A 45,063-nucleotide genomic window follows, 5' to 3' on the forward strand; every position below is an offset into this window, starting at 1 on the left:
CCAACCCCGCCAGGCCAAGACCGCCACCCATCAACACGTTACGTGCCACCCGCTGGCCGAAAAACACCCGGGCGTTGAGCGCGTTCCACAACGTGGCGGTGGAAAACACCACCGCCACCAACCCGCTGGGAATCCACTGGCTGGCGGTGAGGAAGCACATGAAGTTGACGCAAAACAGGCACAGCCCCTGGGCCAGGCAGATCAGGTGCCCGCGCCGGTTCATCACCTGCAACTTGCGGCTGAGCAGCAACAATGCAAACAACACCAGCGCCGCCAGGCCAAAGCGATAGACGATGGACACAGGAATCGCCACCACGCCCAATTGCCATTTGAGGGCGATCCAGGTGGTGCCCCAGATCAGCACGGTGAGTAAATACAGGGAAAGGTTCATAGCGGGCTCCATCGGTTGAGCCACAGTGTCGCCTTCAACGTGTGTAACGTTCTTGCACATTCTTGCGCTTTTGTCGGGCGCTGGGCTCACAGCGCCAGCGGTGCGGAGTAGGATGCAAGGCGTCGGAGAACACACACCATGTCAGATCTGGAATCCCTGCAAGTCTTTCAAGCCCTTAACCGCTCGCCCAACGCACGCCTTGAAGCCTGCGCCGAGCTCGGTGACGGCTTGTCGGCGGCCTTGTGGAGCAATCATCACGATTCCCAGGACTACCAGGCGCCCAGCCACCACACGCTGTCCTGCTACATCGGCGGTGGCACCGGCACGTTTCGGCGTGACCAGCCGGGCACCAAGGGCGGCCCCGACAAGCTGTGCATCCTGCCCGCCGAGCATCAGTCGGCGTGGGTGATCAACGGTGAAATCCGCCTGGCCCACGTGTATTTCAGCCCCGAGCAATTTGCCTTGGGCTGCGTCACCCTGCTCGACCGCGAGCCGCGCACCCTGGAGCTGCGCGAAAGCACCTTTCTGCAAGACGACAGCCAGGCCCGACGTTTCCACCAACTGATCGCGCTCAATTGGCAGGAACCCGCCGAACGCCTGCTGACCAGCAGCCTGGCCCATGAAATGCTCAGCCACACCCTGCTCAGCCAAGTAGGCGCCCGAGAAGGCCTGCGCTTGAAAGGAGGGTTGGCGGCGTACCAGCGACGGTTGCTGGTGGACTACATCGACCAGCACCTGGAAGACCCCATCAGCCTGGGCCAATTAGCTGGCCTGTGCGCGCTGTCGGAATACCATTTTGCGCGGATGTTCCGCCAAAGCTTCGGCCTGCCGCCCCATCAATACCTGTTGGCGCGTCGGCTGAGTCGTGCGCAAAGCCTGCTGCGCGGCGGTGCCCTGCCCCTGGGCGAGATAGCCTTGCTGTGCGGATTCTCCAGCGCCAGCCACTTCACCCATCGCTTCCGCCAGGCTGTGGGCGCCACGCCCGGCGATTACCGTCAGGCCTTCATTTAAACCATCAAGCCCAACGTCTTGGCCTTGGCCACTGCCTGGGTGCGCCGCTCGACGCCCAGCTTGCTGTGGATGCGCCGCGCGTGGGTCTTGACGGTGTGCAGGGAGATAAACAGCCGGTCGGCGATTTCCAGGTTGGAGCTGCCTTGGGCGATCAGTTGCAACACTTCCAGTTCACGCTGGCTCAAAGGGTTTTCCAGCGTGCCGGGGGTTGATGCCTGAGGCTCCATGCCCAGCTCGCTCAACAGTCCCGGCGAGCGCAAGCGCAGTTCGCGAATCGCTTGTTGCACCTGGCAACGTCCGGCCAGGTCCAGGCCGGTTTGCAGCGAACGGCGCGCCAAGACCGGGTCGCCCAACTGCCACGCCACTTCACCCAGGACCAAGTGCAGCTCGGTTTCCAGGCAGAGCATGCCGCGCTGGTGGGTGGTTTCCAGCAACACATTGAGCCGCTCTACGGGTCGCTCGGCGCAGCCCAGTTTTACCTCCGCCAGCACCAGCAGGTATTCCAGGCGCGGGATCAGTTCCAGGGTGGCCGGCGGCGCTTGTTTGCCCTGGGGCCCGCGAAAGTGGCGCAGCACACGGCGCACTGCTTCCACGGTCAATTCGGCGCGGCCTTGCTGCAACCAGAAATGCCCGCTGACCAACAACAGCACCGCTCGGTACACGCTGTCCGGCACCTGGCGTTGCTGCATCAGCCGTTCGGCCTCGCGCAGTTGGATAAACGCCTGGGCGTAATCACCCCGGTTGGCGGCCAGCAGTGCCAGGCCGAGATATCCGTAGAGCACGCGCTTGTCCTGGCTGTGCAGGCACATCTTCAAGCCAGTCTCGAAACACTCGGCGGCCAGGCTGTCCTGGCCCTGGCGCAGCGCCAAATGCCCGCGCCGCAACGCAATGCGCCCCACCAATGGCCCAGCCTTGAGTCGCTGCTTGAGCAACATCGCCTGCACCGTTTCCAGCAGGCTCTGCGCCCGATACGGCGCGCCGCGCTGCTCCAGCAGTTGCGCGTGATCCAGTTCCAGCAAGGCCTCCAGTAGCAACGAACCATGGGCGCGTGCCAGGCACAGCGCTTCACGGTTCAGGCCTTGGGCGACGTCCAGCTCGCCGCGCAGCAAGGCTTGCTGGGTCAGCCCCGACAGGCACATCAAGCGGGACGTCCAAGCGCTGTCGGGCAACGCTTGCAGGGCCTCTAGAAAATGCAGACGGGCACCCTCGGCATCGCCGCCCAGGTGCAGTAACCAGCCCCACTGCGCCTGCCAGCGCGCCAGTAGATAACGCTGTTGCGCGGCCGTGGGTTGCGGGGCAAATCGGGCCAACTGATCGATGCACGCAGCCGCCTGATCGAAGCGCCCGGCGAACAGCAACGCGGCGGTCACCAGCCCTACCAACTGCGCCGAGCCAAGCATCAATTCATCGCCATGCTGCTCATGCAGGCGCAACAGCAACACGGCGTTCTGCTGGCGGAACAGATCCTCGAAGCTGAAGTGCTGCAACAAGCTCACGGCCATTTCATATTCTTCGGCCAGCAGCGCTTGTTCGAAGGCGGCCTGCCAGTCCTGTTCGGTGCAAAACCATTGGCAAGCGCGTCGATGCCAAGAGCGTTTGGCCGGCCAGGGTTCGTCGTGCATCAGTTGCGCCAGCGGCGGGAAAACCTGCAGCCAGTCAGTGTCTTCCCACGGCTCGATAAATGCGCCGAGCGCCTGCAAATCCCGCAGGTACTGGCCACCGTCGCCCGCGCCGAACAAATGCTCGCAAAGGCCCGTATTGAAGCGCGGCAGATGGGCCAGCACGCGCCAGGCCTCGGCCAGCTCCGGCGGCAGCGTGCTGAACAGTTCATGTTGCAGATAGTCGAGCAAGGTCTTGTCGGGATGCCCATCGCCCAGCAACGCGATGCGCACACCTGCGCACCAACCGGCACTGAACTGCAGCACGCTTTCTACGGATTGGGCCGGCGCGTGACTGAGCAGTGCCTGAATGTCTGAAGAGGTAAAGGCCAGGTCGGCGCCGCCCTCAAGCAACTCATCGTCGAGCAGCAGCCTCGGCCAATTGCACGCCGGACGCCGTCGAGCGCCCAGCCACCAGGTCAGCGCCGGGCTGCTGGCTGTGAGCAGGCGGTCGAGCAAGGCGTCGGTGTCGGGAGTGGGCAGGCGGCAGAAATCATCGAGGAACAGCCACGCCGGCGCCTGCCAACGGCTGAGGTCCAGCAGCAAGGTAGTTTCGTCGGTAAACGTCAGGCCCAGGTTTTGCGCCAGTCGCTGGCACAGGTCAAGAGGGCTGAGGGACGCGCCATTGAGCGGCAACCAATAGACTTGGCAACCCGCCGGCGCCTGCAACGCGCACTCGGCGAGCAACGCGCTCTTGCCACTGCCGCCGGGGGCGCACAACAACTTGACGCGCGCCTGCGCCGCCAGCAAAGGCTCGGCCAGGCGGGGGCGCAGCAGATGATGGGCGGACAGCCGGGGCATGAATCCAGGACGGTCCAGGCAGCGTGTCATGGCAGTCATTGCTGCATCCTGCGTTCTTATTGTTATGCAACGTGATGCGTACCCTAGTCCTGTGGTTGGCGGTTGTTGAAGAAAGATTCAGCACATTGATTAAAAGACATGCATAGAACCCAATGTGGAGCGGGCAAGCCCGCTCCCACATTGGATCAGCGTACGCCTTCAGCCCTCAACGCTGCCGGGGTGTAGTCCGCTGCCTTGGCGGCGAAGCCGAACACGAAGCTGCTCTTCTCCTCGTTTTTCATGCCCAGTGCGATGTAGCGACCGGCGATGATGTCGTACAGGGTTTCGACGGTGTACGCCGGCACCTGGTGGTCGTAGTAGAACTGCGCATGACCTTCGGCGATGCGCCACAGTTGGCCGCGACCGTCGTAGTGATCCACCAGCGCGACTTGCCAGCTGTCTTCGTCGATGTACATGTGGCGCTTGGCGTAGATGTGCCGCTCGCTCGGCTTGACCGTGCCGACCACTTCCCACACGCGGTGCAGTTCGTAGCGGGTCAGGTCCTGGTTGATGTGGCCGGCCTTGATGATGTCGTCGTACTTGAGGCTCGGCGAATCGAGCTTGTAGCTGTTGTAGGGGATGTACATCTCCTTCTTGCCCACCAGCTTCCAGTCGTAGCGGTCGGGAGCGCCGGAAAACATGTCGAAGTTGTCGGTGGTGCGCAGGCCATCGGACGCGGTGCCCGGCCCGTCATAGGACACTTGCGGCGCACGGCGCACGCGGCGTTGGCCGGCGTTGTAGATCCAGGCCAGGCGCGGCTCTTTCACCTGGTCGAGGGTTTCGTGCACCAGCAGCACGTTGCCCGCCAGGCGCGCCGGGGCGGTGACCGATTGCTTGAAGAAACTCAACACGTTGGCCGCCTTGGCCGCGTCGATATCCGGGATCGCCTGGGGCACCGCCACTTCTTCTTCGAAGCGGATCGGCGTGTAGCTGCCGTTGGTCTGCGGGGTGGCCTGGGTGATGATGCGGCGCAGGTTGCCGCCGTGGTAACGGGTGATGTGGTTCCACAGCACCTCCACGCCATTCTTCGGAATCGGGAAGGCGTAGTAACGGTTGCCGGTGAAGTTTTCCAGGCCGTTGCCGTCGTTGATCGCCTTGACGTTGAGCGCGCTGCGCTTGATCGATTCGTAGACGTCCGCCGGCAGGTTGACCGTGCGGTGGCTCGGGTACACCGGGATCTTGTAGGTCTCGGGGTAGCGCTTGAACATCGCCACCTGGCCGTCGGAGAGTTTGTCCTTGTACTTGTCGACGGTGGCGGCGGTGATCACGAACAGCGGTTTTTCACTGGCAAACGGGTCAGCCAGGAAGCCTTTGCTGTCCACCGCGCCGGCGTTTTTCGGGATGCCGCCGGTCCAGGCCGGGATCGAGCCGTCGGCATTGCCGGCTTTTTCGGCGCCGACTGGCGTGAGGGTGGTGCCCAGCTTGGCCGCTTCTTCCGGCGACACGGCTGCCATCACGTGGGCGGCCAACAGACTCAGGGCCAACACTGCAATTGTCTTACGCATAGGTTCTTGTCCTTCTTTAAGCCAAATCAGAAGTTCACGCCGAAGCTGAGGGCGAGGAAGTCGCGGTCGGTCAGGGTGTTGTAGTCGCCACCGAAAAAGTCGGTGTAGCTGAGGCTGGCGGTGTAGGTGCTGCGGTAGTCCGCATCCACGCCGACGCTGATGGCCTTGGCGCCTTTGTTGAAGATCCCGTTGGGGCCGTAGCCGGCGACGTCATGGGACCAGGACAGGTTGGGCTTGAGGTTCACCCCGAAAATGGCGTTGTTGTAGTCGAGGATCGCCCGAGCACGGTAGCCCCAGGAGGTGGAGGTGACAAAACCGTCGGTGTCGCCCTGGAAACCGTAGGCGCCGTAGACCGAATCACGGCCGTAACGCAGTTTGGATTTGTCCTCCAGGCCAGCCACGTGGACGACCGCCGCCTCGCCGACCAGGGTCAGGCGTTCGGCGCCAAGGACCTGATCGAAGAACTGGGTCATGGTGCTTTGGATCTGGGTGATTTCCTTGCGGCGGTAGCCTTTGTTGTCGTCGCCGAAGTTGCTGCGGATGGGTGAGGCCAGTTGGCCGGCGATAGGGTTGACCAACGCCAATGTCAAGTCGGTGGTGTTCAACTGCACCGGGGCGTTGGGCCGGTAGCTGATCTCTCCGGTCCACGCCGTGCCGGTGGGCAAGGTGGTGGAGAAGCTCGCGCCGAACAGGCGGATGTCTTCCGGGTAGTCGAGATAGTACTGGCCACGGCCAAGCATGGTGCTCTGGGCCAGGGCTGAACCGAAACCTGCAGGAGCGGCCGCGGCGATGCCACCAATGGTCGCCAGGTTCGTATTGGCGGTAATCGTGCCGACAGTTGGCGTACGGCTGTGATAGTTCATGAAGTAGAGGCCGTACTCGGTGTCATCACCCAACCAGCGCAGGGCTGCACCAAATTGGCCGGAGTCCCGTGCATCACGGTCGCCGGCACGCTGCACCACCACACCCTCGCGGGTCACCACAAAGCCTTGGCCGCGTGATGCGGCGATCGGTTGCAACGCTGCGATCCCCGGACTACCTACGGTGTAGTTACCTGTACAACCATCCGCCGCCACATCCCCACCAAAGAACGTACCGCAGTTATCCAGCACGGTCTGGTCCCATTCCAACTGGTAGAACCCTTCCACAGTCAGTTGGTTGGTCAGGCTCTGGGACGCAAACAGCATGTTCACCGGGATCAAGCCTTCCTTGATCTCGGCACCGGGCCGGCGGAACGCCGACACGTCAATCGGGTTGATGCTGTTGATGGAGTTGCCGATGAAGGTACTTTCGCCCCAGCTGACCACCTGCTTACCGGCGCGCACGGTGCCCGGCAGGTCGCCCAGGGAGTAGTTGTGGTAAACGAACGCATCGAGGATCTGCGCACCGCTGGACTTGGCGCCTTCCTTGCGATTGTGGTCGCTGATCTGCTTGAACTCGCGGTCTTCGTCCTTGAGTTCGAAGTCGTACCAATACTTGCCGCGCACGAACACACCGGTGTCGCCGTACTTGAGTTCCAGGTCGTGCAGGCCCTTGAAGATTTTCGAGAAGGTCTCGCCCTTCTTGAAGTTGAGGCGCCCGTCATCCCCCGTGGAAGCCTGGCCTGTGCCGCCATTGACGGTACCGACCAGGCTCTTGTCGGCATCGCGCATGCCCCAACTCGACCCCACCGACAACGACGAATCGAATTGCCCTTCGATCTCGCCAATATTGAACGAAACAGCCTGAGCCTGGGCACAGCAACCCAAGGCAACCGCAGCGGCCAGCGCCTGTGGCGTGAAGATGGCGCGCATTGTTGTTTTTGTCATGCGTCTTCCCCGGTGAGTGACAGAAGGCCCCACCCTACTGCCGCGCATCAGGAGCGATAAGCGCACCAAGGAGGGATTCGTGTTGTCGCTCGAAAGGATTACCAGGCGCTCTGGCCTGGGTCTGGGCGGGGGCATGGACCGGGTGGATGGCGGGTTATCAGGGGCGTGGATGGCGAGCGCCGTGACTGTTGCAGTTTTGACAACAGTGCATGTCGTGAATCGCTATTACTCATTCTGTTACTAACGACTATTCTTGCCGGGCTTTCAGGGCAAACGGCCCGCTTCCTTCCAACGGAAGAACAGCCAGCTTTAAATGGATTGATGCCTCTTTTCAGTCTGTTACCAGTGTTCACTGACGTTGATTTGTCGCTCCTTGATCCAACGTCTTACTTCGGCCGCTGCCTATGCAGCGGCCTTTTTTATGCCTGAAATAAAACGGGGCGCCATCAGCGCCCGTAGGATTCAATCTTTTTCAAGCAACGATCACAGGCTGTATTTCTGCAAATTGGCCATCATCTCCTTCAAGGCCTCGATGTTGTCCTTCGGGTGAGCCGCCCCTTCGAAGTCGCAGATCTGCTGCCAGTGCGCGGCCACATCATCCGGCGAAAAGCCGGCTTCGGGATCAAAGCCCATGCCCAGGCTGCGCTCCCAGCGGGTCTTGCCGATCCAGCCACCGCCCACTTCAAACAACCCGGAGGTTTCCTGACAGGCTTCGCTGCCCAGGTACACCACCAGCGGGCTGACCAGTTCCGGCTTGAGGCGCTCGAACACTTGCGGCGGGATCAGGCCTTCGGTCATGCGCGTGGCGCCGGTGGGGGCGATGGCGTTGACCAGGATGTTGTTCTTGCGCCCTTCCAGCGCCAGGGTGCGGGTCAAGCCATACAGGCCGAGCTTGGCCATGCCGTAGTTGGACTGGCCGAAGTTGCCGTAGATCCCCGAGGTGGACGCGGTGAAGATCACCCGGCCGTAACCCTGATCACGCAGATGAGGCCAGGCGGCGCGGGTGACTTTGTAGGCGCCTTCGACATGCACGCGGTACACCAGGTCCCAGTCGGCGTCTTCCATTTTGTGGAAGGTTTTGTCGCGCAGGATGCCGGCGTTGTTGACCACCACGTCGATACGGCCAAAGGCGTCGAGGGCGTTCTGCACAATCTTGTCACCGTCGGTGACAGAGTCGTGGTTGGCTTCGGCGATCCCGCCCGCTTCGCGAATCTCGGCCACCACCCGGTCGGCCGCCGAGGCATTGGCGCCTTCGCCCTGGGTGGAACCGCCGAGATCGTTGACCAGCACCTTGGCCCCGTGTCTGGCGAACAACAGCGCATGGGCCCGGCCCAATCCGCCGCCGGCACCGGTGACGATCACGACCTTATCCTGGAACTGCACTGACTCACTCATACCGAACTCCAATGGCGACAATGGGAATGAGTCGAGTGTCGGGCACCCAGCCTCTGGTCACAATAAAGACGGCCAGGGCTGAATGGTGCTCGATAAGGCAGAGGGATGATCCTACGGTCTAGGAATAAGCCAAGCGCGGCGCGGACAGCCCAATCCGATCACGAAACGCCTGGTAGTGCTTGAGCACCAGCACCGGCGCCTCGATCTGCGGGTAGTGGCCGATATTGGCCAGCAGCACCGTGTCGGCGTTGGGCACCAACTGGCGGTAGCGCTCCACCATATGGATACCTGAGATCGGGTCGATCTCGCCGTCGATCACCCGCAACGGCACGTCATCGTGCTGCATCGCCGCCACCCAGCGATCACGCAGGCGCCGACGCTGGGGAATGTAGGCGATGAGTTTGTGCAGGATGCGCGTGCCATCGTTGCAGTCGATCAGGCTCCAGAAATCGTCAAGGGCGCTTTCGCTGGGGCGGGTGTTGGGGCCGAATATCTGGTTGAAACTGTCGGCCAGGGCATTGCGCCCGAACGCGCGGCCGATCATCCAGCCCAGCGGACTGAGCAAGAGCTTTTGCACCAGCGCCGGACGATGGGTTTCCGGGAACAGCCCGCCATTGAGAAACACACAACTGGCCATCTGGAAGCGACCTTCATAGTGTCGGGCCAACAGTTCCTGGGCGACGCTGTCGCCGTAGTCATGGGCCAACACGTGCACCGGCTGATCCAGCCGCAGATGCTCAAGCAGCGCCTGTTGCAAGTCCGCCTGTTCGAGCAGGCAGTAGCCATGGTCCAGCGGCTTGTCCGAATCGCCAAAACCGAGCATGTCGCAGGCGATGACCAGGTTGTGCTGGGCCAGGGGTTGCCACACGTAATGCCAGTCCCAACTGGCGGTGGGAAAGCCATGGATCAGCAGTAACGGTTCGCCCTGCCCCGCCGTCCAATAACGGATGGTGCGACCGCGAAAGTCGAAACTCTGGCTGCGTTTGCGCCAGGCTCTGAGCGGGATCTCGGCGAGTGGCATCAGCTTCTATACCCAGGATCTTGAGCATCCAATTTGCGCAGCAACGCCGGCCAGGCCAGCGCGCCCCCCATGCCTTGGGCGCTCTTTGTGACAGCCGCGACCATGGCCTTGGCGCCCGCCAGAATCTGCGGGCCAATGGCGATCAATTCAGCGCCGCCGTTTTGCGCCAGCACCTGGATATCGCAGGCGCGCTGAAAGGTGAACATCATCAGGAAGGTGTCGGCGATGGTGCTGCCACACGTGAGCAGGCCATGGTTGTGCAGCATCAGGAAATTGTTGTCGCCCAGGTCGGCCTGCAGGCGCGCCTTCTCTTCGTGGTTCAGCGCCACACCTTCATAGGCGTGATAGGCCAGGCTCGACAGCACGAAGATCGATTGCTGGCTGATCGGCAGCACGCCTTGTTTCTGCGCCGCCACCGCCACGCCGGCGGCCGTGTGGGTATGCAGCACGCAGGTGACATCGTGGCGCACTTCATGGATGGCGCTGTGGATGGTGTAGCCCGCAGGGTTGATTTCGTAGGGGCTGTCCATCAGCTTGTTGCCGGCCTGGTCGACCTTGACCAGGCTCGACGCGGTAATCTCGTGGAACATCAGCCCGTAAGGGTTGATCAGGAAATCATCGGTGCCCGGCACCTTGGCCGAGATGTGGGTGAAGATCAGGTCGTCCCAGCCATGCAGCGCCACCAGGCGATAGCAGGCGGCCAGGTCGACTCGGGCTTGCCACTCGGCAGCGCTGACCTGGTCTTTGACAGTCTGTGGCGATACAACAGGGGCTAGGCTCACGGCAACGACCTCCTTGGCGCACTTCTTATTGTTTTTTGAGTGATGGGCCAGTCTAGTCAGACGCCCTGGCGGACGGAGTTGCCTTCGCAGCCAGCTTGATGACCGTACGAGTCAGCTAGGAGAATAGTTTAAATCTGTGTAAACGGCGTCAAAGAGACGCCGTCAATAAAGCCACTGCGAACCGCTCAATCGGCGCGCAGTGCGGTGACCAGCTCAGCCAGCCACGGCTCGGCGTCGGTTTCCGGAGTGACGCTCTCGCTGGCGTCCAGGCGCAGCATCGGCAGGACTTCGCGCACGCCCAACTCGCCGAACAGTTCACGCATCTGCTCGCCGCCACCACAAAAGGTGTCGCCATAGCTGGCGTCGCCCAGGCCGATCACCGCACCGGGCAGACCGCGCCAGGCGGCGGGCAACTGGTCGCGAATCGTCGAATACAACGGTTGCAGGTTGTCGGGCAGTTCACCCATGCCGGTGGTCGAGGTCACCGCCAGAAACGCCTCGGGGGCAAACGCCTGCACATCCGCCAGGGTTGCGCGGGGGTTGTGCCAGGCTTTAAAACCGGCGTCTTTGAGGATGCCGGCGGCGTGGCGGGCGACTTCTTCAGCCGTGCCGTAGACCGAGCCGGAAAGGATGGCGACTTTCATCAATCTGATCCTGTAGTTGAGCGAAAGCCTGGGATATTAACAGCGACGCAAATATTTCGGGGCACACCGTGCAAGATTCAGGACTTGTCATAAACTGCCCATTTCAACAACCAGCCATGGACCGCTCAATGATTAACGCCAAGCTGATGCAAATGGTGATCGCCGCTTCCAACGACGGCATCGTGGTCGCCGAACGGGAAGGCAAAGACAAGCCGCTGATTTATGTAAACCCCGCATTCGAACGGCTCACCGGCTACACCCTGGATGAAATCCTCTATCAGGACTGCCGCTTCCTGCAGTCGGGTGACCGTGACCAGCCAGCGCTGATGGCCATACGGGACGCGTTGGAGAGTGGTGAGTCGTGCCGGGAAATCCTGCGTAATTACCGCAAGGACGGCAGCCATTTCTGGAACGAACTGTCACTTTCGACGGTGTATAACGCAGCCGATAAACAGACGTATTTTGTCGGCGTACAAAAAGACGTCACGCTCCAGGTCAAGGCCCAGCAGCGTGTCACGCAATTGGAAGGCGAATTGGCCCAGGTCAAGGCCGAGCTGGCGGCGCTCAAGGCGACCAGCGGATTGAACAAAACTTAGAAAATACGGCCATATGAGCGGATAATGGCACTTTAATGCCCTCCCTACTGAGCAAGTACGATGCAACGCGATGCACTTCTGACCCAGGATGAGCTGGATTTCATTCAGAACATGCAACACAACCCGCAACTTAACTTGCGGGACGCGTCGTCGAGCCTGACCGTCAACGGCGGTGCGCAGATTCGCGACTTGCTCACGCGCCTGGCCGCCCATGACCATGTCACCATCCAGGCACAGTTCGACAACCAGCAACTGACCTTTCCCCTGCACTTGGTGGAAGATGAGTTCAATGCCGTGCATCTGCGTCTGGGGGTGCCGAGCATTTTCGAAGACGGCCCGGTGATCCGCGCCTGGCGCCTGGCGCTCGAAGCACCGGTGGCCCTGGAAAACATCAAGGGCACGGCGAGCGCGCTGTGGGTGCATGAAGTGTCATTCAAGGGCGTGCTGGTGGAGATTCGGGGCAGGATCAAGCCGCCAAAAACCTTTTCCCTGTGGTTCAGCCCTTCCGGCTATGAGCGCATCAGCCTGCGCGGCGCGTTCGAGCGGGAAACGGCGCGGGGGTTGTTTGCCTATCGCCTCAGCCAAAGCGATACGGATGAAATCGAGCGCCTGCGCCAGTTCATCCTGCATCAGCACCGCCTGGTGCACCCGCAGATGCACGCCTGAGATCAGGTATCCAGGTTACCGCTGAGGAACTGCTGCAAGCGGCGTTGCATCTCGCGCCCTTCGCTGCCCAGACAACCGATGGAGGAGCCTGCCAGTGCGCTCTGCGCCAGGTCCGACGCGGCACCCGCCAGAAACAATGGGCAATCGAGGGTCAACGCCAAGCGATTGAGGCGTCCGGCCAACTCAAGGTTATGGGCGTGATTGGAGAAGATGACCAGCGCCTGGGGCTGAATCTTTTCACACACCAGGGTCAGCTCATCAAACGGCTGGCCCATGCCCAGCACCTTCACGGCCAAGTCATCACGACTCATCAACAGCGCCGCCACCAGCAATTCCAATTTGCGGCATTCGCCGGGCATGGCGGCCAGCAGAACCCGAGGGCTTGGCGACACGCTCGCGACGTGCAGCCGCAGGAAGGTTTGTACACGCAGGAAAGCATCGAAAAACAGCCATTCGCTGGCCTGGCCGAAGCGCCCCTGGTGGCGCAACAGCTCGTTCCAGAGAGGCATCAGGATGTCCTGGAACGCCACACTGAGGGGATAGGTGGTAAAAATCTGGCCGTACAGGCTCTCCATCTGGCGGTCATCAAAGGCACTGATCGCGGTCATCAGGCGCGCCCGCCACTGCGGCCATTCGGCCTCTTCGAGGGTGTCACGCTCAGCGCGAATCAGCTGGGCCTGCTGATCGTCGCGGGCGAGAATCTTGCCGACCTTGCTCACGGCCACTCCCCGCTCGATCCAATCAAGAATGCGATTGACGGTCTCAATGTCGGACTTGGAGTAGAGGCGATGCCCACTTTCGGTGCGTACGGGCTGGATCAGACCGTAACGGCGCTCCCAGGCACGCAGGGTGACCGGGTTGATGCCTGTCAATCTTGATACTTCACGGATTGGAAACAGCTCAGGGGCGTCAGTTGCGTCCAGATGCGAAGTGCTATCAATGGGAGCAGTAATCACGGGCATTTGAGACCAAAAAACCGTTTGTAGTCGGGTGCTCATTTAACGCCTTTAGACCTGTCTTTTTCAAGGGCTGGGCTTTTCGGACCAATGTCGCTGGTGTATTTCGGCAAAACAGGAATAATCCTTGCCTGCTTTTTACACGTCGCTGCAACACCCCGCAGCGTCGTCTGTGTGCCACCTACCCGGTTCAGCGCACCCGTATATTTGGAGATACACAATGTCTACCTCTCCCGTCACCTTGATGGTTGCGCGCCGCGTCGCCAAAGGACGCTACGAAGAACTGATGGCCTGGCTGCGCGAAGGCGAGCAATTGGCCACCGACTTCCCCGGTTACCTGGGTTCCGGCGTGCTGGCACCGCCGCCCAACGATGACGAATTCCAGATCATTTTCCGTTTCGCCGATGAAAAGACCCTGCACGCCTGGGAATTTTCCGCCTCCCGTGGTGCGTGGCTGAGCCGTGGCAGCGACTTGTTTGCCGACCCGTCCGAGCACCGTGTACGTGGCATCGACGGCTGGTTTGGAGCGGCCGGTGCGCGTCCGCCGCGCTGGAAGCAGGCGGTGGCGATCTGGCTGGCGTTTTTCCCTGTGTCGCTGCTGTTCAACTTTATCCTGGGACCATTGCTCAATCAGCTCGACCTGGTGCCACGCGTGCTGGTCAGCACGATGGCACTCACGCCCCTGATGGTTTACTGGTTCATTCCGCTGTCGACCCACCTGCTGGCGAACTGGCTGCATCCCGCGCCGGCACCGCGCAAGGCCGCCGAAGCGGCGGCGTGAGTACAGGGGCAACCCGTCGCTGGTATGATTTGCGCCTGCCAGCGACGCGAGCCTCCCATGACTGCAACGAACGCCCCGATCCTGATCACCGGCGCCGGCCAACGTGTCGGCCTGCATTGCGCCCAGCGCCTGCTGGACGAGGGCCAACCGGTGATTTTCAGCTACCGCAGCGAACGCCCCGGCGTGCAGGCCCTGCGGGACCGGGGTGCAATCGGTGTGTTTGCCGACTTCTCCAACGAAGCTGGAATCCTGACATTTATCGCTGACCTGCAGACCCATACTCAAAGCCTGCGTGCGATCATCCACAACGCCTCGGCCTGGGTCGCGGAAACCCCGGGCGACGAAAGCCGCGCCTTCAGCGACATGTTCAGCGTGCACATGCTTGCGCCCTACCTGATCAACCTGCATTGTTCACCCCTGCTGCAACGCTCTTCACCTGCCGACATCGTGCACATCAGCGATGACGTGGTGCGCAAGGGCAGCCGCCAGCACATAGCCTACTGCGCCACCAAGGCCGGGCTCGACAGCCTTACGCTGTCATTTGCCGCGCAGTTCGCGCCGCTGATCAAGGTCAACGGCATCGCCCCGGCGATGGTGATGTTCAACGAGAACGACGACGCGGCCTATCGCAGCAAGGTATTGGCCAAGTCGGCCCTGGGCATCGAGCCCGGACCCGAGGTGATCTACCAGAGCGTGCGTTACCTGCTGGACAACCCCTATGTCACCGGTACCACCCTGACCGTCAACGGCGGGCGGCATATCAAGTAAGCCGTATGTGAGGATGTTGTATGACCTTGTCCCTGCCCCAACACTACCGCGAGATTCTCAAAGGCCTCGGCGAAGACCCAGAGCGCGAAGGCTTGCTCGACACGCCCAAGCGCGCCGCCAAAGCCATGCAGTACCTGTGTCATGGCTACGAGCAGAACCTGGAAGAGATCGTCAACGGGGCGCTGTTCTATTCCGATAACGACGAGATGGTGATCCTCAAGGACATCGAGTTGTACTCGCTGTGCGAACACCACCTGCTGCCCTTTATCGGCAAGGTTCATGTGGCCTATATTCCGACTGGCAAGGTGCTGGGCCTGTCGAAGCTGGCGCGTATCGTCGACATGTTCGCCCGGCGCCTGCAAATCCAGGAAAACCTCACGCGGCAGATCGCCGACGCCATCCAGGACGTGACCCAGGCCGCCGGTGTGGCCGTGGTGATCGAAGCCAAGCACATGTGCATGATGATGCGCGGCGTGGAGAAACAGAATTCAACCATGAACACCTCGGTGATGCTCGGCGCTTTCCGTGAGTCGAACACCACGCGCATGGAGTTCCTGCAACTGATTGGACGGAGCAAGTAGCAATGCCACAACTTCAACCAGGCATGGCGCGCATCCGGGTCAAGGACCTGTGCCTGCGCACCTTCATCGGCATAAACGAGGACGAGATCCTCAACAAGCAGGATGTGTTGATCAACCTGACCATCTTGTATGCCGCCCAGGACGCCGTGCGCGACAACGATATCGACCACGCGCTGAACTACCGCACCATCACCAAGGCGATCATCGCCCATGTGGAAGGCAACCGCTTTGCCCTGCTGGAGCGCCTGACCCAGGAGCTGCTGGACCTGGTAATAAGCAATGAATCGGTGCTGTATGCCGAGGTCGAAGTGGACAAGCCCCATGCGCTGCGCTTTGCCGAGTCGGTTTCGATTACCCTGGCGGCCAGCCGCTGACATTCAAGTGAACCCTATGAACGATCAACAACGCCTCGAACTCGAAGCTGCCGCCTTCCGCCGGCTGGTGGCCCATCTGGACAGCCGCAAGGATGTGCAGAACATTGACCTGATGAACCTTTCCGGTTTCTGCCGTAACTGCCTGTCAAAGTGGTACAAGGCCGAGGCCGACGAGCGCCACATCGAGCTGAGCCTCGATGATGCCCGTGAAGTGGTGTACGGCATGCCGTACGCCGAGTGGAAAGCCCAATACCAGAAAGAAGCCAGCGCCGACCAACAGGCGGCGTTCGCCAAAGGAAAAACCCATGACTGACTTGAACACCCTGCGCGCCAGCCTCAACAGCGGCGAACACGTTTTTGCCGATACCCTGGCTTTTATTGCCGCTGGGTATGACTACCAGCCGCAAGCCTTCACCAACGGCGCAGTGGAAAACGCGGCCGGGCAGAATGAAGGGTCGTGCAAGACGCTGGGTTTGGCGGTGCTGGAAGGTTTGAGTGATCAGGAAGCGCTGCTGGCGTTCGGCGAGCACTATCGTTCAGTGCTGGCAACGCCTGAGGGCAGCGACCACGGCAATATCCGCGCATTGATTGCCAATGGCCTGGCCGGTGTGAAATTCACGGCCCAGCCACTGACCCGCAAATCCTAAGTCAGACGCAGATCAAAATGTGGGAGGGGGCTTGCCCCCGATAGCGGTGTGTCAGTCAGTACATTTGATACTGAACCACCGCTATCGGGGGCAAGCCCCCTCCCACATTGTTTTACGGCGTTTGTTAGAACGAAGCGTTCTGCAGGCCGTCGAGGTAACGCTCGGCATCCAGTGCCGCCATGCAACCGGCGCCAGCCGAGGTGATGGCTTGGCGGTACACATGGTCAGCCACGTCACCGGCCGCGAAAATGCCTTCGATGTTGGTGGCAGTCGCATTGCCTTCACGGCCGCCCTGTACCACCAGATAGCCGTCTTTGGCTTCCAGCACGCCTTCGAACAACGAGGTGTTCGGGGTGTGGCCGATGGCGATGAACACGCCGTCGACTGTCAGCTCGTCGAAGCTGCCATCGTTGTTCTTCAGGCGGGCACCGGTCACGCCCATGGTGTCGCCCAGGACTTCATCCAGGGTGGCGTTGAGCTTGAGGATGATCTTGCCTTCAGCGACACGGGCGTGCAGCTTGTCGATCAGGATCTTCTCGGCGCGGAAGGTCTCGCGACGGTGAACCAGGGTCACGGTGCTGGCGATGTTGGCCAGGTACAGCGCCTCTTCCACCGCAGTGTTGCCGCCGCCGACGACCGCAACCGGCTTGTTGCGGTAGAAGAAACCGTCGCAGGTCGCGCAGGCGGAAACGCCCTTGCCCATGAACGCTTCTTCCGATGGCAGGCCCAGGTAACGGGCGCTGGCGCCAGTGGCGATGATCAGCGCGTCACAGGTGTAGACGCCATTGTCGCCGGTCAGGCTGTAAGGCTTCTTGGAGAAGTCGACCTGGTTGATGTGATCAAACACGATCTCGGTTTCGAAGCGCTCGGCGTGCTCTTTCATACGCTCCATCAGCACCGGGCCGGTCAAACCGTGGACGTCGCCGGGCCAGTTGTCGACTTCCGTGGTGGTGGTCAACTGACCGCCCGCCTGCATGCCGGTGATCAGCAGCGGCTTGAGGTTGGCCCGGGCAGCGTAGACCGCAGCGCTGTAACCGGCAGGGCCGGAACCGAGAATAATCACTCGCGAATGACGGGTATCAGACATGACTCACTCCTATCGACCGCCCGGACTACAAGGCGGCTGGAATAAAAAAGGACTGCGAAGCACTTGGGGAAGGCTTTAACTCGCAGATCCTGAAAATAATGGGTGCAGCGTATAGAGGGGGGCAAGATTAAGGAAATACGGTTTAACAATCCAGCTCATAGGCGGTCTCTATGCTGTCAGTCGGCCTGATCGACGCCTTTGTTACCTTTGATGTCGCAGCTTTCACCTTGAATGCAAAGCCGGTAAGGTCGGCGCGATCGTCATCCTGCTCGGAGTTCTCCATGCCCGCCCCTGCTCTTTCCGGCCCGCAATACCTGCGTGAAGGCCTCAAACTGGTATTGAGCCCTGGCCTGCGGCTGTTTGTGCTGCTGCCTCTGGTGATCAACCTGGTGCTGTTCGTCGGCTTGATTTACTTCGCCGGCCATCAGTTCAGCCTGTGGGTTGACCACTTGATGCCGACGCTGCCGAGCTGGCTGAGTTTTCTCAATTACCTGTTATGGCCCTTGTTTGTGGTGTTGGTGGTGCTGATGGTGTTTTTCACCTTCACCATGCTCGCCAATATCATCGCGGCGCCGTTCAACGGCTTTCTCTCGGAGAAAGTCGAAGTGGTGGTGCGCGGTACCGACGACTTCCCCGCGTTCAGTTGGGGCGAGCTGATCGCCATGGTGCCGCGCACCCTGGCCCGGGAAATGCGCAAGCTGGGCTACTTCCTGCCGCGGGCGATCGGTCTGTTTATCCTGTCGTTTATCCCCGTTGTGAACCTGATCGCGGCGCCACTGTGGCTGCTGTTCGGCGTGTGGATGATGGCGATCCAGTACATCGACTACCCGGCCGACAACCACAAACTGGGCTGGAACGAGATGCTCGCGTGGCTGCGCCAGAAACGCTGGCAGAGCATGAGTTTCGGCGGGATTGTTTACCTGGTGCTGCTGGTGCCGGTGGTCAACCTGCTGATGATGCCGGCGGCGGTGGCTGGGGCGACGCTGTTCTGGGTGCGCGAGCAAGGCGCCGAGGCGATGGCCGCGCCCAAGGTGCCCACGTCATAAATCCATCATCTGGATGACACAATGGCGACATGGCCCAGCGGGACACTGTGGGTCATGACGACAGCTTCGCTCCATATCACTCTGATCACCGAAACCTTCCCGCCAGAAATCAACGGGGTGGCCAATACCCTTGGTCGCCTGTGCGACGGTTTGCGCGCGCGCGGCCATCAAGTCGAGCTGGTGCGCCCACGCCAGGGCGCTGATCAGAGCCGGCTCAGCGACGACGAACTGTTGCTGTGCCGCGGCTGGCCGCTGCCGGGTTATCCAGGGCTGCAATGGGGCCAGTCGTCGATGCACAAGTTACTGCGACGGTGGACGCGCCAACGCCCGGACGTGCTCTACATCGCCACCGAAGGCCCGCTGGGATTGTCCGCACTGCGTGCAGCACGCCGCCTTGGGATCAGTGTGGTCAGCGGCTTTCACACCAACTTCCAGCAGTATTCAAACCAGTATGGCTTGAGCCTGCTGAGCCGTGTGGTCACGCATTACCTGCGCTGGTTTCACAACCGTTCGACCCTGACCCTGGTGCCCAGCGCCAGCCAACGCCTGGAGTTGGAGCGCCGGCATTTCGAGCGCCTGGGCATGTTGTCACGCGGGGTGGACAGCCAGTTGTTCCATCCGGCCAAGCGTGACAATGCGCTGCGCGAGCGCTGGGGGTTGGAAAACGACGATATCGCTGTGCTGCACGTTGGCCGCCTGGCCCAGGAGAAAAACCTCGGGCTGCTCAAGCGCTGCGTCGATGCGCTTCAAGCTACGTATCCATCGCGCCGCATGAAGCTGATCATCGTCGGCGACGGCCCGCAACGCGCACTGCTGGAGCGTGATCTGCCCGACGCGGTGTTCTGCGGCACTCAACGCGGCGAAGAACTGGCGCGGCATTACGCCTGCGGTGACCTGTTTCTGTTTCCCAGCCTGACCGAAACCTTCGGCAACGTGGTGCTGGAAGCCATGGCTTCAGGTCTTGGTGTGGTGGCCTACGATCAAGCGGCCGCAAGCCAGCACCTGCGCCACGGCTATAGCGGCGCACTGGCGATGCCGGGGGATGAAGATGCGTTTTGCGATGCGGCCATCTGGCTGCTGGAAGAGCGCGAAACCTTGCGCAGGGCCCGCCTGAATGCGCGCCAACATGCCAGTCGCCAGGGTTGGCCGGCGATTATCGAACAGTTTGAACGCCAGTTGCGCGGCGTGTGCAAGGACGGCCACCCAGTGCCCGCCCTGACGCCACTCAGACCAGAGTCGTCAACGCCTCACGACTAAATGGCAGAATGTCACCCTCGCGACCTTCACGCACCTTCACGGCCCAATCCGGGTCAACCAACAGCGCACGACCTACGGCAACCAGATCAAACTCGTCGTTATTCAGACGCTCCAGCAGTTTTTCCAGGCTGGCCGGCTGCGCGACTTTGTCGGTGTTGACCATGAACTGCAGGAACTCGCCATCCAGCCCCACGCTGCCGACGGTGATGGTCGGTTTGCCGGTGAGTTGGCGGGTCCAGCCGGCCAGGTTGAGGTCGGAGCCTTCGAATTCCGGCTCCCAGAAACGGCGAGTGGAGCAGTGGAAAATATCCACGCCGGCGTCGGACAACGGCTTGAGGAATTCCCCCAATGCCTCAGGGGTTTGCACCAGACGTGCGGTGTAATCCTGCTGCTTCCACTGGGAGAAGCGGAAGATGATCGGGAAGTCCAGGCCGACGGCGGCGCGGGTGGCCTCGATCAGTTCGATGGCAAACCGCGAGCGGTTGGCGAGGCTGCCGCCGTATTCGTCGGTACGCTGGTTGCTGCCTTCCCAGAAGAACTGATCGACCAGGTAGCCGTGGGCGCCGTGGATCTCCACGCCGTCCATGCCGATGCTTTGGGCGTCTTTGGCGGCTTGGGCGAAGGCGTTGATCACGTCCTTGATGTCCTGGGCGGTCATGCCGTGGACGACCACGTTGCCGTCCTTGAGTTTTTCCATCGGGCCGTAGGCCGGAACGCTGGCGTCAGGCTCGGTGCCGATACGGCGCACGCTGCCTACATGCCATAGTTGCGGGACTATCTTGCCGCCTTCGGCGTGCACGGCATCGACCACTTTCTTCCAGCCGGCCAAGGCCGCCTCACCGTAGAAATGCGGGACATTCGGGTAGCCGTTGGAGGCCTGGTGACCGACCACAGTGCCTTCGGTAATGATCAGGCCCACGCCAGCGGCAGCGCGGCGACGGTAGTATTCGATGACTTTGGAATTGGGCACGCCACCCGGAGAAAACGAGCGGGTCATCGGCGCCATGACCACGCGGGTCGACAGTTGCAGTGCGCCGAGCTGGAAAGGTTTGAACAAGGCTTGGACGGGCATGGGGGCACTCCACGGAGGACGGGGTTTATGATGTGGATAATATGAGGAGCGCGAAGTGCCGGGTAGCACTATTGATCTGGGTGATTAAGGGGTAAAAGCAGGGAGGCATTGGGGCTGCTGCGCAGCCCAGCGCGGGCGATGCGACGATTCGACAAGCCCGCTCACCACACGAGCCCGCCTGCCAAAGGTTCAGCTCAAGGCGTTTTCGATGGCCTGGACGACTGTTGGATCATCCGGCGCTGTGCGCGGTGAGAAGCGCGCGAGCACGCGACCATCTTTACCGAGCAGGAATTTTTCGAAGTTCCAGGTGATGTCCCCAGGAAATTCGGCGCCCTCACCTGCCAGCAAACGGTAGAGCTGGTGACGCTCCGGGCCGTTCACGTCGAGCTTGCTACCCAAGGGAAAGGTGACACCGTAGTTCAGGCTGCAGAACTCGCGGATGTCCTCTTCGGTACCCGGTTCCTGGCCGGCAAACTGGTTGCACGGCAGGCCCAGCACGGTAAACCCCTGGTCCTTGTACTGCTGGTAGAGGTTTTCCAACGCCGCATATTGCGGGGTCAGGCCGCATTTGGAGGCCACGTTGACCACCAGCACCACGTGCCCCTTGAAAGGCGCCAGTGGCAGCTCTTGTCCGTCCAAAGCTTTGAGTTTCAGGTCGTGGAAAGCACTCATGACGAACTCCAGATATCCCATATTCTTTACGTTGCGGCTTATCGAGATTACAACCCGCAAGCCTGCAATCATAGACGCCGATTACAAAACCCGCCTGCGGATTACTGAGCGGTCGGCCACGGAAGAATTGGAATCGCCGTCACCGCGTTCTGTGGGCTGCCTTCGATCAGGCGGTCGCTGTAGACCAGATACACAAGGGTGTTGCGCTTCTTGTCGAGGAAACGCACCACCTGCATGGTCTTGAACACCAGCGAAGTGCGCTCCTTGAACACTTCGTCGCCGTCCTTGAGCTCACCCTTGAAACGGATCGGGCCGACCTGGCGGCAGGCAATCGAGGCTTCGGCACGGTCTTCGGCCAGGCCCAGGCCGCCCTTGACGCCGCCGGTCTTGGCGCGGGACAGGTAGCAGGTCACGCCGTCGACCTTGGGGTCGTCAAACGCTTCCACGACAATCCGGTCATTGGGGCCGACAAACTTGAACACCGTCGACACCTGGCCAATCTCCTCGGCCGAGGCCAGCAGCGGCGTCAGCAACAGCAGGCCCAGCGCGAACTTCACTAAACGCATCGTATATTCCTTTGGTTAAACCAGGATCAGGTTGTCGCGGTGAACCAGTTCCGGTTCGGCCATGTAACCCAATAGTCCGACAATCGCATCCGACGATTGTCCAATAATTTTCTGGGCTTCCAGGGCGCTGTAATTGGCCAGGCCACGGGCGATCTCGCGACCATCCGGGGCGACGCACACCACCATTTCGCCACGGCGGAAGCTGCCCTGCACCAACTTGACGCCCACCGGCAGCAAGCTCTTGTTGCCTTGGGACAGTGCCGACACCGCGCCATCGTCCAGTACCAGGGTGCCACGGGTTTGCAGGTGACCGGCCAGCCACTGCTTGCGTGCCGCCAGCATGCCGCGTTCCGGCGACAGCAGCGTGCCGATGCGCTCCCCAGCCTTGAGGCGATCCAGCACGCGCTCCAGGCGCCCACCGACGATGATGGTGTGGGCACCGGAACGTGCAGCCAAACGCGCAGCACGCAGTTTGGTCTGCATGCCGCCACGGCCCAGGGCACCGCCGACACTGCCGGCCACGGCGTCAAGCGCCGGATCATCGGCACGCGCCTCATAAATAAGCTGAGCATCAGGGTTGTTACGCGGGTCGGCGTCGAACATGCCGTCGCGGTCGGTGAGGATCACCAGCAGGTCGGCCTCCACCAGGTTGGCCACCAGGGCGGCCAGGGTGTCGTTGTCGCCGAAACGGATTTCGTCGGTGACCACGGTGTCGTTCTCGTTGATCACCGGGATGACCTTGAGCTCCACCAGTGCACGCAAGGTGCTGCGGGCGTTGAGGTAGCGCTTGCGGTCGGACAGGTCATCGTGGGTCAGCAGGATCTGCGCCGTGTGGCGGCCATGCTCGGCAAAGCTGGACTCCCAGGCTTGCACCAGGCCCATCTGGCCGATGGCGGCGGCGGCTTGCAGTTCGTGCATCGCGCTGGGTCGCGCGGTCCAGCCGAGGCGGCTCATCCCGGCGGCTACCGCCCCGGACGACACCAGCACCAACTCGACGCCCGCTTCATGCAAGGCCACCATCTGCTCGACCCAAACGCTCATTGCTGCGCGATCCAGGCCTTTGCCATCCGCTGTCAGCAGCGCACTTCCGATCTTTACGACCCAGCGCTGCGCACCTGTCACTTTGCTCCGCATCATCTTCAACCTTAGATTGAGGGCCGCGCGACCCAGCGCTGACCATAACGTTATATCCGGATACTAAAACGCCGCTCTAAGGAGCGGCGTTCAAGTTTATCGCAACGAATCAGTCACGCACGTAAATGATTTCCGGACCGTCTTCATCATCCACGTCTTCTTCGTCCCAATCGTCGTCGCCGATGTCATGGACCGACTTCACGCCGCTGCGGCGCAGGGCACGCTGGTCGTCCAGGGCTTGCAGCTGGGCGCGGGCTTCGTCTTCGATCTGCTGGTCGAGTTCGGCCAGTTCTGCCTTGAATACCGGGTCGGCCGCCAGGCGGTCGGCACGGTCTTCGAGGTAGCGCATGATGTCGCGGGTCAGGCGCTCGGTGCCTTCTTTGGCGATGGCCGAGATCACGTAGACCGGACCGGTCCATTCCAGGCGGTCAACGATTTCCTTGACGCGCTCCTCGTGCTCTTCTTCGAGGATCTGGTCGCACTTGTTCAGCACCAACCAGCGATCACGCTCAGCCAGGGCCGGGCTGAACTTGGTCAGCTCGCTGACGATCACTTCGGCGGCGTCTGGTGCACTGGTGTCATCCAGCGGCGCCATGTCGACGAGGTGCAGCAGCAAACGGGTACGGGACAAGTGCTTGAGGAAGCGAATCCCCAGGCCCGCGCCATCGGAAGCCCCTTCGATCAGGCCGGGAATGTCGGCGATCACGAAGCTTTTCCAACGGTCGACGCTGACCACGCCCAGGTTTGGCACCAGGGTAGTGAACGGGTAGTCGGCGACTTTCGGCTTGGCGGCCGAGACCGAGCGGATGAAGGTACTTTTACCAGCGTTCGGCAGGCCCAGCAGGCCCACGTCTGCCAGTACTTTCATTTCCAGCTTGAGGTCACGCTGCTCGCCAGGCTTGCCCGGCGTGGTCTGGCGCGGTGCACGGTTGGTACTGGACTTGAATCGGGTGTTACCCAGACCGTGCCAGCCGCCCTGCACAACCATCAGCTTCTGGCCGGCTTGGTCAGGTCGCCAATCACTTCCTGGGTCGCGGAGTCGATGATCGTGGTGCCGACCGGTACGCGCAGTACCAGGTCTTCACCTTTCTTACCGGTGCAGTCGGTGCTGCCGCCGTTGGAGCCACGCTCGGCATCGAAGTGCCGGGTGTAACGGTAGTCGACGAGGGTGTTGAGGTTTTCGTCGGCCATCATGTAGATGGAACCGCCGTCACCGCCGTCACCGCCGTTGGGGCCACCGTTTTCGATGAACTTTTCGCGACGGAAACTCATGCAACCGTTACCGCCGTCGCCTGCTTTTACTCGGATGGAAACTTCATCAACGAACTTCATAACAAAACGCCTCTCGCCGCACGGACGAGCTTAAAAAACCAAGACATAAGACTCTTGCAAAAATGAGCGCAGCGACCTCAATCAGCGACCGCAAATCCAGCGCCGGAGCCCATCACAAACAGCTTTGCAAGAGACTCACCCCACAAACGAAAAAGCCCCGTCGCAAGACAGGGCTTTTCCAGCGATCTCGCAATTAAGCTGCGACAACGCTCACGTAACGGCGGTTGAACGCGCCTTTTACTTCAAACTTGATCACGCCTTCGATTTTCGCGAAGAGGGTGTGATCTTTACCCATGCCTACACCGTAACCGGCGTGGAATTGGGTGCCGCGCTGACGCACGATGATGTTGCCCGGAATGATTTTCTGGCCGCCATACATCTTAACGCCAAGGCGTTTGGCTTCTGAGTCGCGACCGTTACGGGTACTACCACCAGCTTTTTTGTGTGCCATGAGTCAATTCTCCTAGTGAGGAATTAGGCTGAAATTAAGCCTGAATACCGGTGATTTTGATCTCGGTGTACCACTGGCGGTGGCCCATACGCTTCATGTGGTGCTTACGACGACGGAACTTGATGATGCGGATTTTATCGTGACGCCCTTGGGAGATCACTTCAGCCACAACGGTAGCGCCAGCAACAACTGGAGCGCCGATGTTCACGTCATCGCCATTGGCGACCAACAGAACGCGATCAAAAGTAACGGATTCGCCAGTAGCGACTTCCAGTTTTTCGATCTTCAGGTATTCACCTGGGGCGACCTTGTATTGCTTGCCACCAGTAACAATTACTGCGTACGACATGGTATTTCTCCGATAATCCTGCTCACCCAGCTCTTTATAAGAAGAGGTATTGGCTGGCATGGCTGCATGGGATGGACGTCCCGAATGCAATTGCGTAAGGCAGGTGCTGCCCAGGAAGTTCAGGGTGCGCGATTGTACGCAAGGCAACGAGGCCTTGCAAGGGGCCGTCTATCGCGCCTTGACACTGCGGGGTCAGGGTCCTAGCATGCCGCGCAACCCTTCTGGAGCGACTGTCGCTGATGCAACCCCAAGCTTTCTACCGCGCGGTCGCGGACGATTTTAGCGCCGTCGACGGCATCATCAAGCAGCAGCTGACGTCTAAAGTGCCGCTGGTCTCCAAAATTGGCGACTACATTACGTCGGCGGGCGGTAAGCGCCTGCGTCCTTTATTAGTGTTGCTGTGTGGCAAGGCCCTGGGCCGCGAAGGCGATGACCTGCGCCTGCTGGCGGCCACCATCGAGTTCCTGCACACCGCCACCCTGCTGCATGACGACGTGGTCGACATGTCCGGCATGCGCCGTGGCCGCGAGACCGCCAATGCGATGTGGGGCAACGCCCCGAGCGTGCTGGTGGGCGACTTCCTGTACTCGCGCTCGTTCGAGATGATGGTCGAACTGGGCTCGATGCCGGTGATGAAGATCCTGTCGCAGGCCACGCGCATCATCGCTGAAGGCGAAGTGTTGCAGCTGTCGAAGGTGCGCGACGCCAGCACCACCGAAGAAACCTACATGGAAGTGATTCGCGGCAAAACCGCGATGCTCTTCGAGGCCTCGACCCACAGTGCTGCGGCCCTGTGCGGTGCGACCGCCGAACAGGCTGAAGCCCTGCGTACCTTTGGTGATCATCTGGGCGTGGCCTTCCAATTGGTCGACGACCTGCTCGACTACCGTGGCGACGCCGAAACCCTGGGCAAGAACGTCGGCGACGACCTGGCCGAGGGCAAGCCGACCTTGCCGCTGATCTACACCATGCGCGAAGGCACGCCGGAACAGGCAGCCCTGGTGCGCAAGGCGATCCAGAAAGGCGGCATCGAAGACCTGGAAAGCATTCGTGAGGCCGTAGAAGCTTCGGGCTCCCTGGACTACACCGCACAGCTGGCGCGTGACTACGTTGCCCGTGCGATCAAATGCCTGGAAGCCCTGCCCGCCAGTGAATACCGGGACGCCCTGGTTGAGCTGAGTGAGTTTGCGGTGGCCCGCACTCACTAAAATACCTGCAATGTGGGAGGGGCAAGCCCCCTCCCACATTTGGATTTCATACAGCCTGCAACACCACAAAACCCTATATAATGTGCGACTTTTAGCCATCCTGACCTTTAAGGAGCTTTAGTGAGCACGTTGCCACCCTGCCCGAAATGCAATTCCGAATACACCTACGAAGACGGCGCCCAGCTGATCTGCCCGGAATGCGCCCATGAGTGGTCCGCCAATGGCGAGGCCGAAGTGGCCGGCGATGAAACCGTGAAGAAAGACTCTGTGGGCAACGTCCTGCAGGACGGCGACACCATCACCGTGATCAAGGACCTCAAGGTCAAGGGCACATCCCTGGTCGTCAAGGTCGGTACCAAGGTCAAGAACATCCGCTTGTGCGACGGCGACCACGATATCGACTGCAAGATCGACGGTATCGGCCCGATGAAGCTCAAGTCCGAGTTCGTGCGCAAAGTCTGAATCCGCTGCATCCATCCCGCGCCAGCCGCGGGATGGCGTTTTGCCCTCCTTGCTGACCCATCTCAATATCCACACAGAAAAACCAACAAACTGCCAATAGGCGCTTGCTATTCTACGAATAAGAATTATTCTCATTGAAACCCATCAAGGAGATGCACCATGACTTATTTGATAGATGCCTGGCTGGACCGCCCACACCCTTACCTGCGGATCCTGCATAGGGAAACCGGTGAAGTCTGTGCAGTGTTGGAAGAGGAAGCGCTGAATGAATTGCAGGACCAGGGTGACCTGGACGTCAACGGCCTGAGTTCAAGTGAACCCGGTGTGCTGAAAGAGGTGGTGCGTAACTTGTTTCTGTTCTGTTATGCCCGGGCGTTGCGCCCGGCGACGGAGCTCAATGGCAAGTTTCATCCATGAGCAAACGCGCAAAACCCTGTTGGGACGAACAGGTTCGCCCCAACAGGTAATCAGCAGGTCTTACAGAACGTCGAGCAGCTCGACGTCGAACACCAGAACGCTGTGCGGCGGGATGCTGCCAACGCCTTGAGCGCCGTAAGCCAGTTCGCTCGGCACGTACAGACGCCATTTGCTGCCGGCATTCATCAGTTGCAGGGCTTCGGTCCAACCGGCAATCACGCCGCCAACCGGGAATTCTGCTGGCTGGCCACGCTCGTAGGAGCTGTCGAACACAGTGCCGTCGATCAGGGTGCCGTGGTAGTGGGTACGAACTTGATCTTCACGGGTCGGCTTGGCGCCCTCACCGGCCGTCAGCACTTCAAATTGCAGGCCGGAAGCCAGGGTGGTGATGCCATCACGCTTGGCGTTTTCAGCCAGGAAGGCCAGGCCAGCGCCAGCAGCGGCTTCAGCCTTGGCGGCTGCTTCGGCTTGCATGACTTCGCGGATCACCTTGAAGCTGGCAGCCATTTGCTCTTGATCAACGCGGCTTGGCTTGCCTGCGAATGCGTCGGTCAGGCCAGCCAGGATTGCGTCAAGGTTCACGCCCGGTGGCGGGTTGTCGCGCAGTTGGTCGCCCAACTGACGGCCGATACCGTAGCTGACGCGGGTTTCGTCGGTGGACAGATTAACTTCGGACATGAAGAGGCTCCGCTGTAGGACAACGCGATTTCCCGCGCTGTCCGAAACTAAAAGGGCCCGCAGACTAGCACACAAGACCGCCCCTTGATGAGCCCTCAGTAGTGCGGCACACCGCTGGCGACCCTTCGTCGCCACCTGAAATAAAACGCCCTTCAGAATCACGCCCCGCCGCCGATACAGCGCTACACCTTGGCTGGCTCAAATAACAACACCGTCCAGCAAACAGACATCACTCTTGCGGAGCAATCGATGAACAGCTGGTTCGGTAACATCAGCGTCAACCTCAAACTGGGCCTGGGCTTCGGCCTGGTGCTTGTCCTCACCTCGATCCTGGCACTCACTGGCTGGACCAGCCTGGGCGGCCTGATCGACCGCAGCAACTGGATGAGCGACATCACACAGCTCAACGCGTCGCTGACCAAACTGCGCATCGTGCGCCTTCAATACATGTTGGCCAACGGTGACGAAGCCGTGGCGCAAAACGTGCAGACCAGCCTCGATGCCTTCGCAGCCCAACAACAGAAACTGTTGGACAGCTTCAAGAGCCCGGAAAACCTCAAGCTGCTCAATGAGCAGAAGTCGGTCATTACCGCCTACCAGCAATCCCTGAACAAAATGCGCGAGGCTTACCGTAACGGCAATGCCTCTCGCCAGGTGATGGGCGACAAGGCCGACAGCGCCAACGCCCAGATCGACGCGCTGGAAGCCAGCGTCAAGCAGATGCCTGACAGCTCGGAGCACCTGGCCCAGTTCCAGGCTGTGGCCGACGCCAAGATGCAATTCCAACTGGCCCGCTACGAAGTGCGCGGCTACACCGGCAACGTCAACCCAGACACCGAAGCCCGCGCAGCCGCACAGATCGACAAAGCCATTGCCGGCTTGAAAGACCTCAGCGCCGCCTTTGGCGCCACCCAGCAAAACGCGCTGACCGCACTGGAAACCGCTCTTGGCGCCTATCGCACGGCGGTGCAGAACTACAAGGCGGCCAACGCCAACATCGTTGCTGCCCGTGCTGAAATGACCACCCAAGGCGCTGATATCGTCACCATCAGCGACAAGCTCTACGATATCCAACTCGACCGCCGCGACGCCGAAAGCGCCCAGGCCCGTAGCCTGCAATTGATCAGCACTCTGCTGGCCCTGCTGGTTGGCATCATTGCCGCACTGGTCATCACCCGTCAGATCACGCGCCCGATCCAGGAAACCCTGGCCGTGGTGGAACGCATTGCCTCCGGCGACCTGAGCCACAACATCCAAGTGACCCGCCGCGATGAACTGGGCGTGCTGCAACAAGGCATCCAGCGCATGGGCACGACCCTGCGTGAGTTGATCAGCGGCATTCGTGACGGCGTGACCCAGATCGCCAGCGCCGCCGAGGAACTCTCGGCCGTGACCGAGCAGACCAGCGCCGGCGTGAACAGCCAGAAGATCGAGACCGATCAAGTGGCCACCGCGATGCATGAAATGACCGCCACGGTGCAGGAAGTCGCGCGTAACGCCGAACAGGCTTCACTGGCCGCTGCCGATGCCGACGGCCAAGCCCGCGCTGGCGACAAAGTGGTGGCCGAAGCCATCGCCCAGATCGAACGCCTGGCCGCCGAAGTGGCGCGCTCCACCGACGCCATGAGCCACCTGCAACAAGAGAGCAGCAAGATCGGCAGCGTGATGGACGTGATCAAGGCAGTGGCCGAACAGACCAACCTGCTGGCCCTCAACGCCGCGATCGAAGCCGCACGCGCCGGTGAAGCCGGTCGCGGGTTTGCCGTGGTCGCCGACGAAGTGCGCGGCCTGGCCCAGCGCACGCAAAAATCCACCGAAGAGATCGAAGGCCTGGTCGCCGGTTTGCAGAACGGCACCCAGCAAGTGGCCAACGTGATGAACAACAGCCGCAGCCTCACCGACAGCAGTGTCGAACTGACGCGCAAGGCCGGTGTATCCCTGGAGAACATCACCCGGACAGTGTCGAACATCCAGTCGATGAACCAGCAGATCGCCGCCGCCGCCGAGCAACAAAGCGCCGTGGCCGAAGAGATCAGCCGCAGCATCGTCAATGTGCGCGACGTGTCGGAACAGACCGCCACCGCGAGTGACGAGACGGCGAAGTCGAGTGTGGAACTGGCTCGTCTGGGCAGCCAGTTGCAGCAGATGGTCAGTCATTTCCGGGTTTAACAAACCAAAAAGCCGCCTCGGGATTAACCGAGGCGGCTCCACTTCTCAGACCTTACAGGTCATCAAAGCTGTCCCGCAGGAACTTCCATACGTGGTAAGCACGCAGGCAGTTCACTACGAGGTTCCACGTACGTCGTGCAAACTTAGACATACTCGGCCCTCCGTGAGTTGGGCCTTACCTCCAGCGCACTTACCGGAACATGTGAGCCTTCGGATGCACGTCAGTGCTCCTGTGAGGCGGCTGGGTTTATGGTCCTCCCGCATGAATCCGGCACGGATTGCAAGCCCGTGGCAGTCGGTCCAAAATTTGCGCGCGAACCCAGCCAACCTACTTCACGACTAACACAGAACGAGGGCGATACTAGCCCAACCCTCAAAGCTAAGGTGTGACGAGCGAAGGTCTTTTAATTGTGCAGTTGTTGCTGGTTTTTGCAGGCACATATCAAAAAAGCTGACGTTTACCGAAGTGAAAAATCCCCCATCTTCAGGTCTTGCATTACGCACGAAAGCAGCAGTAGTATCGGCAACACGTCAGTGCTCCTGTGACACCGCAACCCCAGCCGCAAACTGGGATTGCAATAAAAAACCGCCCTACTAAGGCGGTTTTTTATTGCCTGCGATTTGCCCCTCAGCCCTCACCTTCCTCGACAAACACCACCCGATTCCCAAACGGGTCCTTGATGCTCATCTCCCGCGAGCCCCAAGGCGTTTCTTCAACCCCGGGTTTGGCATAACGGTAGCCCTTCGCCTGCAATTGCTGCTGGTAGGCATCCACTCCCTGCGCCTGGATCCGCACCGCAGCCCCCGGCGAGGCATCGCCATGGTGCTCGGACAGATGCAGCACGCATTCACCCAACGACACTTGCAGGTAGAGCGGGTAATTCGCCTCGAAACGATGCTGCCAATCGACCTTGAACCCGAGGAAGTCCACATAGAATTCCAACGCCTTGGTCTCGTCGAAAATCCGCAGGATGGGGGTGACTTTTCCTAAGTGCATGGCAACCGCTCCGTGTAAAAGATCGCCCACTATAAAGGCGAAAAACCCCGACGCAAATCCCCGCTGCGCGCCAAGAACCGCCCAGGGCGCTGGCCGTTCGCCTGCCCGTCGCTGTAGCTCAGGACGCCATTGACCCACACCCCGTCAATGCCTTCTGCCGCCCGTTCCGGCGTTTTAAAGTCCGCCACATCCCGCACCCGCAACGGATCAAACAACACCAGGTCAGCCCAATGCCCTTCACGAATTGCTCCGCGATCCGACAAGCCAAAGCGCGCCGCCGACAAGCCGGTCATCTTGTGCACCGCCGTATGCAGTGGGAACAACCCCACGTCACGGCTGAAATGCCCCAACACCCGTGGAAACGCGCCCCACAAACGCGGATGGGGAAACGGGTCTTCAGGCAACCCGTCCGAGCCCACCATCGACAACGGATGCGCCAGGATTCGCCGCACATCCGCCTCATCCATCCCGTAATACACGGCCCCCGCCGGCTGCAGGCGGCGGGCGGCGTCCATCAATGAAACTTCCCACTCGCCGGCGATAGCCTGCAGATCTCGCCCGCCCATTTCCGGATGGGGCGTGGACCACGTAATGGTGATGCGAAATGCGTCGGTCACCTGCTTCAAATCCAGGGTCGAAGAACTGGCCGCATAGGGATAGCAATCACACCCCACCGGATGGGTTTTCGCCGCCCGTTCCAGCGCAGCCAACAGTTGCGGACTGCGCCCCCAGTTCCCCGCCCCTGCACACTTGAGGTGGGAAATAATCACCGGTGCCTTGGCATGTCGGCCAATCTGAAACGCCTCGTCCATCGCCTCCAGCACCGGCTCGAATTCGCTGCGCAAGTGAGTGGTGTACACCGCACCGTAGGCCGTCAGTTCTTCACTGAGTTGCAGCACTTCATCGGTCTCGGCATTGAACGCGCTGGCGTAGGCCAGGCCTGTGGATAAACCGAGGGCGCCGGCTTCCAGACTCTCGTGCAGTTGCACCCGCATGGCGGCGATTTCATTCGGTGTCGCCGTGCGATGCAGGTCGTCCATGTGGTTACTGCGCAGCGCTGTGTGGCCGATCAGCGCCGCGACGTTGACGGCTGGATGAGCGCTTTCCACGGCGCGGCGATAGTCGCTGAAACGCGGATACACAAACGCCGCAGCGCCACCCAGCAGGTTCATCGGGTCCGGCGGATCGCAGCGCAAACTGACCGGCGAGGCGCTGATGCCGCAGTTGCCGACAATCACTGTGGTCACGCCCTGACTGAGCTTGGGCAGCATCTGCGGGTGGCGAATCACCACGGTGTCGTCGTGGGTATGGACATCGATGAAGCCCGGCGCCAATACGCGGCCGGTGGCGTCGATTTCATGCTCGGCCGTCGCAGTAGACAGGTCACCGATTGTCTCGATACGCCCATCGCGCAACCCCACATCCGCCACGTAACCCGGTGTGTTGCTGCCGTCGATGATCAGCGCGTGGCGAATCAGCGTGTCGTACTTCATATCAGTCTCCAAGCGGCAGGCTACCGGGGCCGCCGCGATAATCGTCCAGGGCCAGTTTGATCCGGCGCAGGCGTTCCTGGTTCTCGTCCGGCAAGGCCAACGCCAGCTCGGTAGCGAGCAGGTCGATGGCCAGCAGCAGGCCGTAGCGCGCTGCGGTGGGTTTGTAGATAAAACTGGTTTCGGCCGGTTGCAGGGGCAGCACCACATCCGCCAAACGCGCCAGAGGGGAATCGGCCAGGGTGATGGCAATGATGCGTGCGTCGTAGTTGCGCGCCAGCGCCACCACGTCCAGCAGTTCCGGCGTCAGGCCGGTCAACGAGCAGACGATCAGCGCATGTTCCGGGCCCAGGGTCGCAGCCGTGACGCGCATCATCACCGGGTCGTGACAAGCGGCAATCGGGTAGCCCAGGCGAACCAGGCGCACTTGTAACTCGTCGCTGCACAGGCTCGACGGGCCGCCCATGCCGAACGCATGGATCATCCGCGCCTTGCTCAGCAGGCTGACCGCATCGGCGAAACTCGCCTGGTTGAACCCCGATAAGTGCTGTCGCAACGTTGCCTCGATATCCCCCAGAATCTGCCGGTGAAACGCCGACTGTTCGGGCAACCCCGACGGATCCAGGAAACGGCTGCCGACGCCACTGGCCTGGGCCAGTTGCAGGCGCAAATCCCGTAGATCGCGGCAACCGACGCTGCGGGCAAATCGCGACAACGTTGCCGTACTGACCTCTGCCCGTTGGGACAACTCCTCCAGGCTGGCCGACGCCGCAAAACCTACGTCATCGAGCATCAGCTTGGCGATACGTCCTTCGCCGGCGCTGAAAGAAGCCTGGCGGGCGCGGATCTGGTAGAGGATGTCCATGGAAACTCCGGGTTACAGGATGAGGCTTATAAAACCAGCGACAGACCGTACGTAAGACCGAAGGCGACCACCGAAATCAATGTCTCCAGCACGGTCCAGGTCTTGAAGGTCTGGATCACCGTCATATTGAAGTATTCCTTGATCAGCCAGAAGCCGCCGTCATTCACGTGGGAAAAGATCACCGAACCCGCACCGGTGGCCAGCACCAGTAATTCAGGGTGTGGATAACCCAAGCCCAGGGCGACGGGCGCGACCACGCCGGACGCGGTAGTCATGGCCACCGTGGCCGACCCGGTCGCAATGCGCATCAACGCGGCGAACAACCAGCCCATCACCAGTGGCGACAAATGAAACGCATGGGCCAGGCCAAGAATTTCGTTGGTCACACCGGCGTCCACCAGGATGCGATTCAAACCGCCGCCCGCGCCCACCAGCAAGGTGATGCTGGCCGTCGGCGCGAGGCATTCGTTGGTGAACTTGAGGATCGATTCGCGGTTGAAGCCTTGGGCCAATCCCAACGTCCAGAAACTCACCAGGGTCGCCACCAGCAAGGCGATGACCGAGTTGCCGATAAACAGCAGGAATTGGTTGAAGCCGGTCCCCGGCGTGGAGATTACGTTGGCCCAACCGCCGATCATCATCAGCACCACCGGTAACAGGATGGTGCCCATGGTCAGCGCGAAACTCGGCAAACGGGTGCGCGGTTCACGTTCGATAAACTGGCGCTCCAGCGGGTTTTCCGCTGGCAGGTGGATGTGCGGCACGATGAACTTGGCGTAAAGGGGGCCGGCAATGATCGCCGTGGGGATACCGATCAGAATCGCATACAGCACGGTCTGCCCCACCGACGCGTTATACGCCAGCACTGCCATCATCGCCGCCGGGTGCGGCGGCACCAGCGCGTGCACCACCGACAAACCGGCGACCATCGGCAGGCCGACCATCAAAATCGACACGCCGACCCGTCGCGCCACGGTAAAGGCGATGGGCACCAACAACACAAAACCCACCTCGAAAAACAGCGGCAGCCCCACCAGGAAGGCAATGCACACCATCGCCCAATGGGCATTGCGCTCGCCGAAACGGTTGATCAAGGTGCGCGCTACCTGCTCCGCGCCGCCGGACTCGGCCATCATCTTGCCGAGCATGGTGCCCAGCGCCACCACGAGCGCGATATGCCCCAGGGTCTTGCCGACACCCGCCTCATACGAGCCCATGATGGTGTCCGCCGGCATCCCGGCCATCAGCGCCAGGCCAATGGACACCAGGGTGATGACGATAAACGGGTTGAGTCGGTAACGTGCAATCAGCACGATCAAAGCAATGATGGCGATGGCAGCGTATGCCAACAGCCCGAAGCCCGGTGATGCGGCCATGCGGTACTCCTCGGAAAGGGTCACGTCGAATTGGTTGTGAAACTCATAAATCATTACCGAGGAGAGTTTTCAAATTTTATGAAAGTAAGTTTCGCCCACAGACAAGCGCTGTCGCGTTGGGATATGCCCGACACCTGTGTATGAAAATTCGGGGGTTGTTCTTACATGAAGATCAGAAAAGACCGGAAACTCAACCCAGCTGGTTGAGTCATAGACTGCACATCCACTGTTGCCAGGAACATCGACCATGATTCGCACAACTCTCGCCGCCGGCGCCCTGCTTCTCGCCGTCGCCGGCGCGGCCACCGCCGCCGACAACCCGGCGCTGAAAAAATGCATGGACGGCGCCAACACCACCGCTGATATGGTCGGTTGCAACGTCAAGGAAGCCAAGGTGCAGGACACGCGCCTGAACAAGGCCTACAAGACCGCCCTCGCCGCCCAGGACGGTACGCGCAAGCAGCAACTGCAAGACTTGCAGCGCCTGTGGATAAAGTACCGCGATGCCAACTGCGGGTTTGTCGGCTCAGCCACTGGCGGCACCATCGATCAGGTCAATGGCACCGGCTGTGTACTGGACATGACCCAGGCGCGTGCCCAGGAACTGGAAGACCTGGTCGGGCCATGATCACCCGCCACAGATGCTCCATCAGTCGTGATGCACCCGCGCCCGCTTGAGCAACTTCTTGCAGCGCTCCGACAAATGCAGCACCCGCAGATGCTTGCCGGCCTTGGTGTAGCGCTCGCGCAGGGTCATCAGCGCGGCAATCGCTGAATAGTCGACAAAACTCAGGTGACGGCAATCCAGCGTCACCTGCTCCGGGTCATTGGCCGGGTCGAACTGATTCAAAAACGGCGTAGTCGAGGCAAAGAACAAGGTGCCGTGCAGACGATAGAGCTTACTGCCGTCGGCTTCCTGGTGCTCATCGGCATACAACTCGCGGGCCTGTTGCCAGGCGAAGTTGAGCGCGGCGATCACGATGCCACACAGCACGGCGGTCGCCAGGTCGGTAAACACGGTGATCACCGTCACCGCGATAATCACCAGCACATCATTGAGCGGCACCTTGTTGATCACCCGCAGCGAAGCCCAGGCAAAGGTCTGCTGGGACACCACGAACATCACCCCCACCAGCGCCGCCAGCGGGATCCGCTCGATCAGCGGTGACAGAAACAGAATGAACAGCAGGATCATCACCCCGGCAAACACCCCGGAAAAGCGCCCGCGCCCGCCGGAGCTGAGGTTGATCACGGTTTGCCCGATCATCGCGCAACCGCCCATGCCGCCGAACAGGCCCGAGACCATATTCGCCGCGCCCAATGCCACGCTTTCACGGTCTGGGTAGCCGCGGGTTTCAGTGATTTCGTCGGTCAGGTTCAGGGTCAGCAGGGTTTCCAGCAGCCCGACCATGGCCATCAGGAACGCATAGGGCGCGATGATGCCGAGGGTTTCCAGGGTCCAGGGGATCTGCGGCAGTGCAAAGGTCGGCAGGCCCCCGGCGATGTGGGCCATATCGCCGAGGGTGCGGGTCGGCAGGCCGAGCAGGTACACCGCCAGGCCCACGCCGAGGATCGCGACCAAGGCCGGCGGCACTGCGCGGGTCAGACGTGGCAGCAGGTAGACGATGGCCATGGTGGCCGCCACCAGCGCGGTCATCACATACAACGGCGTGCCGCTGAGCCAGGTTTCACCGCTCTTGAAATGCTCCAACTGCGCCAGCGCGATGATAATCGCCAGGCCGTTGACGAAACCGAGCATCACCGAATGCGGCACCATGCGCACCAGCTTGCCCAGGCGCAGCAGGCCGAAGGCGACCATGATCAACCCGCCCAGCAGCACCGTCGCCAGCAGATACTCCACGCCGTGCTGCACCACCAACGCCACGATCACCACCGCCATCGAGCCCGCCGCACCGGAAACCATACCGGGCCGGCCGCCGAACAAGGCCGTCAGGGTGCAGATGATAAACGCGCCATACAGGCCCATCAGCGGGTTGAGATGAGCCACCAGGGCAAAGGCGATGCATTCGGGCAGCAACGCGAAAGACGTGGTGAGGCCGGCCAGGGCATCGGCGCGCAGACGGGAGAGGTTCATGAGGTACCAGGGAATTGCGGGGGATAAGGCAGGGGATGGTACGGAATTGATCAACTCGGGGCTAGTCTGGAAGACCGGGGCACTTCAATCGGGGGCAAGCCCCTCCCACATTTTGACCGCGTACACAGGCCCAGCGTGGGAGGGGGCTTGCCCCCGATGGCAGCGCCTCGGTATCAAGCGACCATCACACCATCTCGTTGCGAATCCACTCCACTACCGAAGTACGCTCGGGCACCCACCCCAACAGCTCACCCGCATGCTTGCCGCGTACCCGGCTGTTCGAACCCAACCCGTAGTTGGCCATTTCATAACCCCACTCGGCTTCAGCTTCAGCCAATGGCCAATCCTGTGGCTGACCCAGGTTCAGGGCTTGGGCGATGGCCGTGGTCATATCGACGAACGACGCTTCACCACTTTCCACAAAGTAGAAGGTGCCCGGCACATTCTTCGTCAGCGCCAACAGGTACAGCGCCACCACGTCTTCAATGTGCACGTTGGACCAGATGTTCTGCCCTGTGCCCACATGGCGCACCACCCCACTCTTGCGCGCCTGCTTGAGCAAGCGCGGTAACTGCACGCTGTCACGCTTCACGCCCAGGCTGTGGCCGTAGATCAAGGTGTTGCAGATCACTGCCGAATTCACGCCATCCTGGGCGGCCGCCAGGATCAGGTTGTCGATGGCCACGCGGGCGGCCTTGTCGACGGTCGGCTCCGGCAGGTTGCCCTCAACGTAAATGACATCGCTGGCCTTGCCGCCCGACGCATCGCCGACGATGCTCGAACCGCTGGTGTGCAGGAACGGCTTGTTCGAGCCCTTCAATGCAGCCAGCAGGGTTTCCACGGCAGCGCGGTGGTCGCTGCTCGCGGCGTTGATAACAGCGTCGGACTTGTTCGCTTGCTCAGTCAATATCGCGGCGTCGTCGAGGCTGCCGATGACAGGAGTAATGCCCAAGTCGGACATCTCAGCCGCTTGCTCGGCGCTGCGCACCAGGCCGGTGACGTGGTGGCCGGCCCGGACCAGGCCGGTGGCAATCGAACCGCCGATAAAACTTGCGGCGCCGGTGACGAATACGTTCATGGAGGTTGCTCCTGACGGGGTAAGTGATGGGCCCAGTATCAAGGCTCGACTCTTGTCGAATAAGCCTCTATCGCCCAATTCACTCTTGCGCGGCGGTCACGAATCAGCACGCATACCGCGCCAGCTTGACCTGGATAAAGTCCAGGAAGCACTGAATGCGCAACGCCAGCTGCGAGTTACGGTAGAACACCGCGTGGATCGGCTGGCGATAACCGCTGTTGAACGCCTCCAGCACTGGCACCAGGCGCCCGGCGTCGATGTCGGCGTTGGTCATGAAGTTCGACAGGCAACAAATGCCCTGCCCTTCCAGCGCCAGTTGGCGCAGGGTTTCGCCGCTGGACGCGGCGATGCTCGGCTGGATCAGCCAGCGGTCGCCTTCCACATGGCGCAGCGGCCAGTGGTTGAGGGTTTCGGTCTGGGTGAAGCCGAGCAACGTGTGGTCGCCCAACTCGGCGACGGTCTGCGGCGCGCCGTGCTGCTTGAGGTATTCAGGGCTGGCGAGGATGTGCAGCGGCGTACACCCGAGGGCGCGCGCATGCAGGGTCGAATCGGCCAGGGCGCCGATGCGAATGGCGATATCGGTGCTCTGTTCCAGCAGGTCGATGATCAGGTCATCGCTGTTCAACTCCAGCTGGATCTCTGGGTACAGGCCACGAAACTCGGCGATGTACGGCACGATCCCATGCAGCATGAACGGCACCGCCGCGTTGATGCGCAGCCGGCCGGCCGGGTTTTTCTGGCGTGACGACAAGCGTTCTTCCAGCTCATCCATCTGCGCCAGGATCAACTTGGCCTGTTCGAAGAAGTACTTGCCCTCTTCGGTCAGGTCCATCCGCCGTGTGGTGCGGTTGATCAGCGTGGTGTCGAGCTTGGCTTCCAGGCGCGACAAGGTGCGGCTGACCGCCGACGGCGTCTGCCCGACCTGCTCCGCCGCAGCGGAAATCGAGCCGCACTCGATCACGCTGACGAAGATCTGTAGCTCATCGGATCGGGCTTTCACGGGCGGTCCTCATTATCGGTTCACAGCAGCTTACACCGAGAGGTTGAACACCTGCGCCAGATGCTGCTCGTAACGCGCCACGTCCGCCTCGATGGCCGGGCGTTTCATCACATCCACGCAGAGGAAAGTCGGCAGGCTGGTCATGCCAAGGAACTCGTGAGCCTTGTGGAACGGGAAGTACACCGCGTCCACGCCTTTGGCTTCGAAGAAATCGCTCGGGTCGTCGAAGGCTTGCTGCGGCGCGTTCCAGGTCAGGGAGAGCATGTACTGCTTGCCCTGAATCAGGCCGCCGCTGCCGTACTTCTGCGAGGCATCGGAACGGGTGCGGCCGTCGCTGGCGTAGAGGCTGCCATGGCCTTCGGTGAAGACTTCATCGATGTACTTCTTGATGATCCACGGTGCGCCCATCCACCAGCCGGGCATCTGGTAGATGATCACGTCGGCCCAGAGGAATTTCGCGACTTCTTCGGCGACATCGTAGCCTTCGTCGATATGGGTGACTTTGACGTCGATACCACTGCGGTCCAGCACGGCCAGGGCAGTGTCATGCAAGGTGGTGTTGTAGCGGCCATCGGAGTGGGCGAACTTTTTGCCGCCGTTGAGCAGGAGTACTTTTTTCATGGGAGGGCATCCGGAAGTTGAAAAGGTCTGGACGCAGACTATCGACCCCAACCCTTCGGAATAAGCCGTGCCCCGGCAAAATACCTTTGATCAAAAAGCACGAATCCACTGGCAATTATTAACCACTGATCAGCAGATGACCGCCCAACAGCGCCATGCCGATGAAAAATACCCGCTTGAACAGCACCGCACTGATGCGCTGGCGCAGCACCTGGCCCAGCCACATCCCCAGTAACGCCGGCACCAGCGCCAGCAACGAGGCACTGACCTCACCGCCGCCCAAGGTGCCGCGCCAGGCCAAGCCCGCCGCCAGCGCCAGCGTCGACACGGTGAACGACAGGCCCAATGCCTGCACCAGTTGATCGCGATTCAACCCCAGTGCTTGCAGATACGGCACCGCAGGAATCACGAACACGCCGGTGGCCGAGGTGATCACGCCGGTGATCAACCCACACAGCGGGCCCAGCCAGCGTTCGGTTGGCGGCGTGAACTTGAAGGTGGGCAAAAACAATCCACTCAGCGCATACACCAGCAATGCCCCGCCCAACGCCCGCACCACCCAGTGCCCGCCGTCCATGCCCAGCCACAGCGTGCCCAGCCCGGTGCCGAGGAAAATCAGCACGAGCATCGGCCACAATCGTTTGAGCAAGGCACTCAGGTGACCGCCGAACGCCAATTGCCAGAGGTTGGTGACCGTTGAAGGAATGATCAGCAACGCCGCAGCCTGCGCCGGCAACATAGCCAGGCCGAGCATGCCCATGGCCACTGTCGGTAAGCCCAGACCGATTACCCCCTTGACCGTGCCGGCCAGCAGGAAGGTGCCGATCACCAGCAGGGTCAAGGCGGGGCCGAGGTTTTGGTAGAACGCGAGGAAGGTCGTCATGGGGGGGATTGTGCGGGTTTGGATATTCGCTGGAAATTCGCCATATACTGAGGCTGCCTCTTGTTTTGTGTGAGGCTGAGACCCCAAGCCATGCACTTTGACCTGACTGACCTACGCCTCTACCTGCACACCCTCGACACCGGCAACATCACCGCCGGCGCCAGCCGCAGCCATTTATCCCTGGCGGCGGCCAGCGCTCGCATCCGCGCAATGGAAGCCTCGCTGGGCATCGCCTTGCTTGAGCGCGGTCGCCGTGGTGTTACCCCTACCGCCGCTGGCAAAGCCCTGGCCCGCCATGCGCGCCTGCTGCTGCAACAGGCCGAGCACCTGCAACAGGACCTGGCGGAATACGCCAACGGCATCAAAGGCCAGGTGCGCCTGCTGTGCAACACCACGGCGCTCAGCGAATACCTGCCTGAACTGCTGGCGGATTTTCTGCGCGAGCACCCCAACCTCGACATCGACCTGCAGGAATTGCCCAGCCTGCGCATCACCCAGGCCCTGCGCCAGGGCACGGCGGATCTGGGGATCATCTCCGATGCGGTGGACACCCACGGTTTGCAGACCCTGCCCTTTCGCGACGACCCGCTGGTGCTGATCATGCCCTTGGATCATCCCTTGGCTGCCGGCCCGGTGAGTTTTATCGACAGCCTGCCACACGATTACGTCGGCCTCGCGGCCCACAGCGCACTGGCGGTGTACCTGGAAGAGCAAGCGCTGAACGCGGGGTTTCGCTTACACACGCGCATCCGCGCCGAGGGCTTTGATGGGGTGATTCGGATGGTCGCACGGGGCACTGGCCTGGGCATCGTGCCCCAGGCCGCGCTGGATCGCTGGCCTTTGGAACGCCACTTCAAGGCCCAGCCTCTGGCAGAAGACTGGGCCTGCCGACAGCTATTACTGTGCACACGTTCGTTCGAGCAACTGCCCGGTTACGCCAAAGCCTTGTTCGACGCCTTGGCCCTGCCCTTGCGGAAGAACCCGTAATACACCGCCGACAGAATCAACAGGAACGGCACGCCAAACACCAGCGTCATCTTGAACGCTTCGGTGAAATACGTGGTGATCATCACCGCGCCCATCAGCACCAGGCCCAGCAGTGTGCTGTAGGGAAACAGGCGCAGCTGGAAGGACAACTTCGGCCCGCCGTGGCGCTTGCGATAACGGCGGAAAAACAGGTGCGTGAGAAAGATCATGAACCAGGTGAAGATCGCGCCAAACATCGAGATCGCCATCATCAAGGTGAACGAGCTTTCCGGGTACACCACATTCAACAAGGTCGCCAGGGCAATGCCCGAACTGGAGAGCAGCAGCGCATTCAGCGGGATGCCGCTTTTGCTCAGGGCGCCCATGGACTTGGGCGCGAAGCCGGCGCGGGACAAGCTGAACATCATGCGCGTGGTGATATAGAGCTGGCTGTTCATCGCCGACAGCGCGGCAATCAGGATCACGAAGTTCATTACCCCGGTGGCGCCGGGAATGCCGATGGTCTGCATCACCGTGACGAACGGGCTCTGGGTCTGCCCGGCCTGGTTCCACGGCACGATGGCGAGCATCAGCGCCAGCGTCAGCAGGTAGAACACCACCAACCGTACGATGGTTGCGCGAAAGGCCTTCTTCACCGCCTGCTCCGGGTCGGCGGCTTCACCGGCGGCCACGGCGATCATCTCCACGCTGAGGTAGCTGAAGATCGACACAATCACCGCGATCCACATGCCGCTCAAGCCATGGGGGAAAAATCCGTCGTGTGCGGTGTAGTTCTGCACGCCGTAATCCGGGTTGCCGGAGCCAAACACTACGTACGCGGCCAGGATGATGAAGCCGACAATGGCGCTGATCTTGATCGTGGAAAACCAGTATTCGAAGTTACCGAAGGTCTTCACGCTGATCGCATTGAGCGCAATCAGCACACTGGAAAACGACACGATCCACACCCACTCCGGCACGTTGGCGAACCAGTACTTCATGTACATCGCCACCGCCGTGACCTCGGCGCCCACCGCCAGCACAATCGCCGCCCAGTAGGCATAACGCACCAGGAAGCCGGCCAGCGGGCTGATGTAGAACTCGGCATACGCACCGAAGGAGCCCGAGGTGGAATGGGCCACCGTCATCTCTGCCAGGCAGCCCATCAGCAGCAGGGTGACCAGCGCGCCGATGGCGTAACTCACCAGCACACTCGGCCCGGCATAACCGATGGCATAGGCGCTGCCCATGAACAGCCCGGTGCCAATGGCGCCACCGATGGCAATCATGCTCATCTGGCCGGAAGTGAGCTGGCGCCGCAGGCCCAGTTCGCGTTGGGTGATTTCGGCAAAGCCGGTGTCAGGTGTGGTCACGTTGGTGTGCCCCTTTATTATTATTTGAAGATTGACTTGATCCCTGTGGGAGGGGGCTTGCTCCCTCCCACATTTTGATCTGTGTTTTATTCAGGTAACGCTGTGGCGGACTTTGAATTGCGGTTGGTCCCAAGTGTGCTCATCAAGGATTTCACCGAGGATTTCCACGGCGTCCCACACCTCGGTAAAGCTCGTATACAACGGCGTAAACCCAAACCGCATAATCCGCGGCTCGCGGTAATCGCCAATCACACCTCGAGCAATCAGGGCCTGGATCACCGCATACCCTTCCGGGTGCTCGAAACTCACATGGCTACCGCGCCGCGCATGTTCACGTGGGGTGATCAACACCAGGCCGTGGGCCGCGCAACGGGCCTCAACCAGCTCGATAAACAGGTCAGTCAAGGCCAGGGATTTGCTGCGCAGGCTCGCCATATCGGTCTGTTCGAAAATCTCCAGCCCACACTCCACCATCGCCAGCGAGGTGATCGGTTGGGTGCCGCACAGGTAGCGGGCGATGCCGGCGCTCGGCGCATAGTTGGACTCCATGGCGAACTGCCGGGTATGTCCGAACCAGCCCGACAATGGCTGACGCACCAGGTCCACCAGCGCCGGGTTAACCCATACGAACGCCTGGGAGCCGGGGCCGCCATTGAGGTATTTATAGGTGCAGCCAATCGCGTAATCGGCTCCCGCATTGTGCAGGTCGATGGGCACCGCGCCTGCCGAGTGCGCCAGGTCCCAGATACTCAGCGCGCCACATTCATGGCTCAAGGCAGTGAGCGCCTGCATGTCGTACATGTAGCCGGTCTTGTAGTTGACGTGGGTGAGCATCACCACCGCCACATCGCCGTCGATGGCCTGGGGCAGCTCATCCGGGCTGTTTACCAGACGCAGGGAGTAACCCTGTTGCAGCAACTCGGCCAGGCCTTCGGCGATGTACAAGTCAGTGGGAAAGTTGCTGGCTTCGCTGACAATCACCTTGCGCGATGGTGCGCGTTGGCGCTGTACCGTCAGCGCAGCACTGAGCACTTTGAACAGGTTGATGGAGGTGGTATCGGTGATCACCACTTCACCGTCCTGCGCACCGATCAGCGGTGCCAGGCGGTTGCCCAGGCGCTGGGACAGGTCGGCCCAGCCGGCGCTGTTCCAACTGCGGATCAAGCCATTGCCCCACTCCTCGGCAATCACCTGTTGCGCCCGCGCCAGCGAGGCCACGGGACGTGCGCCGAGGGAGTTGCCGTCGAGGTAGATCACACCCGCAGGCAAGGTGAACTGATTGCGCAACGGCGCCAGCAAATCCTGGGCGTCGCGGGCTTGGCATTGGCTTCGGGTGGTCATGGTCTGTCCTGGTTTTTATAGGTAAAGATGGACTAAATAATGAACGAAGATTTACAGAATTTTCGTGCAAAGTCGTAGGTAACAGGCTAATTAAGCTGTAGGAAATTCGAATTTACCCCCCAAACACGCGGATTTATTCTAACCATGATTCTTGATGCCACCGACCTGCGCCTCCTGCATTTCCTGCAACAGGATGGCCGTATCAGCAACCAGGAACTGGCGGAAAAAGTCGCGCTGTCGCCCTCCGCCTGCCTGCGCCGCCTGCGTCTGCTGGAGAGCGAAGGCATCATCAGCGGCTACCGCGCGGTGCTGAACGCCGAACAATTGGGGATCGAGCTGGAAGCCATCGTCCACCTGTCGTTGCGCCAGGACGTGGAGGATTGGCATGAGACGTTTATCAAGAAGGTGCAGGGCTGGCCGGAGGTGGCCAGCGCCTATGTGATCACGGGCGCCAGCAACTATGTACTGCGGGTGCAGGCGCGCAACCTCAAGCATTTTTCGGACTTTATCGTGAACCACCTGAACCGCACCGCGGGGGTGATGGATATACGCTCGGAGATTGTGTTGCAGAAGATCAAGGATCGGGATGAGGTGCTGGATTTGGTGCTGCGCAAATAACTGAAACACCATCAATCCAATGTGGGAGGGCGGTGC

Annotated in this window: 46 protein-coding genes and 3 pseudogenes; 19 read left to right on the top strand and 30 right to left on the bottom strand. The window is 61.0% G+C overall.

The annotated features are described in order from the left end of the window. On the bottom strand, positions 1 to 391 hold a 391-nt coding region (locus IQK56_RS00955), incomplete at its 3' end, for an EamA family transporter (RefSeq protein ID WP_193901510.1). 138 nt (positions 392 to 529) lie between these two features. On the opposite strand from IQK56_RS00955, the gene IQK56_RS00960 reads away from it, so the two are divergent. Then, positions 530 to 1,402 (top strand): helix-turn-helix domain-containing protein, encoded by an 873-nt coding sequence (locus IQK56_RS00960; RefSeq protein WP_122307530.1) that lies wholly within the window; start codon positions 530 to 532, stop codon positions 1,400 to 1,402. Here the strand turns inward: IQK56_RS00960 and IQK56_RS00965 are convergent. The 7 genes from IQK56_RS00965 to IQK56_RS00995 form a co-directional block, all read right to left on the bottom strand. Further along, on the bottom strand, positions 1,399 to 3,900 hold the full coding sequence (locus tag IQK56_RS00965; RefSeq protein WP_193901512.1) for a helix-turn-helix transcriptional regulator: 2,502 nt from the start codon (positions 3,898 to 3,900) through the stop codon (positions 1,399 to 1,401). The genes IQK56_RS00960 and IQK56_RS00965 overlap by 4 nt on opposite strands. 146 nt (positions 3,901 to 4,046) lie before the next feature. Continuing rightward, positions 4,047 to 5,405, bottom strand: a complete 1,359-nt coding sequence (locus IQK56_RS00970) for a DUF1329 domain-containing protein (RefSeq protein ID WP_122307528.1) — start codon at positions 5,403 to 5,405, stop codon at positions 4,047 to 4,049. Between the two features lie 26 nt (positions 5,406 to 5,431). Beyond that, positions 5,432 to 7,213 carry a DUF1302 domain-containing protein gene (locus IQK56_RS00975; RefSeq protein ID WP_122307527.1) on the bottom strand — a complete coding sequence of 594 codons (1,782 nt, stop codon included), beginning with the start codon at positions 7,211 to 7,213 and terminating at the stop codon, positions 5,432 to 5,434. Between the two features lie 483 nt (positions 7,214 to 7,696). After that, positions 7,697 to 8,608: an SDR family oxidoreductase gene (locus tag IQK56_RS00980; protein WP_193862223.1), complete on the bottom strand. Its 912-nt coding sequence runs from the start codon at positions 8,606 to 8,608 to the stop codon at positions 7,697 to 7,699. 118 nt (positions 8,609 to 8,726) lie between these two features. Beyond that, positions 8,727 to 9,629, bottom strand: a complete 903-nt coding sequence (locus IQK56_RS00985) for an alpha/beta fold hydrolase (protein ID WP_122307526.1) — start codon at positions 9,627 to 9,629, stop codon at positions 8,727 to 8,729. Then, entirely contained in the window at positions 9,629 to 10,411 is a 783-nt protein-coding gene (locus IQK56_RS00990; RefSeq protein ID WP_122307525.1) for a class II aldolase/adducin family protein, read from the bottom strand. Before IQK56_RS00990 ends, IQK56_RS00985 begins: the two co-directional genes overlap by 1 nt. Before the next feature lie 185 nt (positions 10,412 to 10,596). After that, positions 10,597 to 11,055, bottom strand: coding sequence for a flavodoxin (locus tag IQK56_RS00995; RefSeq protein ID WP_193862222.1), 459 nt, complete (start codon positions 11,053 to 11,055; stop codon positions 10,597 to 10,599). A gap of 128 nt (positions 11,056 to 11,183) precedes the next feature. On the opposite strand from IQK56_RS00995, the gene IQK56_RS01000 reads away from it, so the two are divergent. Together IQK56_RS01000 and IQK56_RS01005 are read left to right on the top strand one after the other, a co-directional pair. After that, positions 11,184 to 11,651, top strand: coding sequence for a PAS domain-containing protein (locus tag IQK56_RS01000; protein ID WP_122307523.1), 468 nt, complete (start codon positions 11,184 to 11,186; stop codon positions 11,649 to 11,651). A 60-nt stretch (positions 11,652 to 11,711) separates the two neighbouring features. After that, a complete protein-coding gene (locus IQK56_RS01005; RefSeq protein ID WP_099587264.1) occupies positions 11,712 to 12,317 on the top strand; it encodes a hypothetical protein in 606 nt (201 codons plus the stop codon). Between the two features lie 2 nt (positions 12,318 to 12,319). Here IQK56_RS01005 and IQK56_RS01010 read toward each other — a convergent pair whose 3' ends face one another. Further along, positions 12,320 to 13,279 (bottom strand): MerR family transcriptional regulator, encoded by a 960-nt coding sequence (locus IQK56_RS01010; RefSeq protein WP_193901514.1) that lies wholly within the window; start codon positions 13,277 to 13,279, stop codon positions 12,320 to 12,322. 214 nt (positions 13,280 to 13,493) lie between these two features. On the opposite strand from IQK56_RS01010, the gene IQK56_RS01015 reads away from it, so the two are divergent. Genes IQK56_RS01015 through IQK56_RS01040 form a run of 6 tightly spaced genes read left to right on the top strand, consistent with a single transcriptional unit; the run spans position 13,494 to position 16,424 of the window. Further along, positions 13,494 to 14,054: a putative antibiotic biosynthesis monooxygenase gene (locus tag IQK56_RS01015; RefSeq protein ID WP_122307521.1), complete on the top strand. Its 561-nt coding sequence runs from the start codon at positions 13,494 to 13,496 to the stop codon at positions 14,052 to 14,054. Between the two features lie 57 nt (positions 14,055 to 14,111). Beyond that, the gene (gene folM / locus IQK56_RS01020; protein ID WP_193862221.1) at positions 14,112 to 14,822 is read left to right on the top strand and encodes a dihydromonapterin reductase; all 711 of its coding nucleotides are present in this window, start codon (positions 14,112 to 14,114) and stop codon (positions 14,820 to 14,822) included. Between the two features lie 20 nt (positions 14,823 to 14,842). Beyond that, positions 14,843 to 15,403 carry a GTP cyclohydrolase I FolE gene (gene folE / locus IQK56_RS01025; RefSeq protein WP_193862220.1) on the top strand — a complete coding sequence of 187 codons (561 nt, stop codon included), beginning with the start codon at positions 14,843 to 14,845 and terminating at the stop codon, positions 15,401 to 15,403. A 2-nt stretch (positions 15,404 to 15,405) separates the two neighbouring features. Continuing rightward, positions 15,406 to 15,777, top strand: a complete 372-nt coding sequence (gene folX, locus IQK56_RS01030; protein WP_193862219.1) for a dihydroneopterin triphosphate 2'-epimerase — start codon at positions 15,406 to 15,408, stop codon at positions 15,775 to 15,777. Between the two features lie 16 nt (positions 15,778 to 15,793). Then, the gene (locus IQK56_RS01035; RefSeq protein WP_065908484.1) at positions 15,794 to 16,090 is read left to right on the top strand and encodes a DUF1244 domain-containing protein; all 297 of its coding nucleotides are present in this window, start codon (positions 15,794 to 15,796) and stop codon (positions 16,088 to 16,090) included. Further along, a complete protein-coding gene (locus tag IQK56_RS01040) occupies positions 16,083 to 16,424 on the top strand; it encodes a HopJ type III effector protein (RefSeq protein WP_122307517.1) in 342 nt (113 codons plus the stop codon). The genes IQK56_RS01035 and IQK56_RS01040 overlap by 8 nt, the downstream gene beginning before the upstream one ends. Before the next feature lie 124 nt (positions 16,425 to 16,548). On the opposite strand, the gene trxB is transcribed toward IQK56_RS01040, so the two are convergent. Next, positions 16,549 to 17,511, bottom strand: coding sequence for a thioredoxin-disulfide reductase (gene trxB / locus IQK56_RS01045; protein ID WP_122307516.1), 963 nt, complete (start codon positions 17,509 to 17,511; stop codon positions 16,549 to 16,551). A gap of 142 nt (positions 17,512 to 17,653) precedes the next feature. Beyond that, positions 17,654 to 17,794, bottom strand: a complete 141-nt coding sequence (locus IQK56_RS01050; protein ID WP_183140517.1) for a hypothetical protein — start codon at positions 17,792 to 17,794, stop codon at positions 17,654 to 17,656. On the opposite strand from IQK56_RS01050, the gene cysZ reads away from it, so the two are divergent. Then, positions 17,793 to 18,557, top strand: a complete 765-nt coding sequence (gene cysZ, locus IQK56_RS01055; RefSeq protein ID WP_122307515.1) for a sulfate transporter CysZ — start codon at positions 17,793 to 17,795, stop codon at positions 18,555 to 18,557. The genes IQK56_RS01050 and cysZ overlap by 2 nt on opposite strands. A gap of 54 nt (positions 18,558 to 18,611) precedes the next feature. After that, positions 18,612 to 19,814, top strand: coding sequence for a glycosyltransferase family 4 protein (locus tag IQK56_RS01060; protein ID WP_122307534.1), 1,203 nt, complete (start codon positions 18,612 to 18,614; stop codon positions 19,812 to 19,814). Here the strand turns inward: IQK56_RS01060 and IQK56_RS01065 are convergent. From IQK56_RS01065 to rplU, 7 genes and pseudogenes are all read right to left on the bottom strand, one after another. Further along, positions 19,783 to 20,886 (bottom strand): NADH:flavin oxidoreductase, encoded by a 1,104-nt coding sequence (locus IQK56_RS01065; protein ID WP_193862218.1) that lies wholly within the window; start codon positions 20,884 to 20,886, stop codon positions 19,783 to 19,785. The two genes, IQK56_RS01060 and IQK56_RS01065, sit on opposite strands and share 32 nt — an antisense overlap. A 189-nt stretch (positions 20,887 to 21,075) precedes the next feature. Beyond that, entirely contained in the window at positions 21,076 to 21,558 is a 483-nt protein-coding gene (locus IQK56_RS01070) for a glutathione peroxidase (protein WP_193862217.1), read from the bottom strand. Between the two features lie 101 nt (positions 21,559 to 21,659). Beyond that, entirely contained in the window at positions 21,660 to 22,124 is a 465-nt protein-coding gene (locus IQK56_RS01075; protein ID WP_099587254.1) for a CreA family protein, read from the bottom strand. Between the two features lie 15 nt (positions 22,125 to 22,139). Beyond that, complete coding sequence (proB, locus tag IQK56_RS01080) at positions 22,140 to 23,258, bottom strand: glutamate 5-kinase (RefSeq protein WP_026013771.1); 1,119 nt, start codon at positions 23,256 to 23,258, stop codon at positions 22,140 to 22,142. A gap of 109 nt (positions 23,259 to 23,367) precedes the next feature. Then, a pseudogene (cgtA, locus tag IQK56_RS01085) lies at positions 23,368 to 24,590 on the bottom strand (Obg family GTPase CgtA). Positions 24,591 to 24,783: 193 nt separating this feature from the next. Further along, the gene (gene rpmA, locus IQK56_RS01090; RefSeq protein ID WP_003176049.1) at positions 24,784 to 25,041 is read right to left on the bottom strand and encodes a 50S ribosomal protein L27; all 258 of its coding nucleotides are present in this window, start codon (positions 25,039 to 25,041) and stop codon (positions 24,784 to 24,786) included. Between the two features lie 34 nt (positions 25,042 to 25,075). Then, entirely contained in the window at positions 25,076 to 25,390 is a 315-nt protein-coding gene (gene rplU / locus IQK56_RS01095) for a 50S ribosomal protein L21 (protein ID WP_026014348.1), read from the bottom strand. 239 nt (positions 25,391 to 25,629) lie between these two features. Between rplU and IQK56_RS01100 the strand changes: the two genes are divergently transcribed. From IQK56_RS01100 to IQK56_RS01110, 3 genes are all read left to right on the top strand, one after another. Further along, on the top strand, positions 25,630 to 26,598 hold the full coding sequence (locus IQK56_RS01100; RefSeq protein WP_053132020.1) for a polyprenyl synthetase family protein: 969 nt from the start codon (positions 25,630 to 25,632) through the stop codon (positions 26,596 to 26,598). 120 nt (positions 26,599 to 26,718) lie between these two features. Beyond that, a complete protein-coding gene (locus tag IQK56_RS01105; RefSeq protein WP_003230858.1) occupies positions 26,719 to 27,060 on the top strand; it encodes a zinc ribbon domain-containing protein YjdM in 342 nt (113 codons plus the stop codon). A gap of 159 nt (positions 27,061 to 27,219) precedes the next feature. Beyond that, positions 27,220 to 27,477: a PA4570 family protein gene (locus IQK56_RS01110; RefSeq protein ID WP_003194088.1), complete on the top strand. Its 258-nt coding sequence runs from the start codon at positions 27,220 to 27,222 to the stop codon at positions 27,475 to 27,477. Positions 27,478 to 27,537: 60 nt separating this feature from the next. Here the strand turns inward: IQK56_RS01110 and bamJ are convergent, their stop codons facing one another. Beyond that, entirely contained in the window at positions 27,538 to 28,155 is a 618-nt protein-coding gene (bamJ, locus tag IQK56_RS01115) for a BamJ family beta-barrel-assembly machinery protein (protein WP_099587252.1), read from the bottom strand. A gap of 249 nt (positions 28,156 to 28,404) precedes the next feature. On the opposite strand from bamJ, the pseudogene IQK56_RS31625 reads away from it, so the two are divergent. Further along, positions 28,405 to 29,469 (top strand): annotated as a pseudogene (locus IQK56_RS31625) (methyl-accepting chemotaxis protein); the annotation flags it as partial. A gap of 261 nt (positions 29,470 to 29,730) precedes the next feature. Next, positions 29,731 to 30,324: pseudogene (locus IQK56_RS31630) on the top strand (methyl-accepting chemotaxis protein); the annotation flags it as partial. A gap of 628 nt (positions 30,325 to 30,952) precedes the next feature. Here the strand turns inward: IQK56_RS31630 and IQK56_RS01125 are convergent. From IQK56_RS01125 to IQK56_RS01140, 4 genes are read right to left on the bottom strand one after another with little or no spacing between them, the layout of a single operon-like run. After that, complete coding sequence (locus IQK56_RS01125) at positions 30,953 to 31,321, bottom strand: glyoxalase superfamily protein (RefSeq protein WP_122307511.1); 369 nt, start codon at positions 31,319 to 31,321, stop codon at positions 30,953 to 30,955. A gap of 29 nt (positions 31,322 to 31,350) precedes the next feature. Further along, positions 31,351 to 32,814: an N-acyl-D-amino-acid deacylase family protein gene (locus IQK56_RS01130; protein ID WP_193864282.1), complete on the bottom strand. Its 1,464-nt coding sequence runs from the start codon at positions 32,812 to 32,814 to the stop codon at positions 31,351 to 31,353. Position 32,815: 1 nt separating this feature from the next. Next, entirely contained in the window at positions 32,816 to 33,676 is an 861-nt protein-coding gene (locus tag IQK56_RS01135) for a MurR/RpiR family transcriptional regulator (protein WP_193864283.1), read from the bottom strand. A 26-nt stretch (positions 33,677 to 33,702) separates the two neighbouring features. Continuing rightward, positions 33,703 to 35,052 carry a GntT/GntP/DsdX family permease gene (locus tag IQK56_RS01140; RefSeq protein ID WP_224794042.1) on the bottom strand — a complete coding sequence of 450 codons (1,350 nt, stop codon included), beginning with the start codon at positions 35,050 to 35,052 and terminating at the stop codon, positions 33,703 to 33,705. Positions 35,053 to 35,299: 247 nt separating this feature from the next. Here IQK56_RS01140 and IQK56_RS01145 point away from each other — a divergent pair, with 247 nt between their 5' ends. Beyond that, positions 35,300 to 35,680, top strand: coding sequence for a lysozyme inhibitor LprI family protein (locus tag IQK56_RS01145; protein WP_193864284.1), 381 nt, complete (start codon positions 35,300 to 35,302; stop codon positions 35,678 to 35,680). A 21-nt stretch (positions 35,681 to 35,701) separates the two neighbouring features. On the opposite strand, the gene IQK56_RS01150 is transcribed toward IQK56_RS01145, so the two are convergent. The 5 genes from IQK56_RS01150 to IQK56_RS01170 form a co-directional block, all read right to left on the bottom strand. Then, on the bottom strand, positions 35,702 to 37,147 hold the full coding sequence (locus IQK56_RS01150) for a SulP family inorganic anion transporter (protein ID WP_122307506.1): 1,446 nt from the start codon (positions 37,145 to 37,147) through the stop codon (positions 35,702 to 35,704). A gap of 184 nt (positions 37,148 to 37,331) precedes the next feature. Further along, positions 37,332 to 38,225, bottom strand: coding sequence for an NAD-dependent epimerase/dehydratase family protein (locus IQK56_RS01155; protein ID WP_193864285.1), 894 nt, complete (start codon positions 38,223 to 38,225; stop codon positions 37,332 to 37,334). Positions 38,226 to 38,328: 103 nt separating this feature from the next. Next, positions 38,329 to 39,225: a LysR substrate-binding domain-containing protein gene (locus IQK56_RS01160; protein ID WP_193864286.1), complete on the bottom strand. Its 897-nt coding sequence runs from the start codon at positions 39,223 to 39,225 to the stop codon at positions 38,329 to 38,331. Positions 39,226 to 39,255: 30 nt separating this feature from the next. Then, a complete protein-coding gene (mdaB, locus tag IQK56_RS01165; RefSeq protein WP_193864287.1) occupies positions 39,256 to 39,846 on the bottom strand; it encodes an NADPH:quinone oxidoreductase MdaB in 591 nt (196 codons plus the stop codon). A 118-nt stretch (positions 39,847 to 39,964) separates the two neighbouring features. Next, positions 39,965 to 40,729, bottom strand: a complete 765-nt coding sequence (locus tag IQK56_RS01170; protein ID WP_193864288.1) for a sulfite exporter TauE/SafE family protein — start codon at positions 40,727 to 40,729, stop codon at positions 39,965 to 39,967. A gap of 90 nt (positions 40,730 to 40,819) precedes the next feature. Between IQK56_RS01170 and IQK56_RS01175 the strand changes: the two genes are divergently transcribed. Further along, the gene (locus tag IQK56_RS01175) at positions 40,820 to 41,716 is read left to right on the top strand and encodes a LysR family transcriptional regulator (RefSeq protein ID WP_193864289.1); all 897 of its coding nucleotides are present in this window, start codon (positions 40,820 to 40,822) and stop codon (positions 41,714 to 41,716) included. On the opposite strand, the gene IQK56_RS01180 is transcribed toward IQK56_RS01175, so the two are convergent. Together IQK56_RS01180 and kynU are read right to left on the bottom strand one after the other, a co-directional pair. Further along, complete coding sequence (locus tag IQK56_RS01180; RefSeq protein WP_193864290.1) at positions 41,662 to 43,068, bottom strand: amino acid permease; 1,407 nt, start codon at positions 43,066 to 43,068, stop codon at positions 41,662 to 41,664. The genes IQK56_RS01175 and IQK56_RS01180 overlap by 55 nt on opposite strands. Positions 43,069 to 43,158: 90 nt before the next feature. Further along, a complete protein-coding gene (kynU, locus tag IQK56_RS01185; protein ID WP_150676753.1) occupies positions 43,159 to 44,409 on the bottom strand; it encodes a kynureninase in 1,251 nt (416 codons plus the stop codon). A gap of 144 nt (positions 44,410 to 44,553) precedes the next feature. On the opposite strand from kynU, the gene IQK56_RS01190 reads away from it, so the two are divergent. Then, positions 44,554 to 45,027, top strand: coding sequence for an Lrp/AsnC family transcriptional regulator (locus tag IQK56_RS01190; protein WP_003194103.1), 474 nt, complete (start codon positions 44,554 to 44,556; stop codon positions 45,025 to 45,027). Positions 45,028 to 45,063: the final 36 nt, after the last annotated feature.

The organism is Pseudomonas cyclaminis, from assembly GCF_015163715.1.
Lineage (GTDB): Bacteria > Pseudomonadota > Gammaproteobacteria > Pseudomonadales > Pseudomonadaceae > Aquipseudomonas > Aquipseudomonas cyclaminis.

What these genes read in the sequence shown, in the direction of transcription:
- IQK56_RS01050 (WP_183140517.1), bottom strand. Translation starts at nt 17,794, where the DNA reads ATGGAGAACTCCGAGCAGGATGACGATCGCGCCGACCTTACCGGCTTT.
- IQK56_RS01155 (WP_193864285.1), bottom strand. Translation starts at nt 38,225, where the DNA reads ATGAACGTATTCGTCACCGGCGCCGCAAGTTTTATCGGCGGTTCGATT.
- folM (WP_193862221.1), top strand. Translation starts at nt 14,112, where the DNA reads ATGACTGCAACGAACGCCCCGATCCTGATCACCGGCGCCGGCCAACGT.
- folE (WP_193862220.1), top strand. Translation starts at nt 14,843, where the DNA reads ATGACCTTGTCCCTGCCCCAACACTACCGCGAGATTCTCAAAGGCCTC.
- IQK56_RS01035 (WP_065908484.1), top strand. Translation starts at nt 15,794, where the DNA reads ATGAACGATCAACAACGCCTCGAACTCGAAGCTGCCGCCTTCCGCCGG.
- IQK56_RS01140 (WP_224794042.1), bottom strand. Translation starts at nt 35,052, where the DNA reads ATGGCCGCATCACCGGGCTTCGGGCTGTTGGCATACGCTGCCATCGCC.
- IQK56_RS01125 (WP_122307511.1), bottom strand. Translation starts at nt 31,321, where the DNA reads ATGCACTTAGGAAAAGTCACCCCCATCCTGCGGATTTTCGACGAGACC.
- IQK56_RS01175 (WP_193864289.1), top strand. Translation starts at nt 40,820, where the DNA reads ATGCACTTTGACCTGACTGACCTACGCCTCTACCTGCACACCCTCGAC.
- cysZ (WP_122307515.1), top strand. Translation starts at nt 17,793, where the DNA reads ATGCCCGCCCCTGCTCTTTCCGGCCCGCAATACCTGCGTGAAGGCCTC.
- IQK56_RS00985 (WP_122307526.1), bottom strand. Translation starts at nt 9,629, where the DNA reads ATGCCACTCGCCGAGATCCCGCTCAGAGCCTGGCGCAAACGCAGCCAG.
- IQK56_RS01150 (WP_122307506.1), bottom strand. Translation starts at nt 37,147, where the DNA reads ATGAACCTCTCCCGTCTGCGCGCCGATGCCCTGGCCGGCCTCACCACG.
- rplU (WP_026014348.1), bottom strand. Translation starts at nt 25,390, where the DNA reads ATGTCGTACGCAGTAATTGTTACTGGTGGCAAGCAATACAAGGTCGCC.
- IQK56_RS00960 (WP_122307530.1), top strand. Translation starts at nt 530, where the DNA reads ATGTCAGATCTGGAATCCCTGCAAGTCTTTCAAGCCCTTAACCGCTCG.
- IQK56_RS01010 (WP_193901514.1), bottom strand. Translation starts at nt 13,279, where the DNA reads ATGCCCGTGATTACTGCTCCCATTGATAGCACTTCGCATCTGGACGCA.
- IQK56_RS01060 (WP_122307534.1), top strand. Translation starts at nt 18,612, where the DNA reads ATGACGACAGCTTCGCTCCATATCACTCTGATCACCGAAACCTTCCCG.
- trxB (WP_122307516.1), bottom strand. Translation starts at nt 17,511, where the DNA reads ATGTCTGATACCCGTCATTCGCGAGTGATTATTCTCGGTTCCGGCCCT.
- IQK56_RS01135 (WP_193864283.1), bottom strand. Translation starts at nt 33,676, where the DNA reads ATGGACATCCTCTACCAGATCCGCGCCCGCCAGGCTTCTTTCAGCGCC.
- IQK56_RS01075 (WP_099587254.1), bottom strand. Translation starts at nt 22,124, where the DNA reads ATGCGTTTAGTGAAGTTCGCGCTGGGCCTGCTGTTGCTGACGCCGCTG.
- rpmA (WP_003176049.1), bottom strand. Translation starts at nt 25,041, where the DNA reads ATGGCACACAAAAAAGCTGGTGGTAGTACCCGTAACGGTCGCGACTCA.
- IQK56_RS00975 (WP_122307527.1), bottom strand. Translation starts at nt 7,213, where the DNA reads ATGACAAAAACAACAATGCGCGCCATCTTCACGCCACAGGCGCTGGCC.
- IQK56_RS01130 (WP_193864282.1), bottom strand. Translation starts at nt 32,814, where the DNA reads ATGAAGTACGACACGCTGATTCGCCACGCGCTGATCATCGACGGCAGC.
- IQK56_RS01145 (WP_193864284.1), top strand. Translation starts at nt 35,300, where the DNA reads ATGATTCGCACAACTCTCGCCGCCGGCGCCCTGCTTCTCGCCGTCGCC.
- IQK56_RS00970 (WP_122307528.1), bottom strand. Translation starts at nt 5,405, where the DNA reads ATGCGTAAGACAATTGCAGTGTTGGCCCTGAGTCTGTTGGCCGCCCAC.
- IQK56_RS01070 (WP_193862217.1), bottom strand. Translation starts at nt 21,558, where the DNA reads ATGAGTGCTTTCCACGACCTGAAACTCAAAGCTTTGGACGGACAAGAG.
- IQK56_RS01190 (WP_003194103.1), top strand. Translation starts at nt 44,554, where the DNA reads ATGATTCTTGATGCCACCGACCTGCGCCTCCTGCATTTCCTGCAACAG.
- bamJ (WP_099587252.1), bottom strand. Translation starts at nt 28,155, where the DNA reads ATGTCCGAAGTTAATCTGTCCACCGACGAAACCCGCGTCAGCTACGGT.
- IQK56_RS01170 (WP_193864288.1), bottom strand. Translation starts at nt 40,729, where the DNA reads ATGACGACCTTCCTCGCGTTCTACCAAAACCTCGGCCCCGCCTTGACC.
- proB (WP_026013771.1), bottom strand. Translation starts at nt 23,258, where the DNA reads ATGCGGAGCAAAGTGACAGGTGCGCAGCGCTGGGTCGTAAAGATCGGA.
- IQK56_RS01100 (WP_053132020.1), top strand. Translation starts at nt 25,630, where the DNA reads ATGCAACCCCAAGCTTTCTACCGCGCGGTCGCGGACGATTTTAGCGCC.
- folX (WP_193862219.1), top strand. Translation starts at nt 15,406, where the DNA reads ATGCCACAACTTCAACCAGGCATGGCGCGCATCCGGGTCAAGGACCTG.
- IQK56_RS00995 (WP_193862222.1), bottom strand. Translation starts at nt 11,055, where the DNA reads ATGAAAGTCGCCATCCTTTCCGGCTCGGTCTACGGCACGGCTGAAGAA.
- IQK56_RS01110 (WP_003194088.1), top strand. Translation starts at nt 27,220, where the DNA reads ATGACTTATTTGATAGATGCCTGGCTGGACCGCCCACACCCTTACCTG.
- IQK56_RS01000 (WP_122307523.1), top strand. Translation starts at nt 11,184, where the DNA reads ATGATTAACGCCAAGCTGATGCAAATGGTGATCGCCGCTTCCAACGAC.
- mdaB (WP_193864287.1), bottom strand. Translation starts at nt 39,846, where the DNA reads ATGAAAAAAGTACTCCTGCTCAACGGCGGCAAAAAGTTCGCCCACTCC.
- IQK56_RS00965 (WP_193901512.1), bottom strand. Translation starts at nt 3,900, where the DNA reads ATGACTGCCATGACACGCTGCCTGGACCGTCCTGGATTCATGCCCCGG.
- IQK56_RS01015 (WP_122307521.1), top strand. Translation starts at nt 13,494, where the DNA reads ATGTCTACCTCTCCCGTCACCTTGATGGTTGCGCGCCGCGTCGCCAAA.
- IQK56_RS01040 (WP_122307517.1), top strand. Translation starts at nt 16,083, where the DNA reads ATGACTGACTTGAACACCCTGCGCGCCAGCCTCAACAGCGGCGAACAC.
- IQK56_RS01065 (WP_193862218.1), bottom strand. Translation starts at nt 20,886, where the DNA reads ATGCCCGTCCAAGCCTTGTTCAAACCTTTCCAGCTCGGCGCACTGCAA.
- IQK56_RS01005 (WP_099587264.1), top strand. Translation starts at nt 11,712, where the DNA reads ATGCAACGCGATGCACTTCTGACCCAGGATGAGCTGGATTTCATTCAG.
- kynU (WP_150676753.1), bottom strand. Translation starts at nt 44,409, where the DNA reads ATGACCACCCGAAGCCAATGCCAAGCCCGCGACGCCCAGGATTTGCTG.
- IQK56_RS00980 (WP_193862223.1), bottom strand. Translation starts at nt 8,608, where the DNA reads ATGAGTGAGTCAGTGCAGTTCCAGGATAAGGTCGTGATCGTCACCGGT.